This window comes from Arthrobacter terricola, assembly GCF_004354015.1.
GTDB lineage: Bacteria > Actinomycetota > Actinomycetes > Actinomycetales > Micrococcaceae > Arthrobacter > Arthrobacter terricola.
In genome coordinates this window covers 111704-167276 of sequence record NZ_SMRU01000007.1, presented here as the reverse complement: position 1 = coordinate 167276, position 55573 = coordinate 111704, and the positions used below count along the sequence as shown (strand labels likewise).

The 55573-nt window shown below is 64.6% G+C and carries 55 protein-coding genes (2 of these 55 cut by a window edge); 26 read left to right on the top strand and 29 right to left on the bottom strand.

What is annotated here, in order from left to right; all coding sequences use genetic code 11:
- The 3 genes from E1809_RS07905 to E1809_RS07895 form a co-directional block, all read left to right on the top strand.
- Nucleotides 1-375, top strand: the final stretch of a protein-coding gene (locus E1809_RS07905) for a DUF6986 family protein (protein ID WP_133203672.1). It extends 894 nt beyond the left edge of the window; only the last 375 of its 1269 coding nucleotides appear in the window; its start codon lies beyond the left edge, outside the window; the stop codon is at nt 373-375.
- A gap of 10 nt (nt 376-385) precedes the next feature.
- Nucleotides 386-1198: a bifunctional allantoicase/(S)-ureidoglycine aminohydrolase gene (locus E1809_RS07900; RefSeq protein ID WP_133203671.1), complete on the top strand. Its 813-nt coding sequence runs from the start codon at nt 386-388 to the stop codon at nt 1196-1198.
- A gap of 183 nt (nt 1199-1381) precedes the next feature.
- On the top strand, nt 1382-2581 hold the full coding sequence (locus E1809_RS07895; RefSeq protein ID WP_133203670.1) for a serine hydrolase domain-containing protein: 1200 nt from the start codon (nt 1382-1384) through the stop codon (nt 2579-2581).
- A 72-nt stretch (nt 2582-2653) separates the two neighbouring features.
- On the opposite strand, the gene E1809_RS07890 is transcribed toward E1809_RS07895, so the two are convergent.
- The 3 genes from E1809_RS07890 to E1809_RS07880 form a co-directional block, all read right to left on the bottom strand.
- Nucleotides 2654-2887, bottom strand: a complete 234-nt coding sequence (locus E1809_RS07890; protein WP_133203669.1) for a hypothetical protein — start codon at nt 2885-2887, stop codon at nt 2654-2656.
- A 72-nt stretch (nt 2888-2959) separates the two neighbouring features.
- On the bottom strand, nt 2960-3832 hold the full coding sequence (locus E1809_RS07885; RefSeq protein ID WP_133203668.1) for an NAD-dependent epimerase/dehydratase family protein: 873 nt from the start codon (nt 3830-3832) through the stop codon (nt 2960-2962).
- Between the two features lie 106 nt (nt 3833-3938).
- Complete coding sequence (locus tag E1809_RS07880) at nt 3939-4781, bottom strand: SGNH/GDSL hydrolase family protein (RefSeq protein ID WP_133203667.1); 843 nt, start codon at nt 4779-4781, stop codon at nt 3939-3941.
- A 239-nt stretch (nt 4782-5020) separates the two neighbouring features.
- Between E1809_RS07880 and E1809_RS07875 the strand changes: the two genes are divergently transcribed.
- Nucleotides 5021-7603, top strand: coding sequence for a bifunctional lysylphosphatidylglycerol flippase/synthetase MprF (locus E1809_RS07875; RefSeq protein WP_235835504.1), 2583 nt, complete (start codon nt 5021-5023; stop codon nt 7601-7603).
- Nucleotides 7604-7608: 5 nt separating this feature from the next.
- On the opposite strand, the gene E1809_RS07870 is transcribed toward E1809_RS07875, so the two are convergent.
- The 4 genes from E1809_RS07870 to E1809_RS07855 all read right to left on the bottom strand — a co-directional run bounded on the left by E1809_RS07870 (nt 7609) and on the right by E1809_RS07855 (nt 11449).
- Nucleotides 7609-9495, bottom strand: coding sequence for a glycoside hydrolase family 15 protein (locus E1809_RS07870; RefSeq protein ID WP_235835503.1), 1887 nt, complete (start codon nt 9493-9495; stop codon nt 7609-7611).
- On the bottom strand, nt 9492-10076 hold the full coding sequence (locus E1809_RS07865) for an adenylate kinase (RefSeq protein WP_133203666.1): 585 nt from the start codon (nt 10074-10076) through the stop codon (nt 9492-9494). The genes E1809_RS07870 and E1809_RS07865 overlap by 4 nt, the downstream gene beginning before the upstream one ends.
- 102 nt (nt 10077-10178) lie before the next feature.
- Nucleotides 10179-11111 carry a threonine/serine dehydratase gene (locus E1809_RS07860; protein ID WP_133203665.1) on the bottom strand — a complete coding sequence of 311 codons (933 nt, stop codon included), beginning with the start codon at nt 11109-11111 and terminating at the stop codon, nt 10179-10181.
- 2 nt (nt 11112-11113) lie between these two features.
- The gene (locus tag E1809_RS07855) at nt 11114-11449 is read right to left on the bottom strand and encodes a hypothetical protein (protein WP_235835502.1); all 336 of its coding nucleotides are present in this window, start codon (nt 11447-11449) and stop codon (nt 11114-11116) included.
- Nucleotides 11450-11613: 164 nt separating this feature from the next.
- On the opposite strand from E1809_RS07855, the gene E1809_RS07850 reads away from it, so the two are divergent.
- From E1809_RS07850 to E1809_RS07840, 3 genes are all read left to right on the top strand, one after another.
- A complete protein-coding gene (locus E1809_RS07850) occupies nt 11614-13749 on the top strand; it encodes a transglycosylase domain-containing protein (RefSeq protein WP_133203664.1) in 2136 nt (711 codons plus the stop codon).
- Nucleotides 13750-14060: 311 nt separating this feature from the next.
- Nucleotides 14061-15761, top strand: a complete 1701-nt coding sequence (locus E1809_RS07845; protein WP_205754128.1) for an alkaline phosphatase family protein — start codon at nt 14061-14063, stop codon at nt 15759-15761.
- A 227-nt stretch (nt 15762-15988) separates the two neighbouring features.
- Nucleotides 15989-16333 (top strand): hypothetical protein, encoded by a 345-nt coding sequence (locus E1809_RS07840; protein ID WP_133203663.1) that lies wholly within the window; start codon nt 15989-15991, stop codon nt 16331-16333.
- Between the two features lie 59 nt (nt 16334-16392).
- Here the strand turns inward: E1809_RS07840 and E1809_RS07835 are convergent, their stop codons facing one another.
- Nucleotides 16393-16689, bottom strand: a complete 297-nt coding sequence (locus E1809_RS07835; RefSeq protein WP_133203662.1) for a ribbon-helix-helix domain-containing protein — start codon at nt 16687-16689, stop codon at nt 16393-16395.
- A gap of 98 nt (nt 16690-16787) precedes the next feature.
- Entirely contained in the window at nt 16788-17456 is a 669-nt protein-coding gene (locus E1809_RS07830) for an alpha/beta fold hydrolase (protein WP_133203661.1), read from the bottom strand.
- A 193-nt stretch (nt 17457-17649) separates the two neighbouring features.
- Here E1809_RS07830 and E1809_RS07825 point away from each other — a divergent pair, with 193 nt between their 5' ends.
- Nucleotides 17650-19155, top strand: a complete 1506-nt coding sequence (locus tag E1809_RS07825; protein ID WP_133203660.1) for a CYTH and CHAD domain-containing protein — start codon at nt 17650-17652, stop codon at nt 19153-19155.
- Between the two features lie 21 nt (nt 19156-19176).
- Here the strand turns inward: E1809_RS07825 and E1809_RS07820 are convergent, their stop codons facing one another.
- Nucleotides 19177-19479, bottom strand: coding sequence for a DUF4193 domain-containing protein (locus E1809_RS07820; RefSeq protein ID WP_133203700.1), 303 nt, complete (start codon nt 19477-19479; stop codon nt 19177-19179).
- Between the two features lie 85 nt (nt 19480-19564).
- Complete coding sequence (locus E1809_RS07815) at nt 19565-20074, bottom strand: MarR family winged helix-turn-helix transcriptional regulator (protein ID WP_133203659.1); 510 nt, start codon at nt 20072-20074, stop codon at nt 19565-19567.
- A gap of 112 nt (nt 20075-20186) precedes the next feature.
- Between E1809_RS07815 and E1809_RS07810 the strand changes: the two genes are divergently transcribed.
- On the top strand, nt 20187-20963 hold the full coding sequence (locus tag E1809_RS07810) for a hypothetical protein (protein ID WP_205754127.1): 777 nt from the start codon (nt 20187-20189) through the stop codon (nt 20961-20963).
- On the top strand, nt 20960-21799 hold the full coding sequence (locus E1809_RS07805) for an SDR family NAD(P)-dependent oxidoreductase (protein WP_133203658.1): 840 nt from the start codon (nt 20960-20962) through the stop codon (nt 21797-21799). The genes E1809_RS07810 and E1809_RS07805 overlap by 4 nt, the downstream gene beginning before the upstream one ends.
- Nucleotides 21800-21868: 69 nt before the next feature.
- Here E1809_RS07805 and E1809_RS07800 read toward each other — a convergent pair whose 3' ends face one another.
- The gene (locus tag E1809_RS07800; RefSeq protein ID WP_133203657.1) at nt 21869-22471 is read right to left on the bottom strand and encodes a DnaJ family domain-containing protein; all 603 of its coding nucleotides are present in this window, start codon (nt 22469-22471) and stop codon (nt 21869-21871) included.
- Between the two features lie 133 nt (nt 22472-22604).
- On the opposite strand from E1809_RS07800, the gene E1809_RS07795 reads away from it, so the two are divergent.
- From E1809_RS07795 to E1809_RS07785, 3 genes are all read left to right on the top strand, one after another.
- The gene (locus tag E1809_RS07795) at nt 22605-22856 is read left to right on the top strand and encodes a DUF2630 family protein (RefSeq protein WP_133203656.1); all 252 of its coding nucleotides are present in this window, start codon (nt 22605-22607) and stop codon (nt 22854-22856) included.
- A 3-nt stretch (nt 22857-22859) separates the two neighbouring features.
- Complete coding sequence (locus E1809_RS07790) at nt 22860-23345, top strand: NUDIX domain-containing protein (protein WP_133203655.1); 486 nt, start codon at nt 22860-22862, stop codon at nt 23343-23345.
- Between the two features lie 174 nt (nt 23346-23519).
- Nucleotides 23520-25904 carry an ATP-binding cassette domain-containing protein gene (locus E1809_RS07785; RefSeq protein WP_133203654.1) on the top strand — a complete coding sequence of 795 codons (2385 nt, stop codon included), beginning with the start codon at nt 23520-23522 and terminating at the stop codon, nt 25902-25904.
- 15 nt (nt 25905-25919) lie between these two features.
- Here E1809_RS07785 and E1809_RS07780 read toward each other — a convergent pair whose 3' ends face one another.
- The 4 genes from E1809_RS07780 to E1809_RS07765 form a co-directional block, all read right to left on the bottom strand.
- Nucleotides 25920-26576 (bottom strand): GntR family transcriptional regulator, encoded by a 657-nt coding sequence (locus E1809_RS07780; RefSeq protein ID WP_133203653.1) that lies wholly within the window; start codon nt 26574-26576, stop codon nt 25920-25922.
- 132 nt (nt 26577-26708) lie between these two features.
- A complete protein-coding gene (locus E1809_RS07775; protein WP_133203652.1) occupies nt 26709-27704 on the bottom strand; it encodes a transketolase family protein in 996 nt (331 codons plus the stop codon).
- Entirely contained in the window at nt 27701-28606 is a 906-nt protein-coding gene (locus E1809_RS07770; RefSeq protein WP_235835501.1) for a transketolase, read from the bottom strand. The genes E1809_RS07775 and E1809_RS07770 overlap by 4 nt, the downstream gene beginning before the upstream one ends.
- Complete coding sequence (locus E1809_RS07765; protein ID WP_133203651.1) at nt 28606-29943, bottom strand: MFS transporter; 1338 nt, start codon at nt 29941-29943, stop codon at nt 28606-28608. Before E1809_RS07765 ends, E1809_RS07770 begins: the two co-directional genes overlap by 1 nt.
- A gap of 217 nt (nt 29944-30160) precedes the next feature.
- Between E1809_RS07765 and E1809_RS07760 the strand changes: the two genes are divergently transcribed.
- Genes E1809_RS07760 through E1809_RS07745 form a run of 4 tightly spaced genes read left to right on the top strand, consistent with a single transcriptional unit; the run spans nt 30161 to nt 34087 of the window.
- Nucleotides 30161-30985 carry a sugar phosphate isomerase/epimerase family protein gene (locus tag E1809_RS07760; RefSeq protein ID WP_133203650.1) on the top strand — a complete coding sequence of 275 codons (825 nt, stop codon included), beginning with the start codon at nt 30161-30163 and terminating at the stop codon, nt 30983-30985.
- Nucleotides 30986-31026: 41 nt separating this feature from the next.
- Nucleotides 31027-31800, top strand: coding sequence for an SDR family NAD(P)-dependent oxidoreductase (locus E1809_RS07755; protein WP_133203649.1), 774 nt, complete (start codon nt 31027-31029; stop codon nt 31798-31800).
- A gap of 32 nt (nt 31801-31832) precedes the next feature.
- The gene (locus E1809_RS07750; RefSeq protein ID WP_133203648.1) at nt 31833-33599 is read left to right on the top strand and encodes a dihydroxyacetone kinase family protein; all 1767 of its coding nucleotides are present in this window, start codon (nt 31833-31835) and stop codon (nt 33597-33599) included.
- A complete protein-coding gene (locus tag E1809_RS07745) occupies nt 33596-34087 on the top strand; it encodes an RpiB/LacA/LacB family sugar-phosphate isomerase (RefSeq protein WP_285895662.1) in 492 nt (163 codons plus the stop codon). The genes E1809_RS07750 and E1809_RS07745 overlap by 4 nt, the downstream gene beginning before the upstream one ends.
- A gap of 89 nt (nt 34088-34176) precedes the next feature.
- Here E1809_RS07745 and E1809_RS07740 read toward each other — a convergent pair whose 3' ends face one another.
- Together E1809_RS07740 and E1809_RS07735 are read right to left on the bottom strand one after the other, a co-directional pair.
- Nucleotides 34177-34434 carry a type II toxin-antitoxin system RelE family toxin gene (locus tag E1809_RS07740; RefSeq protein WP_133203647.1) on the bottom strand — a complete coding sequence of 86 codons (258 nt, stop codon included), beginning with the start codon at nt 34432-34434 and terminating at the stop codon, nt 34177-34179.
- Nucleotides 34431-34679: a type II toxin-antitoxin system Phd/YefM family antitoxin gene (locus tag E1809_RS07735; protein ID WP_133203646.1), complete on the bottom strand. Its 249-nt coding sequence runs from the start codon at nt 34677-34679 to the stop codon at nt 34431-34433. The genes E1809_RS07740 and E1809_RS07735 overlap by 4 nt, the downstream gene beginning before the upstream one ends.
- Nucleotides 34680-34987: 308 nt before the next feature.
- Here E1809_RS07735 and E1809_RS07730 point away from each other — a divergent pair, with 308 nt between their 5' ends.
- Nucleotides 34988-35200: a hypothetical protein gene (locus E1809_RS07730; protein WP_133203645.1), complete on the top strand. Its 213-nt coding sequence runs from the start codon at nt 34988-34990 to the stop codon at nt 35198-35200.
- Between the two features lie 74 nt (nt 35201-35274).
- On the opposite strand, the gene E1809_RS07725 is transcribed toward E1809_RS07730, so the two are convergent.
- The 4 genes from E1809_RS07725 to E1809_RS07710 all read right to left on the bottom strand — a co-directional run bounded on the left by E1809_RS07725 (nt 35275) and on the right by E1809_RS07710 (nt 41381).
- Nucleotides 35275-36285, bottom strand: coding sequence for a TolB family protein (locus tag E1809_RS07725; RefSeq protein ID WP_133203644.1), 1011 nt, complete (start codon nt 36283-36285; stop codon nt 35275-35277).
- Nucleotides 36282-37544, bottom strand: a complete 1263-nt coding sequence (locus tag E1809_RS07720) for an MFS transporter (RefSeq protein WP_133203697.1) — start codon at nt 37542-37544, stop codon at nt 36282-36284. The genes E1809_RS07725 and E1809_RS07720 overlap by 4 nt, the downstream gene beginning before the upstream one ends.
- Nucleotides 37545-37686: 142 nt before the next feature.
- Complete coding sequence (locus E1809_RS07715) at nt 37687-39651, bottom strand: ABC transporter ATP-binding protein (protein ID WP_133203643.1); 1965 nt, start codon at nt 39649-39651, stop codon at nt 37687-37689.
- Nucleotides 39648-41381: an ABC transporter ATP-binding protein gene (locus E1809_RS07710; protein WP_133203642.1), complete on the bottom strand. Its 1734-nt coding sequence runs from the start codon at nt 41379-41381 to the stop codon at nt 39648-39650. Before E1809_RS07710 ends, E1809_RS07715 begins: the two co-directional genes overlap by 4 nt.
- Nucleotides 41382-41509: 128 nt before the next feature.
- Between E1809_RS07710 and E1809_RS07705 the strand changes: the two genes are divergently transcribed.
- Both E1809_RS07705 and E1809_RS07700 read left to right on the top strand, forming a co-directional pair.
- Entirely contained in the window at nt 41510-42346 is an 837-nt protein-coding gene (locus tag E1809_RS07705; RefSeq protein ID WP_133203641.1) for an alpha/beta fold hydrolase, read from the top strand.
- 211 nt (nt 42347-42557) lie between these two features.
- Nucleotides 42558-43031 (top strand): sensor histidine kinase, encoded by a 474-nt coding sequence (locus E1809_RS07700; protein WP_133203640.1) that lies wholly within the window; start codon nt 42558-42560, stop codon nt 43029-43031.
- Nucleotides 43032-43074: 43 nt separating this feature from the next.
- Here the strand turns inward: E1809_RS07700 and E1809_RS07695 are convergent, their stop codons facing one another.
- Nucleotides 43075-44406 (bottom strand): formimidoylglutamate deiminase, encoded by a 1332-nt coding sequence (locus E1809_RS07695; protein ID WP_133203639.1) that lies wholly within the window; start codon nt 44404-44406, stop codon nt 43075-43077.
- Between the two features lie 602 nt (nt 44407-45008).
- On the opposite strand from E1809_RS07695, the gene E1809_RS07690 reads away from it, so the two are divergent.
- Nucleotides 45009-45404, top strand: a complete 396-nt coding sequence (locus E1809_RS07690; protein ID WP_165962248.1) for a hypothetical protein — start codon at nt 45009-45011, stop codon at nt 45402-45404.
- Between the two features lie 254 nt (nt 45405-45658).
- On the opposite strand, the gene E1809_RS07685 is transcribed toward E1809_RS07690, so the two are convergent.
- Both E1809_RS07685 and E1809_RS07680 read right to left on the bottom strand, forming a co-directional pair.
- Nucleotides 45659-46597 (bottom strand): serine hydrolase, encoded by a 939-nt coding sequence (locus E1809_RS07685; protein ID WP_235835500.1) that lies wholly within the window; start codon nt 46595-46597, stop codon nt 45659-45661.
- 158 nt (nt 46598-46755) lie between these two features.
- Complete coding sequence (locus E1809_RS07680) at nt 46756-47496, bottom strand: glutamine amidotransferase (RefSeq protein WP_133203636.1); 741 nt, start codon at nt 47494-47496, stop codon at nt 46756-46758.
- 358 nt (nt 47497-47854) lie between these two features.
- Between E1809_RS07680 and E1809_RS07675 the strand changes: the two genes are divergently transcribed.
- From E1809_RS07675 to E1809_RS07660, 4 genes are all read left to right on the top strand, one after another.
- The gene (locus E1809_RS07675) at nt 47855-49207 is read left to right on the top strand and encodes an ammonium transporter (protein WP_133203635.1); all 1353 of its coding nucleotides are present in this window, start codon (nt 47855-47857) and stop codon (nt 49205-49207) included.
- A gap of 46 nt (nt 49208-49253) precedes the next feature.
- On the top strand, nt 49254-49577 hold the full coding sequence (locus tag E1809_RS07670; RefSeq protein WP_133203634.1) for a DUF6221 family protein: 324 nt from the start codon (nt 49254-49256) through the stop codon (nt 49575-49577).
- A 194-nt stretch (nt 49578-49771) separates the two neighbouring features.
- Nucleotides 49772-49969 carry a helix-turn-helix transcriptional regulator gene (locus E1809_RS07665; protein WP_133203633.1) on the top strand — a complete coding sequence of 66 codons (198 nt, stop codon included), beginning with the start codon at nt 49772-49774 and terminating at the stop codon, nt 49967-49969.
- Nucleotides 49969-51162: a type II toxin-antitoxin system HipA family toxin gene (locus tag E1809_RS07660; RefSeq protein ID WP_133203632.1), complete on the top strand. Its 1194-nt coding sequence runs from the start codon at nt 49969-49971 to the stop codon at nt 51160-51162. The genes E1809_RS07665 and E1809_RS07660 overlap by 1 nt, the downstream gene beginning before the upstream one ends.
- On the opposite strand, the gene E1809_RS07655 is transcribed toward E1809_RS07660, so the two are convergent.
- The 4 genes from E1809_RS07655 to E1809_RS07640 form a co-directional block, all read right to left on the bottom strand.
- The gene (locus tag E1809_RS07655) at nt 51159-51953 is read right to left on the bottom strand and encodes an alpha/beta fold hydrolase (RefSeq protein WP_133203631.1); all 795 of its coding nucleotides are present in this window, start codon (nt 51951-51953) and stop codon (nt 51159-51161) included. The genes E1809_RS07660 and E1809_RS07655 overlap by 4 nt on opposite strands.
- Nucleotides 51954-52057: 104 nt before the next feature.
- Nucleotides 52058-52585 carry a cysteine hydrolase family protein gene (locus tag E1809_RS07650; RefSeq protein ID WP_133203630.1) on the bottom strand — a complete coding sequence of 176 codons (528 nt, stop codon included), beginning with the start codon at nt 52583-52585 and terminating at the stop codon, nt 52058-52060.
- A gap of 17 nt (nt 52586-52602) precedes the next feature.
- Entirely contained in the window at nt 52603-54036 is a 1434-nt protein-coding gene (locus E1809_RS07645; RefSeq protein WP_133203629.1) for a purine-cytosine permease family protein, read from the bottom strand.
- Nucleotides 54037-54138: 102 nt separating this feature from the next.
- The gene (locus tag E1809_RS07640) at nt 54139-55077 is read right to left on the bottom strand and encodes a flavin reductase (RefSeq protein WP_133203628.1); all 939 of its coding nucleotides are present in this window, start codon (nt 55075-55077) and stop codon (nt 54139-54141) included.
- 141 nt (nt 55078-55218) lie between these two features.
- Between E1809_RS07640 and E1809_RS07635 the strand changes: the two genes are divergently transcribed.
- Nucleotides 55219-55573, top strand: partial view of a GntR family transcriptional regulator gene (locus E1809_RS07635; RefSeq protein ID WP_235835499.1) — the 5' portion only. The gene runs 323 nt beyond the window's last position; 355 of the gene's 678 nt are visible here — the first part of the coding sequence; it begins with the start codon at nt 55219-55221; its stop codon lies off the right edge, out of view.

The following is a 55573-nucleotide window of genomic DNA, read 5'->3' as shown; positions in this document are numbered from 1 at the left end:
AACATCATCCCCGTGGGTGACAACGTGGAAAACGCCTGGAAACTGCACGGCCGCTTGGTCCGCCGTTCCCTCGAACGCGGCTACTACCAGGGCTGGGACCTGCACGCCGCCCAGTTGCCGAGCCGTTTCGCGGCAACGTACGCCTTCTACCGCGAAGGCCTGCCGGCCGCCGCCGCGCGCCTGCGGAACTACGTTGAGCGCACCGAAGGCGGCGTCATGGACGAGCCCGCTACCGCCCGCGCACTGGCCGCCTTCGTCCTGCGCGGCGTCCAATGCGGCGCGGTAGGTTCCGAAGAAGTCCTGGCGCTCACCGGCGTCGAACTCCCCCGGCTGACCGCGCTGGCGCACCCTCGGCTCACCACAACTTCGAACTAAGGATCCAGACATGGGCAAGTACTACTACCCCGAAGGCGGGCTTCCCCCGCAGACCCACCTCACCACCGAGCGTGCCATTGTCAAGGAGGCCTACACGGTCATCCCGAAGGGCGTGCTGACGGACATCGTGACGAGCAACCTCCCCGGCTTCTCCAACACGCGCTCCTGGATCATCGCCCGCCCGATCTCCGGATTCGCCACCACCTTCTCGCAACTGATCGTGGAAATCGGCCCCGGCGGCGGAGCTCCCAAGGCCGAGTTCGAGGCCGGAGTCGAGGGCGTCGTGTTCGTGACCAAGGGCAAGGTCAACCTGACCCTCGACGGCGAACTGCACCAGCTCGAAGAAGGCGGCTACGCCTACCTCGCGGCGGGGTCCACGTGGGGACTCGAGAACGTCTCGGACGACATCGTTTCCTTCCACTGGATCCGCAAGGCGTACGAACGGCTCGAAGGCTACGAGGCCAAGTCCTTCGTCACGAGCGACCAGGAAGTGGAAGCCCGCGAGATGCCCGACGTTGAAGGCGTCTGGAAGACCACCCGCTTCGCCGACCCGGACGACCTCGCGCACGACATGCACGTGAACATCGTGACGTTCCAGCCCGGCGGCGTGATCCCGTTCCCGGAAACCCACGTGATGGAACACGGCCTGTACGTCCTTGAGGGCAAAGCCATGTACCTGCTCAACAACGACTGGGTTGAAGTCGAAGCCGGCGACTTCATGTGGCTCCGCGCCTTCTGCCCGCAGGCCTGCTACGCAGGTGGACCGGGCGAATTCCGGTACCTCCTGTACAAGGACGTCAACCGGCAGATCAAGCTGACGTAGGGCTTTTTTAGTCGAGCTCCTGCTTGCGGCGCGTGGACTATGACCTGGCACTGAGTGCCAAGGCGCAGCCCACGCGCCGCACCCGTTAATCGGCGTTGACCCTTTCCGCTCCGAAGAGGACGATCGAAATTACGGGGGCAAGGGCAGCCCCCGTTGCCGCGCATTGTTGCTCAGGAGGCAGTCATGCAGGCTGCGCAGGCGCGCCGGACATCCCTCGGTTTCGGGCCCTTGGTGGCTGCGGTCCTGGCCCTCACCTTGATGGTCGGCGCCTGCACCTACCCGCCCGCCTCCGGACCCACGCCGGCAGCAACGGCCACTACGACTCCGCCTTTGGACGTCCCGGCAGTGGACTTCTTCGCCCAGGCAATGCTCGCGCAAGGGGCCACCGCCGTGGTCGCGGAAGTTTCCATACGGGGCAACAAGTGGGTAAAGAGCTATGGCGTCCGAAACCTTAATACGCGAGATGCCGCCGATGTCACGGACCGCATCCCTGCCGGAGGAATCACCAAGTCCATGGTGGCGGTCTCGGTCCTCAAGCTCGTGCAGGAAGGGACCATCAACCTGGACGAACCTGTCTCGACTTACCTTCCCGAATTCGACAGCCTGGTCCAGGCAACGGCGCCAATCACGGTCCGTTCCCTGTTGAACCACACCTCGGGACTGGCCGAGCCGACAGCCCCCATGCTCAAGGCGCAACCCCTGAAGCAAGCCATCCAGACCCGCTTCAGCCCGGAAGACCTCCTCAAGCTGGCCGGAACGGAACCCTGGGTGGAGCGGCTGGCACCCCAGTTCATCTATTCCGACGCAAACTACGCCGCCCTCGCCTTGATCATTGAGAAGTACCGTGGCCGCCCCCTCGGCGACGTCCTTGCCACGGACATCTTCGATCCCCTCGGGCTGAGCCGTACAAGCCTGGCCCCACCCAACCGTTCGGAACAAGGGCTGATCCACGTCTACTCAACCGTCAACGGCGAACTCCTCGACGTGACCGAACCCGAATTCCAAGTAGGCTCAGCGGGCGCAGGGGTGATCTCAAGCGTTGGCGACCTGAACGTGTTCTATGCCGCACTCATGCGCGGCAGGCTCCTGGGAAGGACCGCCCTGGCGGAAATGCGGACCACGAATTCCGCCAATTACGGCCTTGGCCTGGAACGGTGGAATGACGACTGCACCAACGGCTTCTACTTCGGCCATGGCGGATCCACGCTCGGATTCGGCGGAATCACCGTCACGAGCGGAGACGGCACCCGCCAACTCAGCATCGGCATCGCCTACCCGCCAAACACCGAAGCCGAGAGCGATGCCCTGGACACAGCCCTCACCCAACCTGTCTCAGGCAAGCTCCGGGACCTCGCCATCACCACCCTGGACGGGCTGTGCTGAAGGCAAGCGGCTCCTCGGCGACGGCGCCACCGCAAAGGCGAGCGCCGCCGTCGTACCCCAAATCCTGAACCGCTAGCCTTCTTTGGGCTCCTCGTCCTTCGGCGTCCACGTGAGCTTGACCGTGGCGCCGCCGTTGTTCTCGTCGATCCTCATGTGCAGTTCCTCGCCGTAGAGGAACTCGTGTTCAAAATGCCGTCCATCAATGCGGGCCGCATCCAGGAGCTTCGTCATGGCCGTTGCCATCGCCCGGCCCCAGTCATGCGGATTCTTGCTGGACGCTTCTTCAAGGGCTGAATAGCTGACCATGACTCAATTGTTGTCCGGTCCGGGGCGTTCTGCCAGCCCTCGCGGGACGGGCGTGTCGACGGAACGCCGCCGCTAGTCCTCGGTTGGGGTGGTGCGGTTCGAATGGTAATCGCGCCAACTGTGCTCCGGCGAGAAACCCAGGAGACGGCGGGCTTTGTCGATGGAAAGCATGGTTTCGTGCTCGCCGAGTTCCTTGGTCACGGTGACGTTCGGGAAGACCTCGGCGGCCAGGCTCGCGCTGGAGCGGCCCATCACGGAGTCGGCCGCCGCGATGATGAAGGCTTCGAATCCCGGCTTGCCGTTCTCCAGGGCGCGAGCCACGGCCTGGGCGCCATCGCGCCCGTCGATGTAGGCCCACAGGTTCCATTTGCGGAGCATGGCATCGGCGTCGAAGGACGGGAACTCCTCATAATCCTCCGGGTCCATCACGTTGGAGAACCGCAAACCGGCGATGCTCAAGTCGGGGTCCCAGCGCGTGAGCTCAATGGCCATCCGCTCCTCGAGGTGCTTGACCAGCGAATAGGTGCTCTCGGGCCGCGCCGGGTATTCCTCGTCCACGGGAATGTAGGGCGGATCGACGTCGAAGGGCAGTCCCAGCACTGTCTCGCTGGAGGCGTAGACGATCTTCTTGATTCCGGCCCGCCGCGCCGCCTGGAAGACGTTGTAGGTCGACAGCATGTTGTTCTCGAACGTCGCCGCGTCCGGGAGCAAGCCGGGCGCCGGGATGGCTCCGAGGTGCACGATCGCGTCGAATCCCTGGTGGCGGTCATCCAAGCCGAGGATCACGTCGAGGACCTGGCCGTAGTTCCGCAGGTCCACGACGACGGTTCCGGGTTCCCGCTGGCCCACGCGATCCAGGTTCATGACGTCATGGCCGTCGGCCCTGAGCCTGCGGACAACGCTCTTGCCCAGTTTTCCGCTTCCGCCGGTCACTGCGATTCTCATGGAGCACTCCTTCGGATGGTTGTTGGCTGCTGGGTGTGGCCGGGCGACGCGGGGACGCGGCTCGCCGCGGCCAGGCACCGCGCCGGCTCGCGCCGGGCGAGCAGCCTCAGTGGGTTGGGTCGGCCTGCAGCGTGAACCCTGCCGCTGCCATGTCCGCCGCCAGGACCCCGGCGAGCTTGGCATGGCCTGCAGGGTTCAAGTGCACCCCGTCAATCAAGTCCCCTGCAACCTGGTATTTGGTAATCCAGTCGCCCACGCTGAAGAACGGAGTTCCGTTCTTCGCCGCGATGCCGCGCAGCAGCGTGTCGACTTGCGTGCGCCGACCACCACCGGCGTTTGCGCCCCGTGCAAGCGTTCCGATCATCGCCAGGCGCGTCTGCGGGTACTGCTTCTTGAGGGCGGCGATGATCCGGTTGGCGTTCGCTGTGATCTGCTCGTCGCTGGCGTTGCGTGATGCGTCGTTGCCGCCGCCCTCAATGACAATCAGCGCGGGTGCACCGTAGGGCAAAACCCAGTCGCCTCGTTGCAAGGCATCGATGTAGTTGCCGGCAGCCTTCGTCGCCGCAACATATCCGGTTCCGCCCCGGGCCACCGAATAGACCTTGTAGCCGAGGTCGGCAAGCGCCGTGCGCGGCCAGGACCCGGGCGGTTCGGATTGCGAGTCGCCGATGAGGACGGCGGTGTGCCGCACATCCCCGAGGATCACCTCGTTGCGGTCGTTGGCGGGGTTCTTGTACAAGGTCCCAATAGGCAAGGTGGAGGGATCGAATTGCGGAACGGACTTCTTTGGAATCGGCGCCGCGGCGGGGCTTCCCGAAGGCGCAACGGGCGCAACCACTTGCTTTCCGTCCCCCGCACTCGGGGCATCGGGCACCTGCGCGCAGCCGGCCAGGACAACGCCAACGGCGATAACGGATGCGGCGAGGGTGAAAACGCGGGGTTTGTGCATCGTCCTGTCCCGAACTTGCTTTCTCTGCGGAGTGGATTGTGGTCTGAACGCGAAAAACAGCTGCCCGGCAACCCCGATTTTCCTGCAACTTTTCCTGCTAGGGGACGGACCGAACAGCGTGCTATGACGGAGTCTATTGGATGAAATGAGGAAAGGTCACGAGTAAGTGATACCTGTCTCTTCGTCACGTCGCGTGTGAAAGAATTTTGCTGAACTTTCTGGCTCTTGAGAGGAACCCCGTGCACCAGCCGGCGACCGAGCCGGAATCCATCTCCGGCTCCAAAGCCCGATTCCGCCGCTCATGGCTCGGACGATTACGCTCTGCGTCGTTCACCTTGGGCTTCGTGGTGGTCTTCTGGGCTGTGGGCCTCGTGAGCCTTGCCCTCGGTGCGTTCGGACCCAACGGAGTCCTGCGCCTCGACGTCGCCGCGACGACGCACACGTTCCCGGAGCATTGGTGGACCATGGCGTCCTCAGCCCTCTGGGCGAGGGATCCGGTCTCCTACATTCTCGAAACCGTCGTGGTGCTTCTGCTCGGCATCCCTGCCGAGCGGCGCTTGGGACACCGGGCCTTTGCCCTCGCGGCCGTAGCCAGCCAGCTACTTGGCGTCGTGATCTCACTCGGCTTCCTCGTGGTGGCGAGCGGCTTGCTGGGGAACTGGACGGAAGAGATCGGCAACCACCTCTTCCTGGGTCCGAGTGCGTTCGTCATCGGCGCCGCGATGGCTGGAACGGCGTCGATGGCTACCCTCTGGCGACGACGCATCAGGCTGGCCGGATTCGCCTTGTTGATCATTCTGGCGCTCTACAGCGGGGCATTCGCGGACCTCGTCAGGCTTGCCGCGGCCGCGGCGGGCACGATCCTCGGACCCGTGCTCCAAGGCAGGCGTCCAAGGATTGGCCGGCTTGCCAGCACCCGCCACGAAGGCCGCGTCCTGATCGCACTCCTGATCGCGGCGTCGGCAATCGGGCCGGTGGTTGCCGGACTCATACCGCATGCGGTGGGGCCGCTGTCCATCCTGCGCTTCCTTTTCACCAACATCCAGCCGGTCGATCCACAATCCCTCCAGAACCTGTGCTCGGACCCGGCGCAGGCCAAGGACTGCGCCGTGGCCCAATTGCAGTTGCGCGCCGGGGCCGGCGGAATCTTCATGGCTATCCTTCCCTCCTTCCTCCTGGTGCTCATGGCGGACGGACTTCGCCGCGGGCGACGCTTCGCCTGGGCAGGCGCGCTGCTCATCCAGCTCGGCTTGTCTGTCCTCGCGATCATCGCGATCGGCAATGTCTTCCTTTCCGCTCCCACAGAGACCGGGGCCAGCGAGGGCATCGCCGCCATCGAAGGCTCCGGCTACCCCAACCCGCTCGCCCTCGCACTGCCGCTCCTCTTGCCTTTGGTGCTCTCGACCGTGTTGCTGGGATCCCGGCGGTTGTTCCAGGTTCCGGCCCCGGCGGGGACCTACAAGCGCCTGGCGGCCAGGATCCTTCCCACCGCCGCCGTGCTCAGCGTGGTCTACGTGGGCGTGGGCCTGCTCGTCGCCCAGGACTTCACTCCGGCTCCCGGTTTGGCCAACTTGCTGGCAGACGTTCCGGACCGATTCCTGCCACTGGGCTACGTCCTCGACGTGCCCCCGGCGTTCTTCCCGCAAGGTGCCGACGCCGTCCTCTTGTACGAAGGCGTTGGCGTGGTTTTCTGGGCGCTGGCGGGCGCAGTGATTTACCGGACCTTCCTCCGGCAGGCGCACACCCGGCTCGATTCCAGCGCGGAGCGGGCCAAGGCCTTGATCATGGCCGGGGAAGGCAGCTCTCTCTCCTGGATGACCACGTGGCCGGGCAACATGTACTGGTTTTCGCCCAGTGGAAGGTCCTTCGTGGCGTATCGGGTGCGCACGGGTATTGCGCTCACCCTCGGACCGCCCGTGGGCCCGGAATCCGAGGTAGCCACGGCCTTCACGGAATTCGCGCGCTTCTGCCGCACCAACGGGTGGACACCCTGCTTCTACTCGGTGCCCCAGGAATTGCGTGATCACGCGGATTCCGCCGGTTGGAGCTCGGCCCAAGTGGCGCAGGAAACAGTCCTTCCCCTGCATTCGCTGACATTCAAGGGGAAGAAGTTCCAGGACATCCGCACGGCCCTCAACAACGCCGCGAAAGAGGGCATCCGGTACGAATGGACGAGCTTCGCCGCGGCCCATTTTTCGGTGCAGGTCCAGATCGAGGAAATCTCCGAGGAATGGGTGGCGGACCGGAACATGCCTGAGATGGGCTTCACCCTCGGCAGCTTGGACGAGCTCGACGACCCCGAGGTCCGGTGCCTGCTCGCGGTGGACCGGCACCGCACGGTCCACGCAGTGACGTCGTGGCTGCCCATCTATCGCAACGGCCATATCGTGGGCTGGACCCTGGACTTCATGCGTCGCCGCAGCACGGGATTCCGGTCGAGCATCGAATTCCTGATTGCCTCGGCCGCGCTCAGTCTCAAAGATGAGGGCTGCGAGTTCCTGAGCCTTTCGGGGGCTCCTCTCGCCCGGGCCGAGGAGCCCGCGGACGTCGCGCAGCCGAGGACACCTTCCCGGCCGCCAAGGAGCGTCGACCGCTTGCTCGACTGGCTGGGAGCCACGCTGGAACCGGTCTACGGCTTCCGTTCGCTCCTGGCATTCAAGGCGAAATTCCAGCCCACGTACGAACCCCTGTACATGCTCTACCCGGATGCGGCTTCCCTGCCCGCCGTCGGAACAGCGGTTGCCCGCGCCTACTTGCCAACGCTCAACCTCGGTGCCGGGCTCGCGCTGGCGGGCCGCATCTTCCGCAAGCCGAAGCGCTGAACCGGTCAGTCCGGCGTCGCAATAGTATTGGGTGCCGTGCCAGATCCCGACGCCGGTTCCGTCGCCGGGCCCGACGACGGCGGCCCACCAATGGGGGCATCGCTGCGGTGGGCTTTCCCGTGGTGGAGTTGCAGGGCGCTTATGACCATGCAGAAGTGGCTGAACGCCTGTGGCGTGTTGCCCAGCTGCCAGGAATTCCGGGGATCCCATTCTTCGCTGAGCAACCCCACGTCGTTGCGCAGGGACAGGAGCCGTTCGAAAAATTCAGTCGCTTCCTCCCGGCGCCCGGCGCCCAAAAGCGCGTCCACCATCCAGAAGGAACACGCGAGGAAGACGCCCTCATTCCCCGGCAGGCCGTCGTCGCTGGCTTCCGGGCGGTAGCGCAGCACGAACCCATCCGCCGTAAGCTCGCGCTGGATGGCGTCGATGGTGCCGATCACGCGGGGATCGTCGTGGGGCAGGAAACCGACCTTTGGAATCATGAGGAGGCTCGCGTCCAGCTCCTTGCTCCCGTAGGACTGCACGAAGGTGTTCCGTTCGGCGTCGAACCCGTTGGCCATGACGTCGTCGTGGATCTTGTCCCGCAGTTTCTCCCACTGCTCCACGGGACCGGGGAGTCCGGCCTCCCGGACACCCTTGACCATGCGGTCCACGGCCACCCACGCCATGACTTTCGAATGCACGAAGTGGCGTTTGGGGCCGCGCATCTCCCAGAGCCCGTTGTCCGGCTGGTCCCACGTTTTCTCAAGGTGCCCAATGAGCGCCAACTGGATGTCCCATGCCTCATCGCCGTGGCCGAGCAACGAGGAACGGGTCAGGGAGAGACAATCGAGGACTTCCCCCCACACGTCGAGCTGGAATTGCTCGGCCGCCGCGTTCCCGATGCGGACCGGCGACGAGGACTGGTATCCCGAAAGCCAGTCCAGCTCCGATTCGGGCAGCCTCCGTTCGCCGTGGATGCTGTACATGATCTGGAGGTCGGCGGGGTCGCCCGCGACAGCGCGCAAGAGCCAATCGCGCCAGGCCGCGGCTTCTTCGGTATAACCGGCGGCCAGGAAGGCCTGGAGAGTGAGCGTGGCGTCGCGCAGCCAGCAATAGCGGTAGTCCCAGTTCCGCGGACCGCCGATTTGTTCGGGGAGGGAGGTGGTGGCCGCGGCGACGATGCCTCCCGTAGGGGCATAGGTGAGCGCTTTCAGGGTGATCAGCGAGCGCTGGATGGCTTTCTTGTAGGGTCCGCGGGCTGTGCTCCGCTTGCACCAGTCCCGCCAGAAAGCTGTGGTGTCCTCCAAGGCGTTGTCCGCATCGACACTGCGGGGGCGCCGTTCGTGGCTTGGTGCCCACGTGAGGACGAAGGGAACGTGGTCGCCGGCGTTCACGGTGAACTCGCTGACCGTGGTGAAATCCTCGCCCTTGGTGGGCGCCGTGGTCTTGAGGTAGACGGAGTCCGGGCCGGCGATGGCGTGCACACCGTGCCTGTCGCGGCGGACCCACGGCACAACGTGCCCATAGTCGAACCGGAGGACCAGTTCTCCGCGCATCTTGACGGTCCCGCGGATGCCTTCGACCACGCGCACGACGTCCGCCACCTCATCCCGCGGGGGCATGAAGTCGATGACGCGGACATGCCCCTCGTCGGTTTCCCATTCCGTTTCCAGGATGAGGGTGCGGTCCCTGTATTGGCGTCGGGTGCAGGTGCCGCCTGATTCGGGGGCGAGAAGCCAGCGTCCGGCATCAGGGGAATCCAGGAGGGCGGCGAAGCACGCGGGGGAATCAAAGCGCGGAAGGCACATCCAATCGATCGACCCCGTGGTGCTGATCAGGGCCGCGGTGTGCAGGTCCCCGATCATGGCGTAGTCCTCGATCTTCTGGCTCGGTGCCGCGGCAGTGTTCATTGTGCCTCCCCTAGTGCTGATTCGATGGCCGCGATGGCCTTGGCCGTGATGTCTTCCCTGTTCCCCGATCCATCGACGCCAACCACGATTCCGCGAGCGGTATATTGCGCCACCACAGCCTGCGTCTGCTCGCGGTACAACTCAAGTCGACGGCGGAACACCGGTGCAGTATCGTCGCTTCGGCCTTGCTCCTGGGCCCTGTGGAGCATGCGGGCTACCAGGATGTCGTCCTCCACCGCCAGTTCGACGACGACGTCCAGCCGCTGCCGATGGCCGGACAGCATGGTGTCCAGCGCATGGATCTGGGCCGTCGTGCGCGGGTAGCCGTCGAGGAGGAATCCGGACCTGGCGTCGTCGTCGCGCAACCGCTGCTGGACCATGGCGTTGGTGACGTGGTCCGGTACGAACTCGCCGTTGTCCATGTATTTGCTTGCTTCGGTGCCGAGGGCTGTCTTCCCTCCGACGTGCGCCCGGAAGATCTCGCCCGTGGAAATGGCCGGAATGCGGAAATGGCGCGCGATGTGTTCGGCCTGGGTGCCCTTGCCCGATCCCGGAGGGCCCATGATGATCAATCGCGCCATGCCACTGTCCGTTCCTGAAGCGGTAGTTGCCCGTGAAGCGGTTTTGCCTGTCCCGGCATTTTCGCTAGAGCTTAGCAACTCGTGGCTGGCGACGGCAGGATCTCAAACCGTGGCTGGGTCAGTGTTGGCGCCGCACAGGATCACGGCAACGCGTTCGCCCTCCGCCGGAACATAGGCGCCGGAATTCAGGGCCGCGAAAGCCGTGGCAGCCCCGTGCTCCACCACGATCCTGTATTGCTCCCACAGGAGGGAGCGCGCGGCGGCGATGTCGTCGTCGGAAACTAGAACTGGCCGGACGCCTGTTCGGACGGCTACCGCGAAACCGATCCGGCCGATCTGGCGGGCACCCAGGGAATCGGCGGCGATACCCGAAACGGCAACGTCCACTGGCGCGCCAGCCGCCATGGCCGAGTAGAGCGTGGGCGCATTGTCCGGTTCCACGCCCACCACAGTGGCATGGCCTTCGACGGCGGCCGCGATTCCCGCCATGAGGCCTCCCCCGCCGACGGCCACCACGACGGTGTCTATTCCATCCAGTTGCTCCAACAGCTCAGAGCCCACCGTTCCGGCTCCGGCCGCGATCTCGGGCTGGTCGTAGGCGTGGCAGTAGACCGCGCCCGTCTCCTCGGCGTAGGCCAGCGCGGCTTCGAATGCTTCTGCGTACTCGGCTCCATGCTGGACAACGGTGGCCCCGATGTCCCTCAGCTTCTTTACCTTGACGGCCGGCGCGGTTTCCGGGACGAAGACGGTGGCTGGCACGCCGACGTGCGCTGCCGCATAGGCGTTCGCCAGGCCTGCGTTGCCGCCCGACGCGACCACGATGCCGACGTCGTCCTTGAGTTCGCCGCGCTCCCGGGCGGCGAGGACACGGTTGAAGGCGCCCCTCGCCTTGAAGGTCCCGGTGTGCTGCATGAACTCGCACTTGAACCACAACAGCCCCGGCACGGTTCCGGTATCGGCCTCGAAAACCGGTGTGCGACGGACCCTCCCGGCAATGCGGGCGGCGGCTTCATCGACGTCGGCGCGGGTGATCATGGCTAGAGGGACTCGGCGTCGGTCTCGGCAAGCTGCTGGAGGCGCGCCTGCCGGTTCCGGAGCCAACGGCGAACGAGGTCGACGGCGGCAAGGATCCCGGCGAGCGGAGACAGAACAACGACGCCGTAGATGAAGATCATCCAGGTCAGGATGGCCAAGGGCGGCTGCCCTCCGCTCAACCAGGACAGGCCGCCAAGCAGGCCGATCGTCCAGAACAAAACCACTGATACGAGTACCGCTCCCGCGGGAAAATACTCGCTCCGCACCACAGCCATGAGAGTCTCCACGGCCGCCCCACCTGCCTTCCTCAACAGCACCGCAACACCATCAGTATGCATCCGGAAATTCGACGTTTGGTGCCAGCGCGCGGGCGAAGTGACGAACATAACCACCCGGGCGTGTCGCAATCGAGTTTGTGTACACCTCGAGGGGCGAAGGGGGCCTAGTTGCTCCCAGGGTTGCGGCGTAATGTGGAAAATACACGAGGTCGATAGCTGGAAACATGACGTTGAAAAACGACCCGAAGAGTTCCTTGTCGCGGGTCATGCTCAGGATCTTCGGATTCCTGGTCACCAGTACTGTTTGCGGGGTTCTCGCAGCCAGCCTGGTAGCTCCCGCCGTGGCTTCCATGGGCTTTGCCGTCAGCGATTCCGTCCAGTACTTTGACGCACTCCCGGGCCAACTGGATGTCACCCCGCTTCCACAGGCCACCACGGTGCTCAGCTCGGACGGAAAGACGATCGCCACTTTCTACGACGAAAACCGCGTGAAGGTCAGCCTCGACCAAATGTCTCCGTACATCAAAGACGGAATTGTGGCCATCGAGGACAGCCGTTTCTACCAGCACGGCGGGGTTGACCCGCGGGGAATCATCCGCGCAATCTTCTCCGACCTGAGCGGCGGTGCCAAGGAAGGCGCCTCCACCATTACCCAGCAGTACGTGTCCAACGTCCTCAACGAGTCCCTTGTGACTGCCGGGCTCGGCAACGAAGTTGTGCTCCCCGGTCAAAAGACCTTGGGTGACAAAGTGCGCGAAATGAAGCTCGCCATCGAACTGGAGAAAAAGTACACGAAGGACCAGATCCTCGAGGGCTACCTCAACATCGTGTTCTTCAACCGGGACGCGTACGGCATTGAAGCCGCGGCAGAGCACTTCTTCAGCGTCTCCGCGAAGGACCTCAGCCTGCCCCAGGCTGCCCTGCTGGCCGGACTAGTGAACAGCCCCAGCTATTACGATCCCACCGTCTATCCGGACCATGCCATCCAGCGGCGCAACCTGGTCCTCGACGAGATGCTCAAGCAAGGCATGATCCAGCAGGCCCAGTATGCGGCGGCCGTCGCCACCCCGGTCCAGCTCAAGATCTCCGCAGGAGGGCAAGGCTGCGGCTCCGCGGAAATGGCACCCTACTTCTGCGACTACATCTCCCATCTGATCCTCAACAATCCGGCGTACGGGGCCACTCCAGCCGACCGCGAGAACCTCCTGTACCGCGGCGGATTGACCATCACCACCACCTTGGACAGCCGGCTCCAGGGAGCCGCCCAGACGCAAGTGGACGCCACTGCTGGAACCAACCCGGATAAATGGGGCGCTTCCTTGGTGACCATCCAGCCCGGAACAGGCAGGATCCTGGCAATGGCCCAGAATACCGTGTGGCTGCCGACTCCCGGAAAGTTCGACTCGCAACTGAATTTCAATGTCGACGCCAAGGACGCCAACGGCAATGACCTCAATGGCGACGGAGGTTTCCAGCCCGGATCAACCATGAAGCCGTTCACCTTCACGGAATGGCTCAACGAAGGCAAATCCCCCACCCAGGTTGTGGACGCTTCCCGGCAGGTCTATCCCCTCGGTTTCCCCTGGAGGGCTTCCTGCGGCAAGGTGCTGGGAGCCTATGACAGCGCGGAAAAGGGCCTCGGTGCCGCTGACGATCTTCGCAACAACGATGCGGGCTACTACCGTCCGATGCCCGTCAATTACGGACTCTACAACTCCATCAACACCGCAACCTTCGCCGAGGCCACCCAGCTGGACTTTTGCGGAATCCAGCATGTAGTGGACGCCGTCGGCCTTCACAGCGGCGTTGACGGCTCGCCAGTGAACATGCTCCAACTCGGCAATCTCCTGGGCGGCACCGAAGTCTCGCCGCTGGTACTCGCCGACGCCTTCGCGAGCTACGCGAATGACGGTTCATACTGCGCACCCATCGCCGTGCTGAGAGTGACCAACCCGAGCGGAGCCAAGCTCCCGGCGCAAGCGGCCTCCTGCCGGCCTGCCGTCAAGCCAGAGGTTGCCCGGGGCGTCAACTCCGTCCTCCAGGATGTCCTCAAAAAGGGCTCGGGCGTCTACATTCAGCCGAAGGTCCAGGATTTGTTCCCCACCGCCGCGAAAACGGGCACTAGCAACAGCAACGGCGCAACGTGGGTGGTCGGCTACACCACCGGTCTCGCCACCGCGTCGTTCTTCGGCGACACCTCCGCAGGCCAGTCCCGCGCCGGGCAGAACGTGACCATCAACGGCAAGTTCTATACCGCCCTGGACGGTTACATGCTGGCAGGCCCGCAATGGGCGAACTACATGTCCCAAGTAGGCCGCCTGTACCCGACGGGGGCTTTCCCCGCGCCGCCCGCCCACTGAGCGACGCACACACTGAACGGCCCGCCTACTAAAGCGGCCCGCCCACTGAACGCGTCCGACGTCGGGCCCGCCTCCTGCGCGCCACGCTGACTGCCGCCGGGCATCCGACGGCGGGACGCGCCTCGAGCGGCCCCCTCGCCGGTCCTTTCCTGAGAGTTTCCACTGAATTCCGATACCCGCAATTGAACCTGCGGTGAATGTTTGTGCCCGAGGGTCGATTCCGCGAAAAAGCGGCCATTTTCCCAGCCAGAATCATGCGGGGACAAATTTTCAGACGATAAGGCAACGCAATAGCGAAGGGTCTCATTCACATGAAGACAGCCAAGAAAACCGGCCTGGCCGCAGCAGCGGTCCTCGGTGCCGTACTGATGGGCGGATCCGCAATAGCGCCCGCACTGGCGGCTGACGCCCAAGGCGGCCAGAACTCCCAGGGGCGGAACTCACAGCAGGGCCAGGGCGGCAAGGGCGAAACCGCCAAGCACGTCCTGCTGCTTTCGGTGGACGGCCTCCACCAGAAGGACCTGGACACCTACGTCAAGAACCACCCGACGTCGGCCCTGGCATCGCTCGTCAACCACGGCACCAGCTACACCAACGCCCAGACCCCTGTTCCCTCGGACTCGTTCCCGGGCATGGTGGGCCAGCTTACCGGCGGCAACCCTGGCACCACGGGCGTCTACTACGACGACACCTACAACAGGGCCCTCCTGCCCGCGGGCACCACGGATTGCAAGAACACCGCACCCGGCGCCGAAGTGGCCTTCACCGAAGCCGCGGACAAAGACCAGACCGCGCTCGACGCAGGGCAAGGACTCAGCGGGCTCCCGTCCAGCATCCTCTCGATGACCGGCCAGCCCGGATCCCTCCTGAACCCGGCGGCACTCCCTGTTGACCCGGCAACCTGCAAGCCGGTCTATCCGCACCAATACTTGAAGGTCAACACGGTGTTCGAGGTAGCCAAGAGCGCCGGCCTGACCACGGCATGGTCGGACAAGCACCCCGCCTACGAGATCCTGAACGGCCCGTCCGGCAAGGGCATTGACGATCTCTTCACGCCGGAAATCAACAGCAACGCCGCCGCTCCCTTCACGGGCGACTGGACCCAGGACAACGCCGCCACCCAGCAGTACGACGGCTACAAGGTCCAGGCGGTGCTGAACGAAATCGCCGGCAAGGACCACTCGGGCACCATCGCGGCCGCCGTGCCCGCGGTCTTCGGGATGAACTTCCAGGCCGTTTCCACCGCCCAGAAGCTCCCGACGTCGGACGGCCTGACCGGCGGCTACCTTCCGGGCGGCACCGTCCCCGGCCCGCTTCTCGCCAAGGCGCTGGACTTCGTCGACGCCTCCGTAGGTAAGTTCGAGGCCGCGCTCGCGGCGTCCGGCCAGGCGAAGGACACCACGGTGATCCTCTCGGCCAAGCACGGACAGTCCCCGATGGACCCCGCCGCACTCACAAGGGTTCCCGACGGCACGATCATCGACGGCCTGAACGCAGCCTGGAAGGCAGCCCACCCCGGCTCGGCTGACCTTGTCGCGTTCTCCACCGACGACGACATCATGCAGTTGTGGCTCTCGGACCACTCCCAGGCCGCGGCACAGTTCGCCAAGGACTACTTGGCCTCGCACACCGCCGCCGGCAATGACGTCAACGGTGCGGCGAAGACAGTGGCGTCGTCCGGCCTGGAAAACATCTATGCCGGTCGCGAGGTTGCCAGTTACTTCGGCGTCCCGGCCAGCGATTCCCGTTACCCGGATATCCTCGGGATCGCCCAGACCGGCGTCGTCTACACGGGCGGCAAGTCGAAGATCGCCGAACACGGCGGTGCCGGTGCGGAGGACCGCGATGTACCGCTCGTGGTCTCCGGCGCCAACGATGAGCATGCCCGGACGGTGGGCGCCGCCGTCGAGACGACGCAGATCGCACCGACCATCCTGAAGACCCTTGGCCTGGACCCGAACAAGCTCCAAGCCGTTCAAATCGAGGGAACCAAGGTGCTCCCCGGTCGCTGACCGGTATCAGCAGCCCGGTATTAGCAGCTCGGGACGCCCGCTCAGCTTTGGCCGAAAACCAGCCGACCCTTGTGCGAACTGTGCACAAGGGTCGGCCGTTTTGGAGCCATAAGTGAGCGGGGATCGGGATGCCGGGAGCGCGTTCCGGAGCGTTCGCAATGCCGGCCCGCCTTGGGTGCCGTGCGCGGTCTGCTTACAATCGAACGTCAGCAACTACTGAGGGAACCATGAAGAAAATCACCACAGCCCTGCTCGCGGCCGGGCTCGTCCTCTCCGCTTCAGCCTGCTCCGCATCGCAGCAGTTGAGCACTGCGGACACCTGCGCCCGGGTCAAGGCCGTCATCTCGAACCCCACGAACACCTCGGACAAGACTGGAACCATCCGGGTGGCGAACCAATTGCGTCCCATCGCCGTGGTGTCCTCGGACGAACTGAAGCCCACCTTGAAGACCCTCGTGGACTACCTTGACGAGACGTCGAAGGACAACCCGGACAAGGCGAAGCTCGCCTCGATGCAGACGGACTACCAGAACGCCGGCGCCAACTTCACCAAGTACTGCGGCCAGCAGTAATCCTCGCCATTCCCCGGGGCCGGTCACCGCTGACCGGCCCCGGGGTGGTTTGGGCCGGCCTAAAGGGCCGTGTGTTTCCCGAACGGATGATGGCCCGCGGGCTGCCCGTGGCTGCCAAGCCATTCGGCCAAGGCCTCGCGCAATATCTCGCTGGGCGTGAGGCTGAGCGTTTGCGATGCCGATTCCAGTGCGCGATCCAGTTCATCGGGGATCTGGAAGTCCAAGGGCTCAGGGCTGCCTCCCCGCGGCAATCCGGAAGGCACGTCATCGCCCCGCAAAAGCTTGCCGACGGCCGGCTTAATGTCATTTTCGGTCCACGCTGAAAGGCGTTCGAAATGACTCACATCTCGTGTCATTGAAAAATCCCCTCCCGACTTTAAGCATCCTCCGTTGTCGGGTCGCCGTCATCCTTTCGGAGCGAACTGGGCGCGCACTCTCGCTGTTATTGGATCATTCAGCGCCGCAAGAGGTAGTCCACCACTCCCCGCGGGTTCGATAACGCGAGGAGGTGGCCGCCCGGCAGGACATCCGGCTCCACGCCAAGGCGTTCGAGCGCCACCCTCCGCTGGAAATCGAGCGGGAAGAATCTGTCCTCCGTTCCGCTGAGGACCCGGACGGGAATGTCCGGCCATTCCGTGAAATCGCAATGCGATCCGAAAACGGCGTCGGCCTCCGCGCGCTGGTACGGTTCCCCTTCGACTGCCACTTCCGGTGGCACATCGTGCAGGAAGTACTCCTCCAGGTCGAACTCGGTGTTGTAGCCGCCCGCAATCGCGGCACTGAGTCGCGCTTGTTCCCAGCCGGTCTCCTGCCACCAACTGCCCGGAGTCCCTCCTGGTGCCGGGATCATCGCGTTCACGAAAACCAGTTCGCCAAGGTGGACACGCGCGCTCACCATGGCTGCCGTGAATCCGCCCAGCGATTGCGCCACGAGCACCACGCCATCACGCCCACCAATGGCTGCTTCAACGAGCCCGGCGTATTGAGGCAGCCCCGCGTTTTCGTCGTCGCCGGGCAGGTCCACCGCGACGACGTCGTGCCCGGCCTCCCGGAGGAGCGGAACAACGCGACTCCAGTACCAGGCCGTTCCGCCAGCCCCTGGAATCAGGACGAATGCGCTCATCGAAAGTTCCCTTTGGGCCGGGGAACAAGGCAATCGGGATACGTCGTCGACGTCATCCCCACATTCTTCCCCAGATCGGGATGCCCGCAAGGCCTATGAACAAATGCGGACACGAAAGGGGCTTTCCCATGGGGTGGCGTAGTGGGACGATTCCTACGTGAGTGGCAAGCGACGCGAGAGGCCGTGAACAAGCATGTCGAACCAGGAATCCCTGGAAACAGAACGCAAGTACGAAGCAACGCTTGAAATGCCGCTGCCCGATTTCCTCGCGATAGAGGGTGTCGAATCGGTTGCCGCTCCCGTCGAACACGAACTCGAGGCCGTCTATTTCGATACGGATGATCTCGCCCTCGCGAGGCACCGGGTGACCCTGCGACGCCGGACCGGAGGCGAGGACCCCGGTTGGCACGTGAAGCTCCCCGCGGGAACGGACACCCGTTCGGAAATCCATGCGCCCCTCGGCCAGCCCGAGACCGTTCCCGAGGAACTCACGGAAAGACTGCTCGTATTCACCCGACTCGCCGCGCTCAGGCCTGTGGCGCGGGTCCATACACGGCGGACGGTGTATCGGCTACGTGGAGCCGACCACGCCACGCTGGCCGACTTCGCGGACGACTTCGTCACAGCCACCGCCCTCCATCCGGCCCAGCTGGAAAGGCAGTGGCGGGAGTGGGAAGTCGAACTGCTCCACGGCGATCGGGCTTTTTTTGACGGCGTCGAAAGCCTTTTGTCCGAATCCGGCGCAAAGGCGTCGGCCTATGCCTCCAAGCTGGCGCACACCTTCGGAACCGCCTGGCCGCCGGCAGTGCCCACGCCACCCAAGGTCCGGAAGAAGGGGCCGGCGGGAGACGCGGTGATGTCCTATGTCGCCGGACGGATCGCGGAAATCACGGCGCTGGACTCGGCCGTCCGGCAAGGAACGGACGACTCCGTGCACCAAATGCGTTCGGCAACGCGCCGCCTGCGCTCGATCTTGTCCGTGTACGGAAAGCTCTTCGATCCCGACGTCGTGGCCCCGCTGAAGACTGAGTTGCAATGGCTGAGCGGAATACTCGGCAGGGCGCGGGATGCCGAAGTGCTGCGGGCCCGCATAGCGGACGTCCTGAACGCCCAGCCGGAAGGGCTGCTACCTGGTCCTGCCGCGGCGAGAGTCACGGAGGAACTCGATTCCTCCTACAACTTCGGATACCGCGAGCTTCTCCGCACCATGGGAAACAGCCGCTATTTCCGGTTGCTCGACGCCCTTGAAACCTTCCGCGACGATCCCCCGCTAATGTCCAAAGCGAAGAAGAAGGCCCGCCCGATCACCGCGAAACTGAGCGCCAACGCAGTCAAGCGGCTCAGCCAGTCCCAGAAAACAGCGCACAAGAGCACTGGCGCCAAATATGATCCGGCGCTTCACCGGGTCCGCAAGGATGCCAAACGGCTCCGGCACGCGGCGGAAGTGCTTGAAACCGTGCACGGCAAGCCGGCGGCAAAGCTGGCCCAGCGTGCCCAGGAGCTGCAGAAGGTCCTGGGCGAGCATCAGGACAGCGTCATCGCCCAATTGGTGCTGCGCCGGCTCGCGAGGGAAGCGGGCGGATCGCTGGCGGACGACTCGACCTTCGGCCGGCTGCTCGCTGCGGAAGAGCAGCGAGCAGCAGATTCCGGAGCGCGCTATGAAAAGCTGGCCAAGAAGAGCCGCCTGAAGCCCCTGTGAGGGGCGGGTGCTGGGAAGGACCTAGCCTTCGCACTCCACGCAGTAGGCGTGGCCGTCCTTTTCGACGGCAATCTGCGAGCGGTGGCGCACCAGGAAGCACGAGTAGCACGTGAACTCGTCGTCCTTCTGCGGGACCACTGCGATGACCAGTTCTTCGGCCACGAACTCGCCGCCGGGAACGTCGCTGCCTTCAAAGGCGTCGGCTTCGTCGAGCTCGCGCACCACGCTGCGGGCGTCCGGTGCGTTAGCGGACTGCAGCGCCTGGAGGGACGTATTTTGGGATTCCGCGACGTCGGAGCGGAGTTCGTCGTAATCGGTTGCCACCTGGGGTTTTCTCTTCTCTTCGGTGTTGTCTTGCGAAAGTGCAACATACACCATCTTGCTGCTATTCCCCACAATGTGAGGTTCTTCACGCCGGTCGGGAGCCTACCCGCGACTCCCGCACGACCGGCTCCCGCGCGACATCCCGGTGGAGGTCCGCGTCGAGGCCGTGGCCCGCGGCGAGCTGCGCGAGGAGGAAACCAAGTTGCGCGATTTGTTCACGATTGAGCGGCGCCAGAAGTTCCGCTTCGTGCTTTTCGGCAATCTCCCGCAGTTCGCGCAGGACCGCGGTTCCGGCGTCGGTCAGGTGGAGTTCGTAGTTCCGGCGGTCCGCATTGCTGCGGGTCCTCTCCACGAGCCCGCGTTCCTGCAGGGAGTCAATGAGCGAAACAACCCGGCTGGGGACGGCGCCCAGCCGGTCCGCGAGGGAACGCTGGCTCAGCCCTGGTTCGCGGCCCAGCAAACGGATGACTCCGGCGTCGCTCGGGGAAAGGCCGATCTCCCGGGTGCGCACGGCAAAGCGGGACGATGCGACGGCGCCGAGTTGCGACAAGAGAAAGGCGGCGCGGCTTGGCCGACCCGGCGATGCTGGTTCCATGACTCCAGAATACCCGCTTGACAGAATAATTCTGTAGATGAACGATTTTAGTAGTGACGCAATTACCAAGGTAAGAAATAAAAGAGCCAAACCACAGTAGAAGGGTCCAGCCATGAGCACTCCCCCTCCTCCCGACGGCCGCCGGAAATCAGGCGGCCCCCACCCGGGCATCCTCGCCCTTGTCAGCCTGGGGATCTTCCTCCTCGGCCTCATCGCCTCAGCGATCATGACCGGGGGCGAAACGTTCGTCTCCCCGTTCGCTCCCGAATCCCAAGTGGCGGCGTTCTTCCAGCAAAACGTCGCGGCAACCCGCGTCAACGGCATGCTGCAGTTCGGTTCCGCCGTGCCGTTGGGGATCTACGCGGCCACCGTCTACGCCCGGCAGCTCCGGCTGGGAGTCCGCGTCCCCGGTCCCGCCATCGGCCTCTTCGGCGGCACGACGGCGGCAATCTTCCTCATGCTTTCGGGCTCCGTAACGTGGCTGTTGAGCCGGCCCGAGATCACCACGGACGCCACGCTCACCCACGCGCTCGCATTCCTGGCGTTTATCACCGGAGGCGTGGGCTTCGTCGCCGGAATCGGCTTGTTGGTGGCGGGACTGGCGGTTCCTTCGCTGATCTTGCGCTTCATGCCGCGCTGGCTGGCCTGGACCGGGCTCGTCCTCGCCGCGCTGAGCGAATTGAGCTTCCTCTCCATGGCGATCGAACCGCTCCAGTTCCTGCTGCCCATCGGGCGCTTCGGAGGGCTCGCGTGGCTGGTCGCGGCAGGCTTCCTGTTGCCGCGCAACCGAACTGCCGCCAACGAGGATCCGCGAGCACGCGCCCACGGCGCGCCAGCCGACAGAACGGGGGGCAGAACAGCCGGCACTAGCGGAACAGCACGGCCATGACGACGGCGGAACCCACCTCGCTGCTGTCCGGGCGCGTCGCGCTCGTGGTCGGTGCCAGCCGCGGCATCGGCGCCACCATCGCCGCCACCTTGGCCGGGGCTGGCGCCCAGGTTGTCCTCGCGGCACGGAACGTCGCGGACCTTGAACGCCAGGTTGCGGCGATTGCCGAATCTTCCGGTCGCCCAGGGTCCGCCGTCGCCATGCCCGTCGACGTGACCCGGGAGGACTCCGTGAAGTCCTTGCTGGACGGGATTCGGGACCGCTTTGGCCGCCTCGACGCCGCGGTCAACAACGCCGCCGGCGGAGGCCGGACACCAGCCCCGCTGGCCGATTGGGACAGTGAAGAATTCGACACCGCAATCTCGGCCAACCTGCGCGGAGTGTTCCTCTGCCTGAAGTACGAAATCGGACTCATGCTGTCCAGCAGTTCCGGCGGCGCGGGCGGTTCCGGCGGCGCGATCGTGAACATGTCCTCCACAGCAGGAGAACAGGGCGTCTCCGGCATGAGCGGCTATGTGGCGAGCAAGTTCGGCGTCGGAGGCCTCACCCGCGTGGCCGCGCTCGACTATGCCGCGCAGGGAATCCGGGTCAACGCGATCGCGCCGGGACCCATCCTCACTGAGCGCCTCGCTGCTGCCGGACAAGCTGCTCAAGACCGCGTGGCGGCAGCGGTGCCCCTGGGACGGATCGGGTCCACGTCGGACATCGCCGCGGCGGCCTTGTGGCTGTGTTCGGATCAGTCATCGTTCGTCACGGGCACGGTCTTGGCCGTCGACGGCGGACGCCTGGCAGGAACACCTGCCTTCAACACAAGCAGAAAGGAAACCCAGCCATGAATGAAACCCGTTCCAACATTGACGAGCTCAGCCTGAACTGGGCAGATGCAGAGCCGGCTCCGGGAAGGCCTAGCCGGATCCGTTCCAGATACGAGCCCACCACCGTTTCTTGGCCGGTTTCTCGGGCGCAAGTGCGGCCGCCGCTTGGGCAACCGATTCCCGGCGCTGACGCCAGCGTTCCAGTTCGACGTCGGCGTCGCGGGTTTTCGTGATCACCGGCGGGCCGCCTTGGAGTTGGCGCCGCGCATCGATGACCCGGGCATTGAAGTCCTCCAGGGTCTCGCGCACTTGCTTCTCCGAATACATCGCGTCGAGTTTGGCATCCAGCTCGGCGTCTTCGGTGCGGAGCAGGATGGCTTTCGGGCCCAGGCCACTCAGCTGCTCCCGCTGGATGAGTCCTTTGACCCACCAATCGGGATCGTAGCGTTCCCCCAGCCCGGGAATCGGTTTGCCGGAGTACTTCAAATTGTCGAATTTCCCCTGCGCCATGGCATCGCGGACGAGGTAGTCCACCCGCGCGGCGTCGCCCACTTTCCGGCGTCCCTGGCGTTCCGTCTCCTCGGCGGCGGCGAGTTCGGTCTCTTCCTGGGCCGTCATACCTGTAGTGCGCACCTTCCGCAGTTCGAGGGCACGCTCCAGGCGGCGCCTGAACGCACTGTTTTCATGGTTCACGGTCCACCGCCTTCGTCCGCGGAAATCCTGGTCCTCCCAGTATTCCGCACACCGGGAATCCACGGGCTCTGGCCACCCTCGGCGCACGTCATTACCCTGACTGGTAAAGACAACCGCAAGGAAGAAGGACACCATGGACGAACAGGGCATTCTTCAACGCATCAAGTCCCTCGTGGATGAGGAACGGGAACTTCGGGAAAAGGCGGAGTCCGCGCCTCCGGGACCTGACCACGCCCCGAACCGCGCGCGGCTGGAGCGCCTGGAACAGGACCTCGACCAGTGCTGGGACCTCTTGCGGCAACGGCGCGCCAAGAAGCAGTACGGAGAAAATCCGAACGAGGCCTCGGTGCGGCCAGCGCAGCAGGTGGAAGGCTACAACGGCTGAACCATGACAATTCGAAGCGCCGGACTGTTGCTGTATCGCCGCGGCGCGACCGGCACTACGGCCGGACAAGACCTCGAGGTGTGGATCGCCCACATGGGCGGGCCCTTCTGGGCGCGCAAGGACGAACACGCATGGTCCGTCCCCAAGGGCGAATACCTTGAGGACGAGGATCCCTTGGTGGCGGCAAAGCGCGAGTTCGCCGAAGAAATCGGCACCGGGGCACCCGCCGTCGATTACTTCCCGCTGGGCACGTTCCGGCAGCCGTCGAGCAAACTCATCACGGTTTTCTCCGCCGAGACGGATTTCCGGCCCGAACAGATCGTGAGCAACACGTTCGAACTGGAGTGGCCCAAGGGATCCGGGGTGGTGAGGAGCTACCCCGAGATCGACGACGCCGTGTGGACCAGCGAATCCGTTGCCCGCACCAAACTGGTGAAAGGACAAATCCCGATCCTCGACGCGCTCGTCCAGCACCTCACTTCCGGATGATGGACTCTGCCGGTCGCGTCCAAGTCGACCAGGCCCGCTCCTGACCCTCTTTACCCACCGCGTGCCAAGGATCCACAGGCCGGGCAAGCCCGCGCCTAGAATGGCCGTCATGGGCAACAAGGTCCGCCTCGGCCCGGCCGCGACGACGGCCCGCGTACAACAGATGGAGACACGATGAGCACGGCCACGGAAGCGCAAACTCCAGGGACGCACATTGCCGACAGCCACGAGCTGATCCGGGTACAGGGCGCTCGCGAGAACAACCTCAAGGACATCAGCATCGACATTCCCAAGCGGCGGCTGACGGTGTTCACGGGGGTGTCCGGTTCGGGCAAGAGTTCGCTCGTGTTCAGCACCATCGCGGCGGAGTCGCAGCGCATGATCAACGAAACCTACAGCACCTTCGTCCAGGGCTTCATGCCCACCATGGCGCGTCCCGACGTCGATGTCCTCGAAGGCCTCACGACGGCGATCATCGTGGACCAGGAGCGCATGGGCGCGAACCCCCGTTCAACGGTGGGCACCGCGACAGACGCCAACGCGATGTTGCGGATGCTCTTCAGCCGGCTTGGAAAACCGCACATTGGCTCTCCGCAGGCATTCTCGTTCAATGTCGCTTCGATTTCAGGAGCGGGTGCCGTGACCATGGAACGCGGCGGGACCACCACCAAGGAGCGGCGCAGCTTCAGCATCACGGGCGGCATGTGCCCGCGCTGCGAGGGCCGGGGCTCCGTCACCGATTTCGACTTGACCGCGTTGTACGACGCCAGCAAGTCGCTCAGCGAAGGCGCCCTCACGATCCCCGGCTACAGCATGGACGGCTGGTTCGGCCGTATTTTCTCCGGATCCGGGTTCTTCGACATGGACAAGCCGATCGGCAAGTACACCAAGAAGGAACTCCACGACCTCCTCCACAAGGAACCCGTCAAGATCAAAGTCGAAGGCATCAACCTGACGTACGAAGGCTTGATCCCGAAGATCCAGAAGTCCATGCTGTCCAAGGATCCGGAGGGCATGCAGCCGCACATCCGCGCCTTCGTGGAGCGCGCCATAACCTTCACTACCTGCCCTGAGTGCGAGGGCACGCGGCTCACCGAAGCGGCACGTTCCTCGAAGATCAACGGAATCAGCATCGCCGACGCCTGCTCGATGCAACTTACCGACCTCGCCCGCTGGGTGAGGGAGCTGGACGAACCATCAGTGCAGCCCCTGATCAACGGCCTCCAGCACCTCCTGGACTCCTTCGCGGAAATCGGCCTCGGTTACCTCTCCCTCGACCGTCCGGCGGGCACGTTGTCCGGCGGAGAGGCCCAGCGCACCAAGATGATCCGCCACCTCGGCTCCTCGCTCACCGACGTCACGTATGTCTTCGACGAGCCCACCATCGGCCTGCACCCTCATGACATCGAGCGCATGAACAAGCTCCTGCTCCAGTTGCGGGACAAGGGAAACACCGTCCTGGTGGTGGAGCACAAGCCTGAAGCTATCTCGATCGCCGACCACGTGGTGGACCTCGGCCCCGGCGCAGGCACCGCCGGCGGCGAGGTGGTCTTCGAGGGCTCCCTGGAAGGACTGCGTACCAGCGGCACCCTCACAGGGCGCCACCTCGAAGACCGCGCCGCGCTCAAGGGCTCGGTGCGGAGCTCCAAGGCCGCGTTGGAAATCCGCGGCGCCACGGCCAACAACCTCCGCAACGTGGACATCGACATTCCGCTGGGAGTCCTGGTAGTGGTCACGGGTGTGGCCGGCTCGGGAAAGAGCTCGCTCATCCATGGTTCGATTCCCACCGACGAAGGTGTGATTTCGGTGGACCAAGGGGCCATCAGGGGTTCGCGGCGGAGCAACCCCGCGACCTACACCGGACTCCTCGAGCCGATCCGGAAGGCGTTCGCGAAGGCCAACGGGGTGAAGCCCGCACTGTTCAGCGCGAACTCCGAGGGCGCATGTCCCACATGCAACGGCGCCGGCGTCATCTACACGGACCTGGGATTCATGGACACGGTGTCCACCCCGTGCGAAGAGTGCGAGGGCAAGAGGTTCCAGGCGTCGGTCCTCGAATACCACCTCGGCGGCCGGAACATCGCGGAAGTGCTCGCGATGTCTGTCAAGGAGGCCGAGGAGTTCTTTTCCGCGGGCGAGGGGCGCATCCCGGCGGCGCACGCGATCCTGCAGCGGCTGTCCGACGTCGGACTCGGTTACCTCAGCCTGGGGCAGCCGCTCACCACGCTGTCCGGCGGCGAGCGCCAGCGCATCAAGCTCGCGAGCCACATGGGCGGGAAGGGCGGCGTCTACGTCTTGGACGAGCCGACGACGGGCCTGCACCTGGCCGACGTCGAACAGTTGTTGGGCTTGCTTGACCGGCTTGTGGATGCCGGCAAGTCGGTGATCGTGATCGAGCACCACCAAGCGGTGATGGCCCACGCCGACTGGATCATCGACCTCGGCCCGGGCGCCGGGCACGACGGCGGACGGGTGGTTTTCGAGGGCACTCCGGCCGATCTCGTGGCCGCGCGGTCAACCCTCACGGGAGAGCACTTGGCGGCGTACGTAGGAAGGTAAGGGAGTTAACGGCGCCTAGGCCACGAGTTCCGCGGCGGCGCTGTCCATGTGCTGGAGGATCGTGTTCCGGGCCAGGTTCACGTCCCCGGTCTCGATGGCGGCCAAGATGTCGTTGTGCCGCGCGACGCTCATGTTCTTGACGCCCTTTTCGAGCCCGGCGAACATGATGGACATCCGGATGGATCCTTCCAGGGACTCCCACGAATGGAGCAGTGTCTCGTTGCCGGTCAGGCGGCACATGGTGCGGTGGAATTCGAGGTCCGATTCGATCCGTTCCTCGAGGGTTTCCTCCGCGGCAGCGGCCATGGCGTCGATTGCGGTCCGCAGCGTGGCGATTGCGTGCTTGCGGTCTGCCATTTCGCACAGAGTGCGGGCGGCAAGGGATTCCAAGGCTGCCCGCACGGAGTAGATATCGCGGATTTCCTTGGCGTCGAGGTGGCGGACGGAAAGGCGGCCGCGCGGCCCGGCGGACAGGAGTCCCTCTTGCTCGAGTTGCCGCAACGCCTCGCGGAGGGTGCCGCGGCTGATTTGGAGCATGTCGGACAGCTCGGTCTCCACGAGGTGCCTGCCCGGTGCCAGCTCGCCGCTGGTGATGGCGGTGCGCAGCGCGGAGAGCGCCTGCTCACGGAGGCTCTTCTTTTCCAGCCCCAAGAGGGGTGCTGTTACGGCCATCGTGCCCGTCCTTCAATGTCAGTGGTCGACTGTTTACAGTCGAACTTCTATGTGTCGATGTTACGGCAGAAGCGCGGCACCGGCACTTGCCGGTGCCGCGCTCCCGCCAGTTAATGGTGGGTTTCCGAGGAATCAGCCCAGTTCCGCGAGGACCTTCGCGACGATCCTCTGGACCGACAATCCGTACTTCTCGTGCAGCGTCGGGAGGGCGCCGGCGTCGAGGAACTCGTCCGGGAGCGCCACCGGAACCACTCGCTTGCCCAGGCCGGCGGTGACCACGGCAGAGGCGACGGTCTCGAACAAGCCGCCAACCACGCTGTGGTTCTCGAGGGTGACGGCCAGGCGGTCGGTGTTGACTTCAGCAAGGACGGTCTCGGCGTCGAACGGCTTGATGGTGGGTGCGTGCACGACGGCGACATCCACGTTGTGCGCGGCCAGCGCCTCCGCTGCCTGCAAGGCGCGCATGGTCATGAGGCCGCTGGAGACAAACACGACGTCGTTGCCGCCGCGCAGGACCTTGGCCTTGCCGAGTTCGAACGTGTAGTCGTATTCGTCCAGGACCGTGGGCACGTTGCCGCGGAGCAAGCGAAGGTAGGTGGGTCCTTCGCTGGCTGCCAATTGCGGCACGGCCTGCTCGATGTCCACGGAGTCGCAAGGATCCACGATGGTCAGGTTCGGCATGCCGCGGAAGATCGCCATGTCCTCGGTGGCCTGGTGGCTGGGACCGTAGCCGGTGGTCAGGCCGGGGAGGCCGCCCACGATGTTCACGTTCAGGTTCGGTTCGGCGATGTCGAGGCACAGGAAGTCATAGGCCCGCCGCGCGGCGAACACCGAATACGTGGAAGCGAACGGCACCAGTCCGGTTTCGGCCATCCCGGCGGCCGCGCCGAAGAGCAACTGCTCGGCCATGCCCATCTGGAAGAAGCGCTCCGGGAAGGCCTTGGCGAAGATGTGCATGTCCGTGTACTTGCCAAGGTCCGCGGTGAGCCCGACGATCCGCGGATCGGCTTCGGCCGCCTTCACGAGCGCGTGTCCGAAGGGCGCGGACGCTGTCTTCTGGCCCGGATCAGCGAACGAGGCGATCATCGCGGACGTCTTCAGCTTGGGCGCTTTCAAAGTGGTGCTCATCGCTCGGCCTTCCCGTTGAATCCTGCGCTCAGTTGTTCGCGGCAGAGCTGCCATTCGTGTTCTTCGATGCGCATGAAGTGCGCCTTTTCGCGTTCTTCCAGCAGCGGTACGCCGCGTCCCACCTTCGTGTCGCACAGGATCACGGAAGGACGTCCGACGGCGGCGGCCTGGGCGGCTGCGTTGTCGAACGCGGCGAGCAACGCACCGACGTCGTTCCCGTCCACCCGCTGCGTGTACCAGCCGAAGGCTTCCCACTTTTCGGTCACGGGCTCGGTCCGGAGGACCGTGTCCGTCTTCCCGTCTGCCTGCAGCGCGTTGATGTCCACCATCGCGGTCAGCATGCCCAATTGGTGGTGGTGCGCGCCCATCGCGGCTTCCCAGGTGGAGCCTTCGTCCAGTTCGCCGTCGGAAAGGAAATTGAACACCCGCGCGGTGGAGCCTTGCTGCCGGAGGCCAAGGGCCATTCCGACGGCGATCGCGAGTCCGTGGCCGAGCGATCCGCCGGAGATTTCCATGCCCGGCGTGTAGGTGGACATTCCGGACATGGGGAGCCTGGAATCGTCCGAGCCGTAGCTTTCAAGCTCCTCGACCGGGACGATTCCGGCCTCGGCGAGTGCTGCGTAGTGGCCGATCGCGTAGTGGCCCGTGGAGAGCAGGAAGCGGTCGCGTCCCTCCCAAGCGGGATCGTCTGCGCGGAACCGGAGCTGGTCCGAGTAGACCGTGGCGAGGATGTCCGCGGCTCCCAGTGCCTGGCCTACGTAGCCTTGGCCCTGGACCTCGCCCATGTTGAGGGCGTGGTGCCTGATCCGGTGGGCGGCCGCACTGACGCGGTCGATGCGTTCCATCGTGGTTTCTCCGAGCTTTCGTGTGGCGATTTCCGGGGCGGCTGCGGCGGGACCCATCAGGCGGTTACGGACTGGGGAGTGCTTTTGGTGGCCTCATCGGCCAGTTCACGCTCGCGCTTTCCCCAGGTTTCCTTCGTGACAATGGCTGCCCAGAGCCCGATCAGGGCGTAGGCGCCGAAGAGCAGTGCCGGGCCTACCCAGCCGAAGGCGACGAACAGGAGGGTGGTGATGAAGGGGGTGAATCCGGAGATCATGGCCGAGATCTGGTAGGCCAGGCTGGCGCCGGAAGCGCGGGTCTTGGCTTGGAAGAGTTCGGGGAACCAGGCGCCTTGGGCTCCGGCGAGGGAGTTCTGGCAGATCGCGTAGGAGACGACGATCGTGGCGATGACGAAGAAGAACAGGCCTGTGTTGACCAGCAGGAACATCGGAATCGCGAAGAGGACGGCGAAGGCGCAGGACCAGATGTACACCGGGCGGCGGCCGATCCGGTCCGTGAGCGCGCCCCAGGCCTGGGTGGCGAAGATACCGATGGCGGATGCGATGCACAGGGCGACGAGTGTCTGGGTCTTGTCCGCGAGGTGCTGGCTGTTGAGGTAGGAAATCATGTACGTGATGGACACTGCGTAGCCGGCGGTCTCGGCGATGCGGAGGCCGATGCCCTTGACGATGTTGCGCCAGTCGGTCTTGAGGACCTCAACGATCGGAGCCTTCACGATGTCGCCGGATTGCTTGACTTCGTCGAAGACCGGGGATTCCGGGACCTTGGAACGGATAATGAGGCCGACGATCACCAGGAAGATGCTCGCGAGGAACGGGATGCGCCACGCCAGTTCGCTGCCCAGCTGGACACTGAAGAGAAAGACGAGGTTGGCCAGCAGGAGTCCCACCGGGAAGCCTGCCTGGACGATGCCAGTGAATTTGCCCTTGGATTTCCAAGGAGCATGCTCGTAGCTCATGAGGATCGCCCCGCCCCACTCAGCGCCGAAAGCAAGGCCCTGGACAATGCGGACGAACACCAGCAGCGCCGGCGCGAACAGTCCCACCATCGCGTAGGTGGGGAGCAGGCCGATGGCGAATGTGGCCAGGCCCATGAGGATCAGCGAGGTGACCAGGACGGGCTTGCGGCCCACCTTGTCGCCGAGGTGCCCGCCGATGATGCCGCCAAGGGGGCGCGCAGCGAAACCGACGCCGAGGGTGGCGAAGGAAGCAAGCGTGCCGGTCACGGGGTCTGTTCCCGGGAAGAACGCGTGGCCGAAGTACAGCGCGGCCGCCGTACCGAAGCCGATGAAGTCGTAGGTCTCGATAACCGCGCCGACTCCGGAGCCGATTGCGACCCGCTTGGCGTCTTTGGTGCCGTGGACCGGCCCGCGCATTGTCAGAGCTTCGTTGCTCATGGGTGAATCCCTTTCGAAGAGCGACCGGAGCTTGGCACCCCGGCACTGTCGACTGTTAACAAATGATACGTCAGTGTGACCTGAATCATCCATGTCTGTCAACAGTCAACTTCAAGGGTTGACTGTTGACAGTTAACTTTCGTACTGTGGTTGTCATCACTACAGCCCACCCGGGCATGAACCACTGCCCACAGGGCATGACTGGAGGTCAACGAAGATGTTCAACTCCCGACTCGGTTGCTCGTCCATCAGCTTCCGTCACCAGGACCTGCCCACCGCCCTGCGCACCATCGGCGGACTGGGCTTCGAGGAGATCGACCTCGGCGCGCTGCCGGGCGTATGCGACCACGTTCCTTACGAACTCGACGCCGACGCCGTCACCGCCGTTACTGCCCAGGTCACCGCTTCCGGACTGGCGGTCCGTTCGGTCAACGGCGACATCGGGGACCTCAACGCAGTGCTCGACGCCGGCCAGCAGGCCAGCCGCGCACGGCACCTTGATGCCCTGCTCACCTTTACCGCCAACACCGGCGCCAAAGCACTCGTCCTCCCCTGTGGAGCGTTGTCCCACGAACCCGTCCGCAGCCTGGAAGAGGACCTGGACACGGTCGCGGCCCAGCTCATTGCCGCCGGGAAGCGCGCCGCCGAGTTCGGCGTCGAACTCTGGACCGAATCCCTGCACTTCCTCCGGTTCTGCTGGAACCTGGACCGCGCGGAACAGCTGGCCGCACGGCTGGCGGGATCCGGCGTCGGGATCGTCATGGACTTCAGCCACATCGTCGCGGCGAGCGAAGACCCCCTGGAGTACCTCGCCCGCCACGAAGGCAGGATCTCCCATGTCCACCTCCGTGACGCCGTTCCCGGAAACATCAACCTCAGCATCGGCAACGGCCAGACGGACTTCGCCGGCGGACTCCGCGCACTCGCGGCGAGCGGCTACAGCGGCCACTTCTCGCTCGAGCTGGAAACCCGCGACGTCACGCACGACGAGCGCCCGGCAGCCACCGCAAAGGCCGCCAGCTTCATCAGCGACCTCATCTGAACTCCCCCACCACCACCGCAAAGAACACTAGGAGCACCAACATGACCACCATCCAGCGCACCGCCGTCCTCACCGGCGCTACCTCGGACCGCGGCATCGGCATGACCACCGCCCGCCGCTACGCCAGCCAGGGCTGGGCCATCGCGATCCTGGACCTCGACGGCGAGAAGTCCGCCAAGGTCGCGGCCGAAATCGGCAACGAATTCAACGTCCCCGCCTTCGGTTACCAGATCGACGTCGCCAACGAAGGCTCCGTCAACGCCGCCTACCAGGCAGTAGCCGCCGAAGTCAGCGCGGGCAACCTTCCCGCCGTCGGGGCCCTCGCCAACATCGCAGGCATCACCTCGCCGGTACCGTTCCTCGAAACCACGCTGGAACTCTGGCACAAGGTCATGGACGTCAACGCCACCGGCACCTACCTCGTCACCAAGGCATTCCTCCCGGACATGATCGCCAACGGTTGGGGCCGGATTGTGAACATGTCGTCCGTTTCCGCCCAGCGCGGCGGCGGCGTCTTCGGCAAGGTCCCCTATTCCGCGGCCAAGGCCGCCATCCTCGGCTTCACCAAGGCCCTGGCACGCGAAATCGGCGAAACGGGCGTTACCGTCAATGCCATCACCCCGGGCGCGGTGGACACCAACATCCGCGTCGGCAGCACTGATGAGCAGGAAGCTGCCATCAACGCCGGCATCCCGCTGGGCCGCAACGCCACCACCGAGGAAGTGGCCGCAGTCATCACCTTCCTGTCCTCGGAAGAGTCCGCCTACCTGACGGGCACCACCATCGACATCAACGGTGGAAGCCACATCCACTAGCACTCGCCGCAACGTAGCCGAAAGAGCCCACGATGACCCGTATCTTCAATGATCCAGCCGACTTCGCCGACGAAGCCCTCGCCGGTTTCTGCGACCTCCACGCGGGCCTGGTGCGCCAGGTTCCCGGCGGGGCCGTGCGTCGCCACCGTCCCAGCCAGCCCAAGGTTGCAGTACTGGCCGGCGGCGGATCCGGACACTACCCCGCGTTTGCCGGCCTGATCGGTGCCGGACTGGCCGACGGCGCCGTGGTGGGCAACATCTTCACCTCGCCGTCCGCCCAGCAGGCCTACTCCGTCGCCAAGGCCGCCGAGTCCGGCGCCGGGGTGGTATTCACCTACGGCAACTACGCCGGGGATGTCCTGAACTTCGGAATGGCCAGCGAGCGCCTGGCGAACGAGGGCATCGCAGTGGAGAACGTCCTGGTGACGGACGACATCGCCAGCGCCACGCCGTCGGAATCCGACAAGCGCCGCGGCATCGCGGGCGACTTCACGGTCTTCAAGGTCATGGGTGCCGCCGCGGAGCGCGGCGACAACCTGGCCGACGTCGTGCGCCTCGGACGCAAGGCCAACAGCATGACCCGCACCATCGGCAGCGCCTTCCACGGTTGCACCTTCCCCGGCGCCGAAGCACCGTTGTTCACGCTCAAGGACCGGCAGATGGGGCTCGGCCTCGGCATCCACGGCGAGCCCGGCCTGCTGGACACCGAACTGCCGCCTGCGAAGGAACTCGGGCAGGAACTCGTGGCGCGGCTCCTGGCCGAAACGCCCGCCGGTGCGGGAAACCGGATCGCGGTGATCCTCAACGGACTCGGTTCCACCAAGCACGAGGAATTGTTCGTCCTGTGGCTCACGGTCGCACCGCTGTTGCGGGCCGCGGGCTACACCCTGGTGATGCCCGAAGTCGGCGAATTGGTCACGAGCCTGGACATGTCCGGTGTCTCGCTCACCATCACCTGGCTCGACGAGGAACTCGAACCGCTCTGGACCGCTCCCGCCGAGACTCCCGCCTACCGGCGCGGCAACGCCGCCCTGACGAGCGGTAGCCAAAGCGTTGATGAAAAGTCCGACGGCGGCATCGACGTCGTCGAATTCGCTGCCACTGCCGCTTCGCGCGAGTACGCGGCCCGTTGTGCTGCAGCGCTGGATGCCGCGCAGGAGACCATTCACGACGCCGAATCGCGCCTTGGCGACATGGACGCGATCGCCGGGGACGGCGACCACGGCCGGGGCATGGTCCGGGGAATCGACGCAGCCGTTGCCGCAGCGGCGAAGGCCCTTGGCGATGGTGCCGGAGCGGGCGACGTTCTGGGTGCGGCGGGCGATGCCTGGGCCGACAAGGCCGGCGGAACCTCCGGTGTCCTCTGGGGTGCGGGCCTCCGGGCCTTCGGCGAATCCATCGGCAATGAGGACGCCCCTTCGCAGGAGGAACTCGCGGCTGGAGTGACCGCGTTCGCTACGCGCATCACTACGCTCGGCAAGGCCGAAGTGGGTGACAAGACGATGGTGGACGCACTGCTCCCCTTCGCGGGCACCTTCGCCAAGCTCGTTTCCTCGGGAACCGCTACTGAAGCCGCGTGGGCCGAAGCAGCAGCTACCGCGACCTCTGCAGCGGAAGCCACGGCATCCCTCCGCCCGCTCAAGGGCCGCGCACGGCCGCTCGCCGAGAAGAGCCTCGGCACTCCCGATCCCGGGGCAACCTCCCTCGCAATGGTCTTCACCGTCATGGGTCCGTACTTCGCGGCCAGCCAGGCTGTCGCCGGAACCGGTGCCGCAAATGAAGCGGGAGCCATCGCATGACCACGAAAGGACAAACCATGGGCATCCGGCTCGTCTTGGGCGCCGACGAAGCAGGCGTGGACTACAAGGACCGCATCCTCAAGGACCTGGGCAGCGATCCGCGGATCAGCGAGATCATCGATATCGGCGTGAACCGCAGCGATGCTCCGGAGGACTTCACCAAGCCGTACCCGTACGTCGGAATCAAGGCCGGCGAACTCATCCGGGACGGCAAGGCGGACAGGGCCATCCTGTTCTGCGGTACCGGAATCGGCGTGGCAATCGCGGCCAACAAGGTGGACGGCATCCGTGCCACCACCGCCCACGATTCCTTCTCCGTTGAACGCTCCATCCTGTCCAACGATTGCCAGGTGCTCACGATGGGCCAGCGCGTTGTAGGCGTGGAACTCGCCAGCAGGCTGGCCAAGGAATGGCTCGGCTACGTGTTCGATCCGACGTCTGCTTCGGCGGACAAGGTCAAGGTCCTGACGGACTTCGAGGGCTGCTGAGGGTAGTTCCGCCAGTAGATCGTCGATGACCCGGACCCTCCACGCGCTCCGGGTCATCGACGAGGTAGTTCCGGCTGAGGGCCTATGATTCAGGGGTCGTACACGTCCTTGCGACGGCGGAGCTTCACCACGACGACCAGCAGCACGTCGCCCTGGACCGTGTAGATGATGCGGTAGTTTCCTACCCGGACCCACAGCCCGGGACGGCCTTGCAAGGATTTCGCTCCGGGTGGCCGGGGATCCCGGCCGAGCAATGCGATCGCGCCCTGTATCCGGGCACGGTCCTGATGATCGACCTTTCTGAGCGCCCTCAGGGCAGCCGGCCGGATTTCAATGCGGTAGCTCATTCCCAGCCCAGGTCAGCCTTCACCTGCACCCACGGGATATTGGGGCCTTCTTCGGCCATGGCGGCATCGAAGGAAGCGGCGTCTTCGGCATCTTCGAGAGCTTCGAGCATCCGCTCATAGCGTTCGGGGCTGATGAGAACAGCCGCGGTGTGTCCGCGCTTCTCAATGAAAACCGGTTCCGTTTCTGAAAGGCCGATCAACTCGGAAAAGTGGTTACGGGCCTCTGCGGCGCTCACAACAGACATACCTAAAATGTACAATTCGATCAGCGATATGTACATTAATTTCCCGGGCGATCCGGCCCCTGTGATGAGATTCACGGGCAACAAAAGGCCTCAAAGCTTGAGACACCCGGCCCGAGCTGTGCACCATGGAAAGACTCGGCGGGGACCTTCCCGGCCGGGTTGCCCAAGCTGGTGGACGCAATGAGGCCAAACCGGTGAGCTCTCCGAGCCGCCTGGATTAGTCTCAGGCGTTCATGGATTGGTCAAAAAACGGCTTCGCATAGGCGCGATGGCCATACAACCGGATTCATGAATGGAAGGACTAAACAATGACGTTTGAAACCGCCGACTCAGTAACCCTGAAGATTTGGGACCGCGCGAACGCGCACCACACGCTGGACGCGCTCGTGCACGACTTCTCGCTGCGCCACAACACCTCCAAAGCCAGCATCGACGTCACCTACGCGGGCCCCAACACCTACACCGTGAGCCTGAGCGGAAGCACGGCCAAGGCCGCCGCTTTCGACACCCACTCGCTGTAGCAACGGCTCCCGCACCAAACAGGGGACGACGGCGGAAGGCACCTTCCGCCGTCGTCCCCTGTTTTTAACTGCCCTTACTGCCGGACCACGGACGGCGACCACGCGTGTTCGATGAAGAGAGTGGGCTTGCCGCTTCCGTCGGCCGGAACGGACCAGATGTCGCTGTCCCCCACCGGAGCGCCGCGGGCCAGCCCGTAGAGGACGGTGCTGTCGTTGAGCCACTCGGCCTGGTCGTCGACGTTTCGGCCCTCGGCGAGCGTAGTCACCTTGCCCGTGGCCAAGTCGAGGACGGCCAGGATCCTGGTCTTCTGTTCGTTGGGATCGGCGGGCTTGATCTTGAACGCGATGCGGGTTCCGTCCGGGGACAGCGAAGGACATTCGACGCCGGTGTGGATGGCAGTGAGCGTCCGTTGCTTGATGCTGCCACGGACAAGCCAGTTCCTGTCTCCCGAGCCGACCGTGGCGTAGAAGGTGTCGCCGTCGTCGGCGAAGGTCACGCCCCAGACGTTGCGCTCCGCCGCGCTCAAGGTGACGCCGGGTATGTTGATGGTGAAGTTCTCGAGGTTGCCGAAGCTTTGCCCGTCGGACGCGGAGATCTCGGTGGCGGTCGAGAAGCCGCCAAGGTAGCTCGTGCCGGCGACGAAAACCGTGGAGGCCGCCAATGTCCCGTCGGCGGAGAGCCGGGCCCGGTTGGGCGCCCCGTCAAGCGTGCGGGTGCGCAGGAGGTGCCAATCGGCGTCGAAGATCTCTTCGTCCGTGGTGTTGGCGAGGCCGATCTTGGCATGCAGGCAAATGCGGCGGTCTGCCGCGACATAGATCCTGTCGCATGCCTGCGCCGTGAGCGTCCTGGGACCTTGCGGGTCCCCGACCGGGACCGTAGCAACCATGCCTTGGCCCTGTCCGGACGCTGTATTGCGGAAATAGATCAAGGGCCCCGCTGCGGCAGCGGAAGCGATGGAGGCTTGGGACGGCGCCCGCGACTGCTCCTGCTGGCGGGCGTAGGCCCACGCGCCGTAGCCTCCCGCACCCCCGAGGGCCAGGAGGACGACGACGAGGAGCACAAGGCTCCGGGCCCCCGTGTTCACGCCGTGGCTTGCTTGGCCGTGCGCAGCAAGCCGGCCGCCGCCGGCAAGGCAATCGCGAGCAGCAGGGCGACGACGCCCATGGCGGCCTGGCTGCCGATCGCGAACCACAGGAAGCCGAAGCCGGTCGAAGCGGCCAGGCGGGCCACAGCCACCACGGTCTGCGCGGCGGAGATGCCTGTCGCCGCGCCTTGGCGGGGCGAGAGGAGGCCGGCGAGCGCAGCGAGCACTCCATCCGTGGCCGCGTAGAAAACGCCCAGGAGGACGAGTGTCCCGACGGCGGTCAGCGGACCTCCCCAGGACGTCATGGCGCAAACATATGCCGCGAGGAGGGCCACGTGCCCGGCGATGAAGACCCGGGTCCGGCCCCACTTGTCCGCGAGCCGCCCCATGGGGATCGCCAGGAGCAAGTAGGCGATGTTCGTCCCGACGTACAGGAGCGGGAACCATTCGGGAGCGAAGGCCGTTCGTGCCTGGAGCACCAGGTAGAGGAACCCGTCCCCCACAGTCAGCAAGCCAAGCACGCCGGCCACCAGGAGGAGGCGGCGCATCCCGGGCGTATTGACGTCGCGGAACCGCAGCCGCGGAGTGGCCGGCTTGGGGTCGCGGACCTTGACGACGGCGGAACGTCGCCGCTCGTTGGGGACGAACAGTCCGAGGACCGCCAAGCCGATGAATGCGAACGCGAGCGAAGCGATGAAGACTACGTGGTATCCGTTCGGAATGGCCAGGAGGATCACGAACGCCAGCAATGGCCCAAGGGCAGCCCCCACGGTGTCGAGCATGCGGTGGACGCCGAAGGACCGGCCGATGTGCTCGGGTTGCGCGGCGAACCTGATCATGGCGTCGCGCGGTGCGGTGCGGATGCCTTTGCCGAACCGGTCGACGGCAATGACGGTCGCGAGCGAGGAGAAGCCGTCGGCCGCGAGCAGCCCGATCCTGGCAACCGCCGAAAGGCCGTAGCCAAGGAACGCAACCCACTTCGGAATGCCGACGCGGTCGGATGTCCAGCCCGCGGCGATGCGCACGGTGGCGCTGATGCCTTGGTAGATCCCGTCCACGAACCCGTACGCGATCGTGGACAATCCCAAAGACGCGGTGACGTACAGGGGCAGGACGGCAGCCACGGACTCGGACGAGACATCCGTCAGCAGGCTCACGATCCCCAAAGCGAGGATGGTGGGGGCCAGCTTGAAGGGCGGAACGGACCCGGGGCCCGAGTCGACCTTGCGACTGCGCCAGTCCGAGAGGGACAGATACATGACTGCTCCGATCGCTGCCATCACACGTGGCCCCGCCCCAGGCCGGCCCTGGGGCGGGTGCGTCAAGCCTCCCAATCAGCGCCTCGCGAAGGCAATGCGTGTCCCTACTCGAATTCGGGGCCGCAGGAGCGAGTGGCGGCGATCAGACCTCGGCCACCGGGGCTGCGAACTGTGCTTCGTACAGCCTCGAGTAGGCACCGCCGGCCGCTAGGAGCTCGGTGTGTGTCCCTTGCTCCACGATTTGTCCGGACTCCATGACCAGGATGAGGTCGGCGTCACGGATGGTGGACAAGCGGTGGGCGATCACGAAGCTCGTCCGGTCCGTGCGCAAGGCATTCATGGCCTTCTGCACGAGCACCTCGGTCCGGGTATCCACCGAACTCGTGGCTTCGTCGAGGATCAGGACCGAGGGACGGGCAAGGAATGCCCGGGCGATCGTGAGCAATTGCTTCTCGCCCGCCGAAATGTTGCTGCCTTCGTCGTCGAGCACGGTGTCGTAGCCTTCGGGCAGGGAGTGGACGAAGCGGTCCACGTAGGTCGCCTGCGCCGCCTCCAGGATCTCGGCTTCCGTGGCCTCCGGACGGCCGTAGGCGATGTTGTCCCGGATGGTGCCACCGAACAGCCACGTATCCTGCAGCACCATACCCATCCGCGAGCGCAGCTCGTAGCGGGACATCGAGGCGACGTCGACGCCGTCGAGGGTTATCCGCCCGGCATCCAGCTCGTAGAAGCGCATCATGAGGTTCACGAGCGTGGTCTTGCCGGCTCCGGTGGGTCCGACGATCGCCACGGACTGGCCGGGTTCGGCCACGAGGCTCAAGTCCTTGATGAGCGGCTTGTCCGCCGAGTAGGAGAAGGAGATATTCTCGAACGCCAGTCGGCCCCGCGTCATTTCGGGGACGGCAGCAGGCACGGGATCGGGACTCTGCTCCTCGGTGTCGAGCAGCGCGAAGACGCGTTCTGCCGACGCCACGCCGGATTGGAGCAGGTTGGCCATGGACCCGAGCTGGGCCAGCGGCTGGGTGAACTGCCGGGAGTACTGGATGAACGCTTGGACGTCGCCCAACTGCATGGCGCCCGAGGCCACCTGCAGGCCGCCCACCACCGCGATACCCACGTAGACCAGGTTTCCGATGAACGTCAGGGCCGGCATGATCAAACCGCTGATGAACTGCGCCCCGAAGCTCGCCGCGAACAACTCGGCGTTCTTGTCGCGGAAGCGCTGCTCCACTTCGCGCTGGCGGCCGAAGACCTTCACAAGGGCGTGGCCGGTGTAGGTTTCCTCGATTTGGCCATTCAACTCGCCCGTGTTCTTCCATTGGGCCACGAAGAGCTTCTGCGAGCGCTTGGCGATCAACATAGTGGTCACCAGCGTCAGCGGAATCGTCACCAACGTGATGAAGGCGAGGATGGGCGACAGCAGGAACATCATGAAGATGACGCCCACCACGGTCAGCAGGGACGTCACGGCCTGGCTGATCGATTGCTGGAGGCTTTGCGAGATGTTGTCGACGTCGTTCGTGACCCGGCTGAGCAGCTCGCCGCGCTGCACCGAATCGAAGTAGCGCAACGGCAGCCGGTTGATCTTCGCTTCGATCTGCTCGCGGAGCCTGTACACAGTGCGTTGCACGACGCCGTTGAGCACGTAGGCCTGGATCCAGCCGAACGACGACGCCAGGACGTAGAGGACCAGGACCCAGATGAGGATCGAGGCCAGGGCTCCGAAATCGATTCCGACGCCGGGTGTCAGGTCCATTCCTTTGAGCATGTCCGCTTTGGACCCTTGGCCGGAAGCGCGCAGGCCGTCGATGAGCTGTTGCTTGGTCACACCCGCGGGAAGTTGCTTGGAGACGACGCCGGCAAAGATCAGGTTGGTGCCTTCGCCAAGCAGCCGGGGCCCGATCACGGACAGGGTCACGCTCGAAACCGCCAGGACGAGGACGAGGACCAGCCACAAGCGCTCGGGCCGCAAGGTTCCCAGCAGCCGCTTTGCCGATGGCAGGAAGTTCATTGCCTTTTCGGCCGGGACGTTCATCCCCGCGAAGGGGCCTCCGCGGCCCGGGCCCATGCCGGGGCGGGGTGGGCGGTTGGGGCTTGCCGTGCTCATGCGGCCTCCTCAGCTGCCAGTTGGGAAGAAACGATTTCCCGGTACGTTTCGGACGTCTCCAACAGCTCGTCGTGGGTTCCGCGCGCCACCAGCCGCCCGTCGTCGAGCACCAGGATCTGTTCCGCGTCAGCGATGCTGGAGACGCGCTGCGCGATGATGACCATCGTGGCGCCCGAGGTGTGCCGCTTGAGTGCTTGGCGCAGTCTGGCGTCAGTCGCCGTGTCCAGCGACGAGAACGAATCGTCGAAAATGTAGAGCTCGGGCTGCTTCACGAGTGCCCGGGCGATCGCGAGGCGCTGCCGCTGGCCACCGGAGACGTTGGTGCCGCCTTGCGAGATCGGGGCATCGAGTCCGCCGTCCATTTGCTCCACGAAGTCCTGCGCTTGGGCGATGGCGAGCGCCTGCCACAGTTCCTCTTCGCTCGCGTCCGGCTTGCCGTAGAGCAGGTTGCTGCGGACCGTTCCGGAGAACAAGTAGGGTTTTTGCGGGACCAGGCCGATGTGCCCCCACAAAAGATCCGGGTGCAGCTCGCGGACGTCGACGCCGTCGATCCTCACCGAGCCGCTGCTCGCGTCGAAAAGCCGCGGCAGCAGGTTCACCAAAGTGGTCTTGCCGGCACCCGTGCTGCCGATGATCGCCGTCGTCTGGCCGGCGCGGGCCTGGAAGCTGATGCCGCTGAGCACCGGCTGTTCGGCACCCGGGTAGGCGAATCCGACGTCGAGCAGTTCCAGTTCGCCGCGGCCCGCCGTGGACGTCACGGGGTTCAGCGGAGGCGTGACGCTCGATTCGGTTGCCAGGACCTCGCCGATGCGGTCGGCGGAAACGGAAGCACGCGGGATCATGACAGCCATGAAGGTGGCCATCATGACGGACATGAGGATTTGCATGAGGTAGCTCAGGAAGGCGATCAGGGTGCCCACCTGCATGGAGCCGTCGTCGATCCTGAAGGAGCCGAACCAGATGACGGCCACGCTGGAGATGTTCAGGACCAGCATGACCACGGGGAACATGAGGGCCATGAGCCGCCCGGCCCGCAGCGCCATTTCGGTGACGTCCTGGTTGGCCGAGGCGAACCGTTCGGTCTCCATGCCCTCGCGCACGAACGCGCGCACCACCCGGATGCCGGCCAACTGCTCCCGGAGGACCCGGTTCACGGTATCGATCCGGACCTGCATCTTGCGGAACAACGGAACCATCCGCGTGACAATGAGGCCCACGGCTACGAGCAGCACGGGAACGCTGACGGCGATCAGCCAGGACAATTGCACATCCTGCCTGATGGCCATGATCACTCCGCCGATGCTGAGCATGGGAGCCGCGACCATGAGGGTGCAGGACATGAGGACGAGCTGCTGGACTTGCTGCACGTCATTCGTGGAGCGGGTGATGAGCGAAGGCGCACCGAAGCGCGTGACTTCCTGCTCGGAGAACTCCCCCACCCTGGTGAAGATGGCCCCGCGCAGGTCACGCCCCATTCCCATGGCGGCTTTTGCGCCGAAGTACACGGCGGTCACCGAACAGCTGATCTGGAGGAGGGTGATGAGCAACATGATGCTGCCGGTTCCCAGGATGTACCCGGTGTCCCCCTTCGCCACGCCTTCGTCGATGATGTCCGCGTTCAGTGTGGGAAGGTACAGCGACGCGATGGACTGCGCCAGTTGGAAAATGACGACGGCGATCAGCAGCCGCCGGTGTGGCCGCAGGTACTGAACAAGAAGTTTCCAGAGCATCGGTCTCCAAGGCGCGTAGTGATTCGAAGGCCAGTTTACGACTGGTTGCTGGGGGCAACTAGGGGGTTTTCTCAGGGCTTAGTAGGCTGTAAACGCTCGACAACCACCGCTACGAAAGGACCGTGGTCATGGCTTTCATCACCGTCGGAAATGAGAACAGCACCGAGATCGAGATCTACTACGAAGACCACGGAACGGGCCAGCCAGTGGTCCTCATCCATGGCTACCCCTTGGACGGCTCGTCCTGGGAAAAGCAGACCGCCGCGCTGCTCGACGCCGGCTATCGCGTGATCACCTATGATCGCCGCGGCTTCGGAAAATCCAGCAAGCCGACGGCCGGCTACAACTACGACACGTTCGCGTCCGACCTCAACACGCTGCTCGAGACGATCGACGTGAACGACGCCGTCCTGGTCGGATTCTCCATGGGCACCGGCGAAGTAGCCCGCTATATCAGCACCTACGGCTCCGCACGCGTGGCGAAGGCCGTGTTCCTCGGATCACTCGAGCCCTTCGTGCTGCAAACCGACGACAACCCGGGAGGCGTCCCGCAGTCCGTGTTCGACGGCCTCGGAGAAGCCGTCAAGGCAGACCGCTATGCGTTCTTCACCGAGTTCTTCAAGAACTTCTACAACACCGATACCTTCCTCGGAACTCCGCGCTTGAGCGAAGAAGCCTTGCGGGCCAGCTGGACCCTCGCGGCCGGGTCCGGCGCGTTCGCATCGGTGGCTGCGCAGCCCACGTGGCTCACCGATTTCCGTGCCGACATCCCCAAGATCGACGTTCCCGCCTTGATCGTTCACGGCACGGCGGACAACATCCTGCCGATCGATGTCACCGGCCGCCGCTTCGCCGAGGCGCTGCCGGGCGCCGAATACAAAGAGATCGACGGCGCCCCGCACGGCATGCTGTGGACCCACAGTGCGGAGATCAACGAGGCCCTGCTGGGCTTCCTCGGCCAGTAGCGCCACTGGAGCGGACGACGGCGGCCCGCACCCGCCGTCGTCCGTTCAGCCGGTTCGCAGGCCAACCTTAAAAATTCCTTAAAAGAACTTAAGGGGAAACTTACAAAATCTGACGGGATCCTTAAACCTGCGGGCACATCCTTGTTCCAAGCACACGGCGCAGCACTAAGCCAGTGAAGCGCCGAAGCTGCCAGGGGAAGCAGGATAGGCCATGAAGACAACACCAGCGTTGAACGAGGTAATCGCCGTCAACGGCGTGATCACCGACCGGCAGCCCGTTGACTTTTACGCCCTGGGGCTCGCCGGCTGCATCGACCGGCTGGCCGCACCGCTTCGCCGCGAAGGAACCGAAATCCACTGGGAGACGCCGCACCACGGCATCGACATCCCGTCGAGCTCAGCGTCGCTGCTCTACCAATCGGCCAAAGAAGCGCTCAGCAACGCGCTGAAATACGCGCACGCCCATGACATCACCGTCCGGCTCGCCGCCGTGTACCACGGGGTTCGACTGACGGTCATGGACAACGGCGACGGCTTCGACAGCCACGCCGAACCCGCCGGAGACCATCACGGCTACGGACTCCTCTTGATGTCGATCTCGGTCAGCGAGGTCGGCGGCGAGGTTTCCGTGGTCTCCACGCCCGGCAACGGTACCTCCATCACCGTGACCCTGCCGCTCGACTGAATTGGTTGTCTTCCGACGACGTCACGCCACGCAGTTCGGCAAACTAGGAAAACTCCTTGAGCGCATCCGCCAGGAGCCTGCCCGGCCGCCCGAGTCTTGCGTGTTCACCGTGCGAGACCACCAGTTCTCCGGCGATTACGACGGCGGTGACGTCGCCCGCGATCGCACTGAACACCAACTGGAGTGGCTTGGATCCCGCAGTGCGCACGGACTCCGGATCGACGGCCATCAGGTCACACACCGCACCGGCCTCCAATGCGGTCGCGATCGGCGTCGCCATGACGGCTGTGGCGCCCACGGTGGCTGCCCGGAGCAACTCCTGCGGCCGGAAACGTCCTCGCTGGCCGGAACCGAGCCGCTCTCCGTACTCCAAGGTGCGCATTTCAAGCCAAGGATCTATGGAAGCGTGCTGGTCCGTGCCAAGCGCAAGGTTCGCCCCGGCGTCGGACAGTTCGCGGGCCGGACCAATGCCGTCGGCGAGGTCGGCCTCGGTGCTGGGGCACAGCACCGCGGTGGCTCCGGCCGCCCCGAGCAAGTGGATATCCTCGGGCGTCACGTGGGTCGCATGGACGGCGGCGAGCCGTCCGGACAGCAAGCCGTGGCGGGAAAGCAGGCCCGTCGGAGTGACGCCGTAGGCCTCAAGGCAGGCCTGGTTTTCGGCCGGCTGCTCGCTCACGTGGATGTGGAGCGGAATATCGGTAGGCAAGTGCCCGGCGATGGCCGCCAGCGCTTCCTCTGGCACGGCCCGGACGGAATGCAGGGCCGCGCCAACCCCGGCCATCTCCGGAGGGAACTGCTGCGCAACCATGTCCCTCAGGGAAGCGAATCGCTCCAGCCAGGCTTGGGCATTAGCGTCGCCGAACCGCAACTGCTCGGGACCGAGCGGAGCCCCGATGCCGCCCGCAAGGTAGAGCGTGTCCAGCAAAGTGAGGCGGATCCCGGCAGTCGCGGCCGCTCGGGCCAATGCCAATTCCATGGCATGCGGCTCGGAGTACGGCATTCCTCCGGGCTTGTGGTGGACGTAGTGGAACTCGGCGACGCTACTGAAGCCGGCCACCACCATTTCGGCGAAGACCGCGGTTGCTAGCTTTTCGTACTTCGCCGGCGTGAGTTCCGCGGCGGCCCGGTACATGTGTTCCCGCCAAACCCAGAAGTCGCCGCGCCCCTCATGCGTCCGTCCGCGGAGGATCCGGTGGAACGCGTGCGAATGGGCGTTCGCGGCCGCCGGGAAGACCACGCCGCCCAAGATCCGGTCACTGCTTTGGGGCTGCACGCCGGCGGCAACCGAAGTGATCGTCCCGCCGCGTGTTTCCAGACGCACGCCGCTGACCACTTCGGCGCCGACGAGCGCCGCTTCGCACCAGAAATCGCTCATAGTTCGCACCCGTCGATCGAGACTGCCCCTGTCACATGTTCCCACCATCAACCTCTGGACGGCTCCAAAGGGCGGGCGTACCGTTTGTTCCAACACCGCACTGGGGAGGTGAAGTGTTGGCCGGGTTTTTGGCGCGCCATGGCACTGCTTTTGTGCGCCCGTTTTTGCTTGCTGCTTTCGGTATTTTCGCGTGGGTCTTGTGGATTGCCGGCCCGTCGAACGCCAGCGACCTCCTCCCGTCAGCTCCGGCCATCCCGACGGCGGTCCCGGTACCCGTTGTTTCGGTACCCGTGGTTCCTGTGCCAGATCCAGCCAGCCTCCTGAATCAACTGTCAGGCAACGCCGTTCAGCCTCTTACCGAAACCGTGGCGCCGGTCGCCAAGGCAGCCACGCCGCTTATAAACACAGCGCCACTTTTGACCACAGCGCCCCTTATAAACACAGTGCCGCCCGCCGTTGACCACACCATCGGTGCGCTGCCGAACTTACCGAAACTGCCCAGCTTGCCGGTTCTCCCTCTGCCCCCGGTCCCCACGCCGCCGCCCATCGCAGAAACCTTGCCTCCGCCGTCGAACCGCCCAGGTGAAGTGCCGCCCGCGCGAGTGGCAACAGATCCGGAGCGCCCCCAAACCCGGTTGTCAGCAACGCATCCGCTTCCCACCACGAGTGCCCTTGCCGCACCGTCCCGCCCGGCAACCGCGGCCAGAAGCTTCGTCTTTGAACCGCAGCTTGCGTCCGCCACTCCCGCGGCGTGGTTGGCGGTCACCGGCTCGACGGGCCGTGCGACCCAACCGGCATTCCCTAAGCCGTTCACTCCGGTCGCACCGGCAAGTGGGGCGGGCTCGACGTTGGCACCGCAGACGAGCTCCGTCCAGGGCGCCGCCGACCTCCCGGACCAACGGGCACTTGCTCCGCCGCTCATCGGCGGCCGGACCATCGATGCAAGGCAAAGTCCTCCGGCTGAGCCTGCGTTCGACCCCGGCTCCTCTCCCGACTGAACCGGGCCGTCCTGCCTTCGAGGCAGGCACGGCCGCCTGCGCCATACCGCGCAGGAACAGGACTTTCAGTCAGGAGAAGGAAAATGCAGGACCAAACCCAAACACAGCAAATTGGAAACTGGCCCGATCCCATGCGGAAGACAGGAGGTAACCGGTAATTCAAAGGTCACACAGGTGCCCGCCACAACAAACGACGCCGGCCGTACCCGAAGGGTGTACGGCCGGCGTCGTAGTGAGGACGGAGAGCGGACCCGCTAGAACAGGCTGTTCACCACCGCTTGCGTGAGCTGGTGGAACACGTCGGTGCGGGCCGGGATATCACTCTCGTCCTGGCCTTTCGTGTAGATCACGAACGCATAGGAGCTGGAGCCATTGGTGAGGATGCTGGCGTCGTGGAGTTCGTCGTCGAGCAGTCCGTACTTGTGGTAAACCGTGACCCCGGCGGGCACCGCCGCGGGGATCAGGGATTCGTAGTTGGTGTTCTGCATATAGGACAGGAGCTGGGTGGTGTCTTCCTGGTTGAGGAGCTTCCCCGTGTACAGCTGCGCCAGGATGCTTGCCATCTCGCTGGGCGAGAGCGCGTTGTCGTTGGGATCGTAAGTGACGCCGATTGACGAGGCGTAGTCCTGTAATTGGGAGAAGCCCTCAGCGTTCATGATCAGGGACCACGAATCGTTGTCGCTGTCCTGGATCATCTCCTTGATCTGGAATCCAGCGTTGTACTGGCCGAGCGAGTCGTCCAGGGAAGCGGCACCGGTCTCCACCAAGTGGTAGTAATCGGCGGCCGCGAGAACCTTGGCTGTACTCGCTGCTTCGAACTTCGCCTGGACACCGTATTGGTGGCTTGATCCGTTGGACAAGTCCACCAAAGTAACGCCGATCTGGTACTGGCTGTTGGCATTGATGATGGAGTTTATCTGGGCGTCGAGGGCGGGAGTCATCCCCGAACCCTGGGCCGGGGCTGCCGGTGCCGCCGCGGCCGGTGCGGCCACTGCGGGGGCCGTCGGCGTTGCCGAAGCGTCCGACGACGGCGAGCCGCCCGCCGCTGCTGGATCGCCCGCCGCCGGGGTTGCCTGCGCCGTTGGCTGGGCGACCCCTGAGACGAACTGGGCGGTTGAGCCGTGGGCGTGGGCAGCCGAGAAGACCGTTCCTGAGGCTCCGACGGCCAACACCACAGCACCGGCTATGAGCAAGGCCGCTCGGTATCGGGGAATCCCGGCGTTCTGCCGGTTTCCTTGCGTTCCGGGCCGGGGACCGGGTCTCGGTGGCTCTTGCTCTTCCATAGTGACTAAAGGTAGCTAAGCCAGCTTTGTAAGAGCTATGAAAACTCTGTTTGCCAGCATCGTGTCCGCTAGGAAAATTTCCGTGCGTACCGGCGGACGAAGTTCCTCACGATCTTCATCGGCTCGGTGGAAGTAACCTTTCGGGCTTCCACCACGAGTTGCTCCGCGGCGTCCGGCGGGAAATACCCGGCGTGACGGTACGTGCGGATCCGGGTGACCAAGCCTTCGGCGTCGAGTTCCGGGTGGAACTGGGTGGCGTACAGGTTCTGCTTGATCCGAAACATTTGCACAGGGCACGTGGCCGATCCGGCCAGTAATACGGCATGCCCGGGAAGGACGGTGCAAGCTTCCTTGTGGCCGGTGAAAGCAACAAAGCGTTCGGACAGCCCTTCGAGGAGCGGGTCTTGGAGTCCTTCAGCCGTAAGTTTGATGGTCACGGCCCCGAGGCCTTCGCCATAAGTCCGGTCGATCACCGCGCCTTGATGCAGGCCAAGGGTACCAACTCCGTAGCAAGCCCCCAGGAAGGGAAAATCGGCAGCGACCACCTTGTCCAGCAGCGAGGCGAGTTCTTTCTCAACCCGCTGTTGGACAAGGGTCTTATCGTTGGGAGGATCGCTAGCGGTGAAGGGGCTGCCGCCCACAATCACGCCGGAATAGTCGGGGAGTTCGAGGTCCGGCAAGGGTGCCGCCTCCATGCGGACGCGCACCAACTGCTCGGGAGCCAGCCCGCCAAAGCGGAGATAGGCCCCGTATTCTTCGTCGGCGGCGGCGTCTTCGGCACGGGAGGCAAGCAGGAGAAACGGCTTCACACGCTAAGTTTGCGCGCGCTTGGGGTGCCGCGCCAGCGTTCATTCAAAGCGTCCTGTCGGCGCAGTGAGATGGTGTTCACACGGACGAAATCCCACTATTTTGCCGGTGGCGGGCCGACTTCACCGGTGGCACCGGTTGAATCCCCGGAAACACAACGTTCCCGGGCACAACCGCGCCGGAACTTGGCAACCGGGTGGGGTTGCGTTTACATTCCCGAAACACGCGCGTCATCCGTTCTTCACGCTAAGTCCGTTTCTGTAACGTCCCGGCAATTTTTCCTCGCCTTTCCTGAAACACGAACCCGCGAATATTGATCGGGGGAAAGATCCGGGACTCCGATGAGAAGGGAAAACGCACGTGAATATCACTGCGGATAACGTTTGGGTGATGGTGTCAGCGGCACTCGCACTGCTCATGACGCCGGCACTCGGCCTCTTCTACAGCGGCATGACGCGCGCCAAGGCTTCCCTCAACATGATCATGATGAGCTTCATCTCAGCGGGCGTCGTCGGTGCCGTGTGGGTCTTGTGGGGCTACTCGATGATCAGCGGCAAGAGCGTCTTGGGAATCTTCGGCAACCCGTTCAGCAGTTTCGGCTCGGCCGACCTCGTCGGTTCCACCGACCTCATCAAGCTTGGCTTCAGCGCCACCTTCGCCATTGTCACCGTCGCCTTGATCAGCGGTGCCATCGCGGACCGCGCCAAATTCACGTCCTGGGTGGTTTTCGTTCCCATTTGGATCACCCTGGTCTACTGCCCGCTGGCCTTCATGGTCTGGGGCGGCGGCCTCCTGAGCCCGGGCGGAGCCATCAGCTCGGTCTTCGGCCAGGTCATCGACTTCGCGGGCGGCACCGTGGTGGAAATCAGCTCCGGCGCTGCCGCCTTCGTCCTCGCGTTGATCCTGGGCAAGCGCCACGGCTTCGGAAAGGACCCGAACCACCGGCCGCACAACCTCCCGCTCATCATGCTCGGTGCCGGCCTTCTCTGGTTCGGTTGGTTCGGCTTCAACGCCGGCGCCGCCACTACGGCCGAACAGGCCGGTTTGATCTGGGTCAACACCCTCGTCGCCCCGGCGGGCGCGATGCTTAGCTGGCTGGTCACTGAGAAGGTCCGCCACGGACACCCCACCTCCCTGGGTGCCGCGTCCGGCGTCGTTGCGGGCCTTGTAGCCATCACCCCGGCCTGCGCCAACATCGCCCCTGGTGCCGCCCTCGCGCTGGGACTCGTGGCCGGTGCTGCTTGCGCAGTATTCGTTGACCTCAAGCACAAGTTCGGCTTCGATGACTCCCTCGACGTAGTCGGCGTCCACCTCGGCGGCGGCCTGATCGGCACCCTCGCCCTCGGCTTCATCGCAATGCCCGTCAACGGCAAGGGCGGCGGACTCTTCTACGGCGGCGGCCTTCAGCAGCTCATTGCGCAGATCGTTGCCGTCCTCGTGACGCTCGCGGTGTCCGGAGTGCTTACGGCCATCATTGGCTTGGTCATCCACAAGACCCTCGGTTTCCGCGTCAGCCACGAGTCCGAAGTTGCGGGCGTGGACCTGTCCGAGCACGCCGAGACCGCCTACGAGTTCGGCGGAATGTCCCGGAGCCACTTCCTCCCCCACGTCCACCTCCCGGTTGCCACGGGTTCGGTCCACAGTGCCGCCGGTTCCTCCCACGCCGCCACCGCCGTCGAAACCCGGATCGAAAAGCAAGACGGCGCCGCCTGAGCGGGCGGGCATTTCCGCCACCGCGCGGGGCGCGTACGCTCGATGAGTGGACATCGTCGATTTCCTGTCCGAGCGCCTGGACGAGGACGAAGCTGCGTCGTTGAGGCTCCTCGCGGACCGCACGGTATCTGAAGCGGGCAAATGGTACGAGCGGCGGCTGCTCCTGGAATGCGAATCAAAACGGCGTCTACTCAAGATCGTTGAATCCGCACGGCAGGCTGCCTTGGCGGCGATGCTAGGCAACACCCCGGGGCAAGACGGGCGATGGATTCCCGAGCTGATCGCCTGGACCACGAAATCCTTGAACGCCCTGGCGCTCCCCTATTCGGACCATCCGAACTTTGAGGAAGAGTGGCTCACGGACGCCTAGTTCGGAAAACTCCCACGCTCGGGAAACACCTATTCCATTACCGGCAGTATCCTGCCGAAACCTAACCCCAGACGCTTCCCCGGGAGTCGAGAGGCCATTTTTCGGCAGCATCTTGCCGATTTTGTCAAAATACCCCAGACTGAGGTGTGTGAACAGCAAAATCGGCAACATGCTGCCGGATCTGGGGAAGCGTAATGAATGACCTCGAGAGCATCGCAGGCGCCATACGGAAGGCACGCAAAGAGGCAGGAATCACCCAAGCGGACCTTGCCGACCTCGCCGGAACCTCTGAGCGGACGGTTCGGGCCATTGAGACGGCCACGGGTAATCCGTCGCTCGCTGCGGTAGTGGCGATCGCAAACGCCGTCGGCCTTCGCGTGGCTGCCAGCTAATGGACGATCTCCAGGACCTGAAGTTTGTCCGTACCGCCGATGTCTACAAGGGCGGCATGCTGGCTGGCCACCTTGCCAGGGACGGCCACGGCGGGATCGTCTTCTCCTACACGGCGGAGCACCTCGCGAACGATCGGCCGGCAGTGGCGAGTTCACTGCCTTTGGTGGAATCCGCCGTCGAAACTCCGGCCGGAGCGCTTCCACCATTCTTCGCCGGCCTGCTCCCTGAAGGCCACCGCCTCAGCGTGCTGAGGGATGCCACCAAGACCAGCCTCGATGACGAACTGACCCTCCTGCTTGCGGTCGGGGCTGACGCCCCCGGCGATGTACAAGTCGTTCCGTACGGGGAAGTCCCGAATGAACCACCCACAGCAGCCGACACGTCGCACCCGTCGGAGTTGGACTTCGCCGCCCTTGCCGACGCCGTGGACCGTCACGCCATCCCGGGCGTCCAGGACAAGGCGAGCGCCTCCATGCTGACCACGCCGCTGTCCCTCAGCGGGCAACGGTACCTGCTCAAACTTGACCCGCCCATGCATTCGCATCTGGTGGTAAACGAATCCGCGCATCTGGCAGCAGCGAGGTCGCTCAAGATCCCGGTAGCAAAGCACCGTGTCATCTCGGACATGCACGGCCGGCCCGGTCTGCTTGTGGAACGGTTCGACCGCGTGCGGGACGCAGGCCGTACGTGGGTCCGGCTCCCGATGGAGGACGGAACGCAGGTCCTTGGGCTAACCCCGGCTTCCAAGTATTCGGTGGCTGCTGAAGAAGTTGCCACGGCATTGGCCGGGATATGCAAGGCCTCCCTCGTTGCAAGCCGCAACCTGTACCTCCAGTTCGTCTTCGCGTGGCTGACCGGCAATGGCGACCTCCACGCGAAAAACCTCTCGATCCTCGGCAGCACGGACGGCGTCTTTGCCATGTCCCCGGTCTACGACGTTCCGTGCACCTTGCTGTATGGCGACGACTCGCTCGCGTTGTCGGTCTCGGGGAAAACGAAAAACCTCAAGGCACGGCATTGGGCTGAATTCGCCGGTTCCATCGGGTTGCCTCCACGTGCTGCGAGCGCCGCGAACGCATTGGCCTTGGCGGCGTCCGCGCGGGTCAAGCTGGAGGACCTGCCCTTTTCCGGTTCCCCTTTGCGGGGGGCGATGCGCGAACTGCGCTTCCGGCGGGCTGAGCTGGAAGGTTAGTGGACGCTCGCCAGGAACAAGGCTGCGTCCTCGGCAACCAGTTCCGGGACCTCCCACAGCACCAAGTGCCCTACGCCCGGATAGACCTTCAGCCTCGAGTCTGAAATCCGGTCCGCGAGCTTCTCCTGGCTTGATCGGGGCAAGATGAGGTCGAGGGCGCCCCACAGGATAAGCGTCGGCGCCTGAATCAACCCGGTTTCCGTAGGTGGCACCGCAGCGCAGAGGCCCTCCAAAACTCCCGACCAGGCCCTGGCCGGTATGCGGACGCCATCACGGACCCGGTCCTCGATGAACCACGTGGGGACCCGGCGCTCCAGCGGAAACCAAGCCAAGGATGCGCGCACCCAGGACTCACTCACCGGGTCCGTCAGGCGGGCCAGTTCGTCGGCAAAGTCAGGCCGTCGGGTAAGGCTCAGCGGTGTTCCCAGCAGCACCAGGGCGGCCACCCGTTCCGGGAACGAGACAGCAAGTTGCTGCGCGACGTAGCCGCCGCTCGATGAGCCAAGCACGAATGCCCGGGTGACGTGCAATGCATCCAGGAGGGCAACCACGTCGGCGGCCTGCTCGGAAAGGGAGTAGCCGCCGTCGGGCTTGTCCGCTTCCCCATGCCCGCGCAGGTCCGGCACAATCAGCCTGAAGCCGGGAAGGGCGGGCACCAGCCTGTCGAAAGTCCGGCGCGACTCGCCCCAGGGGTGCAAGAGGAGCAAAGGGACATCACGGCGCGGGCCGGTCAGCAGCACGGGCAGCGTCACTCCCGTGCGAAGGACTACGCGTCGGACCTCAGTCTCCACAGCGTCAGGGTACGCCTTGGCCTGCCGCTCGGACACACTTCAGGCCGGACAAACGCAAGGGGCGGTTCTCCAGGAGAACCGCCCCTTGCGGGAACGTACTGAAACTACAGAAGCTCGGCCAGCGTGGCTACATCGCACATCGGGGAAAGCATCTGCATCAGGGCCAACGCCTGACCGTGTACCTCGTCGTTGGTTCCGGCGCAGGCATCCGACACAACCGTGACGTACCGGCCTGCGTCAACGGCGCCCAATGCCGTGGAGAGGACACAGCAGTCGGTGGAAACACCCGTGAGGATCATGCGTTCGCCCTCCGGAATGAGCGATGCGAGTTCCGGCCCCCATTTGGTGAATGTAGGTGCGTCCAGGATCTCAGCGCCTTCCGGCATTTCCACAACCAAGTCCCATGCCGACGCTTCGGAAGGGAGTCGCATTCCGTTCCATCGGTCATAGTATGACCGCCAGGACCCGGCTTCGGCTTCGTCCCGGACGAACCTCGTGTAGACGGGTGCGGAGGGGAACACTTCCTTCAGCTTGTCGATTGCAGCCGCGGCTTCGTCGAAGCGCGGAACATGCCACTCGGTCTCGTCGCGGAAGGCCCGCTGCATGTCGATCACCACGAGTCGGCCGTCCATCGCCGCGTCTCCTTGCCTCAAAGCGTCCGTCCGGCAGCGGTGCGGTCGAGCATCGCGTGTCCGGACAAGCGCCCGAGCCGGTGGGTGGCGAAATATACACCGGCGGCGACCACCGCGCCGACGTAGTAGGAGAGGTCACCGATCTGCGGCAAGGCCTTGGCGATCGGGCCGGTGTAGATGGACGACATCCAGAACGGGGAAGAGAGCACGACGCCGGCAGCCCAGGCCACGAATCCCCACTCGAATTTGCGGCCCTTGTCGAAGAGTTCGCGCAGGCCGCGCTCGGTGCGGCGGCCGCCGAACAAGTAGTCGCACACGAGGACCGCGACGTAGGGGGCGATGCAGTAGGCCGTCAGGTTAAGGAACGCGGTGAAGCCTTCGTTGAAGCCGCCCTGGCCCCACAGCGCCACGAGGTAGGAAGCGACGCAGATGAAGATGACGCCGGTGTGGCGCTTGACGGGCACGCCCATGGTTTGGATGGAGATGGCGCCGCCGTAGACGTTCAGGAAGTTCTGGGTGAAGGAAGACAAAGCGACAACACCAAGGCCGATCGGGGCCCAGGGACCCATGAGTTCCTTGAGGGCGCCGATGCTGTCCGTCGCAGTTGCGGTGGAGCCCAGGAGGGTACCGAGGATGCCCATCCAGATCATGGTGACGGCGTTGCCGAGCATCGTTGCCCAGCCGGCGCCGCGCCGGTTGCCTGGCGTGTTGGGGAGGTAGCGGGAGTAATCGGACGCGAACGGCATCCACGCCACGATGAAGGAGAAGAACCAGCCGAAGAAAATGATCCAGCCCCCGACGCCGTCAAAGCCTTTCGCGGCAGTGTTGACTTCGTTGACCACGTGCCCGTTCGCTGCCGCGACAACCGTGATGAACACGAAGCCAACGACGAGAACGAAGGAAAGGATCCGCTGGAGGAAGTGGATCAGGTTGTACCCGATGACGGCGACGCCAAGCTGGATGCCCATCAGGACGAGCGAGGAAAGCCAGAACGGTATGTCCGTGAGAAGGGCGATTGCCTTGCCGCCGAGGATGACTGTAACGGCGGCCCAGCCGATCCCCGCGAAGACATTGACGTAGGCCACGGGGAACAAGTTGCCAATGAATCCGAGGGGACCGCGGCCTTGCATTTGCTGGGGGACGCCCAAGCGGACACCCATGGCGGAAAGGTAGCCCATTCCGGCGGAGGAGGTCACCCCCGCGAGGATGATCGCCAGCGCGGCGGCCCAGAACGGCAAACCGAAGTAGGCTGCGCTGAAGCCGAGGACGACGATGGGGAAATTCATGCCGGCGGCAAACCAGAGGAAGAACTGCGAACGCGGCTTGCCGTGGCGTTCGACGTCGGGGATGTGCTCAATGCCGTACGGCTCAATCTTGGTGAGGCTGTCGCGGTAGCCGCGGTCTTCGGCAATGCTGTCTTCGGAGACGGTGCTCATGATGTCTGGGCTCATTATTTGTCCTATGGTGGAATGCGCACCTAGGTGCGCTGCTTGAGAGCAGATTGTGGTGGTGCGGCTGGTTTCCTGTGCGAGGCTGATCAGCCGCATCGACACTTAAAGTTCGGCGAGGTTCCCGCCGTCGAAGAAATGCCCGGCCTTGTAGACAATCGGCGCGGACTCGTCGATTTCGGCATGCCGGACTCGACAGATAAATACCGTGTGCGTTTTGGCTTGGAACCGTTCCTGGATCTCGGCTTCCAGGGAGGCTGGAGATCCGTCGAGGAGCGGGCTTCCCTTCGGGCCCTCATGCCAATCGATTTCCGCGAACTTGTCCGTGGACTTCGATGCGAAAACCCGAACCGTCTCGCGCTGTTCCGTACCCAGGATGTTGATTCCCAGGTGGCTTGAGGAAAAGAGCGCAGGGTAGGTGCTGGACGTCTTCTGGACGCAGACCAACACCAGCGGCGGCTCAAGGGAAACGGAGCAGTAGGCGTTGGCGGCAAGGCCCTTGGGCTTGTCGCCGTCCTTGGTGGTAATGACAGTGACTCCGGTGATGAATTGGCGGTTGAATGCCTTCATCAAGTCCAGCTCAAGCTCCGCTGAGTCGGCGCTTTCCGGAACCTCGGGGGTCGCGATCCCCCGCAGCGGACGGATCCCGAGGCCGGCCAACAGTTCGCTCCCGTCCCAGGTCACGGTTTCCTTCAGGATCTTTCCGTCTTGGAGGACCAGAATGTTCGAACCGCGGGTCTGCACGGTGAGTCCCGTTGCCGGAACACCAAGGTACTCATGCGTGTGGGTGCCGGTGGAGGTCCAGAAGACGGCGACCGTTCCTTCACCCTCGACGACGTCGTCGACTGTTGTGCGCAGGTCCGGGAACGCTTCACGCACTGCTTCGATTTCCGACTTGAGGCCGGCGAGGTCCACGGTTGCGCCCGTCGCCTTGCTTGTACGGGTGTAGCCCTCCGCCATCAACCGGTCCAAGGCGCTGAGGTCGCCCTTGTCCCAAGCGTCGAGCCAAGCAGATGTGATGAGTGGTTCAAGAGTCTGTTGCATACAAACGACGGTAATCCAGCTCACACGTGAAGGTCAATACTCCCCAGCAAATTCGCTGAAGGTGCCGAAATTTAGGGAAAATCACCAATCGAACAGTCAGGCCCTTGACGGTCCTCATGCATGCAACCTAAGCTGGCTTGCATGCAAGACGATCTGATGGTCATCCCTGAAGCGGTTGGACAAGAAGGCCTGCTGGAAAGGATCCGGCGGCTCGTCCTCGGCGGCGAGTTCCCCCCGGGAGCGCTCCTGCCGGAGGCGTACCTGGCCCAGGAATTCGATGTCAGCCGCACGCCCGTAAGGGAAGCGCTCAAGCAGCTCCAACACGAAGGGCTGGTGGAGATCCGGCCGAAGGTAGGAACCTTCGTCCGGGAACCCACGCGGAGGGAGATCATCGAACTCTTCCAGCTCAAGGAGTCCCTCGAAGGCCTCGCCGCCTCTCTCCTTGCCCGCCGCGGGGAAGTACCGGAGCTGACCATCCTTCGCCGCAACCTGGAGG

What these genes read in the sequence shown, in the direction of transcription:
- E1809_RS07750 (WP_133203648.1), top strand. Translation starts at nt 31,833, where the DNA reads ATGACCCGTATCTTCAATGATCCAGCCGACTTCGCCGACGAAGCCCTC.
- E1809_RS07700 (WP_133203640.1), top strand. Translation starts at nt 42,558, where the DNA reads ATGAAGACAACACCAGCGTTGAACGAGGTAATCGCCGTCAACGGCGTG.
- E1809_RS07795 (WP_133203656.1), top strand. Translation starts at nt 22,605, where the DNA reads ATGGACGAACAGGGCATTCTTCAACGCATCAAGTCCCTCGTGGATGAG.
- E1809_RS07885 (WP_133203668.1), bottom strand. Translation starts at nt 3,832, where the DNA reads ATGAGAATCGCAGTGACCGGCGGAAGCGGAAAACTGGGCAAGAGCGTT.
- E1809_RS07740 (WP_133203647.1), bottom strand. Translation starts at nt 34,434, where the DNA reads ATGAGCTACCGCATTGAAATCCGGCCGGCTGCCCTGAGGGCGCTCAGA.
- E1809_RS07730 (WP_133203645.1), top strand. Translation starts at nt 34,988, where the DNA reads ATGACGTTTGAAACCGCCGACTCAGTAACCCTGAAGATTTGGGACCGC.
- E1809_RS07720 (WP_133203697.1), bottom strand. Translation starts at nt 37,544, where the DNA reads ATGTATCTGTCCCTCTCGGACTGGCGCAGTCGCAAGGTCGACTCGGGC.
- E1809_RS07855 (WP_235835502.1), bottom strand. Translation starts at nt 11,449, where the DNA reads ATGCATACTGATGGTGTTGCGGTGCTGTTGAGGAAGGCAGGTGGGGCG.
- E1809_RS07860 (WP_133203665.1), bottom strand. Translation starts at nt 11,111, where the DNA reads ATGATCACCCGCGCCGACGTCGATGAAGCCGCCGCCCGCATTGCCGGG.
- E1809_RS07745 (WP_285895662.1), top strand. Translation starts at nt 33,596, where the DNA reads ATGACCACGAAAGGACAAACCATGGGCATCCGGCTCGTCTTGGGCGCC.
- E1809_RS07880 (WP_133203667.1), bottom strand. Translation starts at nt 4,781, where the DNA reads ATGCACAAACCCCGCGTTTTCACCCTCGCCGCATCCGTTATCGCCGTT.
- E1809_RS07835 (WP_133203662.1), bottom strand. Translation starts at nt 16,689, where the DNA reads ATGACACGAGATGTGAGTCATTTCGAACGCCTTTCAGCGTGGACCGAA.
- E1809_RS07790 (WP_133203655.1), top strand. Translation starts at nt 22,860, where the DNA reads ATGACAATTCGAAGCGCCGGACTGTTGCTGTATCGCCGCGGCGCGACC.
- E1809_RS07645 (WP_133203629.1), bottom strand. Translation starts at nt 54,036, where the DNA reads ATGAGCCCAGACATCATGAGCACCGTCTCCGAAGACAGCATTGCCGAA.
- E1809_RS07735 (WP_133203646.1), bottom strand. Translation starts at nt 34,679, where the DNA reads ATGTCTGTTGTGAGCGCCGCAGAGGCCCGTAACCACTTTTCCGAGTTG.
- E1809_RS07870 (WP_235835503.1), bottom strand. Translation starts at nt 9,495, where the DNA reads ATGAACACTGCCGCGGCACCGAGCCAGAAGATCGAGGACTACGCCATG.
- E1809_RS07825 (WP_133203660.1), top strand. Translation starts at nt 17,650, where the DNA reads ATGTCGAACCAGGAATCCCTGGAAACAGAACGCAAGTACGAAGCAACG.
- E1809_RS07715 (WP_133203643.1), bottom strand. Translation starts at nt 39,651, where the DNA reads ATGAGCACGGCAAGCCCCAACCGCCCACCCCGCCCCGGCATGGGCCCG.
- E1809_RS07770 (WP_235835501.1), bottom strand. Translation starts at nt 28,606, where the DNA reads ATGGGTCCCGCCGCAGCCGCCCCGGAAATCGCCACACGAAAGCTCGGA.
- E1809_RS07695 (WP_133203639.1), bottom strand. Translation starts at nt 44,406, where the DNA reads ATGAGCGATTTCTGGTGCGAAGCGGCGCTCGTCGGCGCCGAAGTGGTC.
- E1809_RS07765 (WP_133203651.1), bottom strand. Translation starts at nt 29,943, where the DNA reads ATGAGCAACGAAGCTCTGACAATGCGCGGGCCGGTCCACGGCACCAAA.
- E1809_RS07865 (WP_133203666.1), bottom strand. Translation starts at nt 10,076, where the DNA reads ATGGCGCGATTGATCATCATGGGCCCTCCGGGATCGGGCAAGGGCACC.
- E1809_RS07640 (WP_133203628.1), bottom strand. Translation starts at nt 55,077, where the DNA reads ATGCAACAGACTCTTGAACCACTCATCACATCTGCTTGGCTCGACGCT.
- E1809_RS07895 (WP_133203670.1), top strand. Translation starts at nt 1,382, where the DNA reads ATGCAGGCTGCGCAGGCGCGCCGGACATCCCTCGGTTTCGGGCCCTTG.
- E1809_RS07815 (WP_133203659.1), bottom strand. Translation starts at nt 20,074, where the DNA reads ATGGAACCAGCATCGCCGGGTCGGCCAAGCCGCGCCGCCTTTCTCTTG.
- E1809_RS07660 (WP_133203632.1), top strand. Translation starts at nt 49,969, where the DNA reads ATGGACGATCTCCAGGACCTGAAGTTTGTCCGTACCGCCGATGTCTAC.
- E1809_RS07840 (WP_133203663.1), top strand. Translation starts at nt 15,989, where the DNA reads ATGAAGAAAATCACCACAGCCCTGCTCGCGGCCGGGCTCGTCCTCTCC.
- E1809_RS07900 (WP_133203671.1), top strand. Translation starts at nt 386, where the DNA reads ATGGGCAAGTACTACTACCCCGAAGGCGGGCTTCCCCCGCAGACCCAC.
- E1809_RS07760 (WP_133203650.1), top strand. Translation starts at nt 30,161, where the DNA reads ATGTTCAACTCCCGACTCGGTTGCTCGTCCATCAGCTTCCGTCACCAG.
- E1809_RS07775 (WP_133203652.1), bottom strand. Translation starts at nt 27,704, where the DNA reads ATGAGCACCACTTTGAAAGCGCCCAAGCTGAAGACGTCCGCGATGATC.
- E1809_RS07805 (WP_133203658.1), top strand. Translation starts at nt 20,960, where the DNA reads ATGACGACGGCGGAACCCACCTCGCTGCTGTCCGGGCGCGTCGCGCTC.
- E1809_RS07710 (WP_133203642.1), bottom strand. Translation starts at nt 41,381, where the DNA reads ATGCTCTGGAAACTTCTTGTTCAGTACCTGCGGCCACACCGGCGGCTG.
- E1809_RS07665 (WP_133203633.1), top strand. Translation starts at nt 49,772, where the DNA reads ATGAATGACCTCGAGAGCATCGCAGGCGCCATACGGAAGGCACGCAAA.
- E1809_RS07705 (WP_133203641.1), top strand. Translation starts at nt 41,510, where the DNA reads ATGGCTTTCATCACCGTCGGAAATGAGAACAGCACCGAGATCGAGATC.
- E1809_RS07780 (WP_133203653.1), bottom strand. Translation starts at nt 26,576, where the DNA reads ATGGCCGTAACAGCACCCCTCTTGGGGCTGGAAAAGAAGAGCCTCCGT.
- E1809_RS07650 (WP_133203630.1), bottom strand. Translation starts at nt 52,585, where the DNA reads ATGGACGGCCGACTCGTGGTGATCGACATGCAGCGGGCCTTCCGCGAC.
- E1809_RS07850 (WP_133203664.1), top strand. Translation starts at nt 11,614, where the DNA reads ATGACGTTGAAAAACGACCCGAAGAGTTCCTTGTCGCGGGTCATGCTC.
- E1809_RS07845 (WP_205754128.1), top strand. Translation starts at nt 14,061, where the DNA reads ATGAAGACAGCCAAGAAAACCGGCCTGGCCGCAGCAGCGGTCCTCGGT.
- E1809_RS07890 (WP_133203669.1), bottom strand. Translation starts at nt 2,887, where the DNA reads ATGGTCAGCTATTCAGCCCTTGAAGAAGCGTCCAGCAAGAATCCGCAT.
- E1809_RS07810 (WP_205754127.1), top strand. Translation starts at nt 20,187, where the DNA reads ATGAGCACTCCCCCTCCTCCCGACGGCCGCCGGAAATCAGGCGGCCCC.
- E1809_RS07785 (WP_133203654.1), top strand. Translation starts at nt 23,520, where the DNA reads ATGAGCACGGCCACGGAAGCGCAAACTCCAGGGACGCACATTGCCGAC.
- E1809_RS07830 (WP_133203661.1), bottom strand. Translation starts at nt 17,456, where the DNA reads ATGAGCGCATTCGTCCTGATTCCAGGGGCTGGCGGAACGGCCTGGTAC.
- E1809_RS07755 (WP_133203649.1), top strand. Translation starts at nt 31,027, where the DNA reads ATGACCACCATCCAGCGCACCGCCGTCCTCACCGGCGCTACCTCGGAC.